This is a genomic window from Maricaulis sp. (genome assembly GCF_017643475.1).
GTDB lineage: Bacteria > Pseudomonadota > Alphaproteobacteria > Caulobacterales > Maricaulaceae > Maricaulis.
In genome coordinates this window covers 115,344-171,190 of the sequence record NZ_JAEPNI010000004.1, presented here as the reverse complement: position 1 = coordinate 171,190, position 55,847 = coordinate 115,344, and the positions used below count along the sequence as shown (strand labels likewise).

55 protein-coding genes (2 of these 55 cut by a window edge) are annotated in these 55,847 nt (G+C 60.1%); 28 read left to right on the top strand and 27 right to left on the bottom strand.

Going from position 1 to position 55,847, the window contains the following annotated elements:
- The 5 genes from JJ889_RS14305 to JJ889_RS14285 form a co-directional block, all read left to right on the top strand.
- Positions 1-768, top strand: the 3' portion of a protein-coding gene (locus JJ889_RS14305) for a tetratricopeptide repeat protein (protein ID WP_291896262.1). The gene continues 261 nt to the left of window position 1, outside the view; only the last 768 of its 1,029 coding nucleotides appear in the window; the start codon falls outside the window, past its left edge; it ends in the stop codon at positions 766-768.
- Complete coding sequence (locus JJ889_RS14300; RefSeq protein WP_291896260.1) at positions 765-1,832, top strand: hypothetical protein; 1,068 nt, start codon at positions 765-767, stop codon at positions 1,830-1,832. The genes JJ889_RS14305 and JJ889_RS14300 overlap by 4 nt, the downstream gene beginning before the upstream one ends.
- A gap of 189 nt (positions 1,833-2,021) precedes the next feature.
- Positions 2,022-2,786, top strand: a complete 765-nt coding sequence (locus JJ889_RS14295; protein WP_291896259.1) for a DUF2268 domain-containing putative Zn-dependent protease — start codon at positions 2,022-2,024, stop codon at positions 2,784-2,786.
- 128 nt (positions 2,787-2,914) lie between these two features.
- The gene (gene ndk / locus JJ889_RS14290) at positions 2,915-3,337 is read left to right on the top strand and encodes a nucleoside-diphosphate kinase (RefSeq protein WP_291896258.1); all 423 of its coding nucleotides are present in this window, start codon (positions 2,915-2,917) and stop codon (positions 3,335-3,337) included.
- Positions 3,338-3,480: 143 nt separating this feature from the next.
- Positions 3,481-4,095, top strand: coding sequence for a LysE family translocator (locus JJ889_RS14285; RefSeq protein WP_291896257.1), 615 nt, complete (start codon positions 3,481-3,483; stop codon positions 4,093-4,095).
- Here the strand turns inward: JJ889_RS14285 and JJ889_RS14280 are convergent.
- The gene (locus JJ889_RS14280; protein ID WP_291896255.1) at positions 4,092-5,528 is read right to left on the bottom strand and encodes a S41 family peptidase; all 1,437 of its coding nucleotides are present in this window, start codon (positions 5,526-5,528) and stop codon (positions 4,092-4,094) included. The genes JJ889_RS14285 and JJ889_RS14280 overlap by 4 nt on opposite strands.
- 135 nt (positions 5,529-5,663) lie before the next feature.
- Between JJ889_RS14280 and JJ889_RS14275 the strand changes: the two genes are divergently transcribed.
- From JJ889_RS14275 to JJ889_RS14265, 3 genes are all read left to right on the top strand, one after another.
- Positions 5,664-6,884 (top strand): winged helix-turn-helix domain-containing protein, encoded by a 1,221-nt coding sequence (locus tag JJ889_RS14275; protein ID WP_291896508.1) that lies wholly within the window; start codon positions 5,664-5,666, stop codon positions 6,882-6,884.
- Between the two features lie 67 nt (positions 6,885-6,951).
- Complete coding sequence (locus JJ889_RS14270) at positions 6,952-7,971, top strand: adenosine deaminase (RefSeq protein WP_291896253.1); 1,020 nt, start codon at positions 6,952-6,954, stop codon at positions 7,969-7,971.
- 15 nt (positions 7,972-7,986) lie between these two features.
- The gene (locus JJ889_RS14265; RefSeq protein ID WP_291896252.1) at positions 7,987-8,688 is read left to right on the top strand and encodes a DUF4197 domain-containing protein; all 702 of its coding nucleotides are present in this window, start codon (positions 7,987-7,989) and stop codon (positions 8,686-8,688) included.
- Here JJ889_RS14265 and arfB read toward each other — a convergent pair.
- From arfB to purM, 3 genes are read right to left on the bottom strand one after another with little or no spacing between them, the layout of a single operon-like run.
- Positions 8,685-9,104, bottom strand: a complete 420-nt coding sequence (gene arfB / locus JJ889_RS14260; protein ID WP_291896250.1) for an alternative ribosome rescue aminoacyl-tRNA hydrolase ArfB — start codon at positions 9,102-9,104, stop codon at positions 8,685-8,687. The two genes, JJ889_RS14265 and arfB, sit on opposite strands and share 4 nt — an antisense overlap.
- 4 nt (positions 9,105-9,108) lie before the next feature.
- On the bottom strand, positions 9,109-9,759 hold the full coding sequence (purN, locus tag JJ889_RS14255) for a phosphoribosylglycinamide formyltransferase (protein WP_291896248.1): 651 nt from the start codon (positions 9,757-9,759) through the stop codon (positions 9,109-9,111).
- A gap of 22 nt (positions 9,760-9,781) precedes the next feature.
- Positions 9,782-10,822 carry a phosphoribosylformylglycinamidine cyclo-ligase gene (gene purM / locus JJ889_RS14250; protein ID WP_291896246.1) on the bottom strand — a complete coding sequence of 347 codons (1,041 nt, stop codon included), beginning with the start codon at positions 10,820-10,822 and terminating at the stop codon, positions 9,782-9,784.
- A gap of 129 nt (positions 10,823-10,951) precedes the next feature.
- On the opposite strand from purM, the gene JJ889_RS14245 reads away from it, so the two are divergent.
- Genes JJ889_RS14245 through JJ889_RS14230 form a run of 4 tightly spaced genes read left to right on the top strand, consistent with a single transcriptional unit; the run spans position 10,952 to position 16,444 of the window.
- A complete protein-coding gene (locus JJ889_RS14245; protein ID WP_291896244.1) occupies positions 10,952-12,043 on the top strand; it encodes a DUF2066 domain-containing protein in 1,092 nt (363 codons plus the stop codon).
- A gap of 21 nt (positions 12,044-12,064) precedes the next feature.
- On the top strand, positions 12,065-12,760 hold the full coding sequence (locus JJ889_RS14240; RefSeq protein ID WP_291896243.1) for a DnaA/Hda family protein: 696 nt from the start codon (positions 12,065-12,067) through the stop codon (positions 12,758-12,760).
- Positions 12,741-14,912, top strand: a complete 2,172-nt coding sequence (locus JJ889_RS14235; protein WP_291896241.1) for an RNA degradosome polyphosphate kinase — start codon at positions 12,741-12,743, stop codon at positions 14,910-14,912. Before JJ889_RS14240 ends, JJ889_RS14235 begins: the two co-directional genes overlap by 20 nt.
- Positions 14,913-14,917: 5 nt before the next feature.
- Complete coding sequence (locus tag JJ889_RS14230; RefSeq protein WP_291896240.1) at positions 14,918-16,444, top strand: Ppx/GppA family phosphatase; 1,527 nt, start codon at positions 14,918-14,920, stop codon at positions 16,442-16,444.
- Here JJ889_RS14230 and rnd read toward each other — a convergent pair.
- The 5 genes from rnd to JJ889_RS14205 are packed head-to-tail and all read right to left on the bottom strand — an operon-like array spanning position 16,441 to position 21,108.
- Positions 16,441-17,598 (bottom strand): ribonuclease D, encoded by a 1,158-nt coding sequence (rnd, locus tag JJ889_RS14225; RefSeq protein WP_291896238.1) that lies wholly within the window; start codon positions 17,596-17,598, stop codon positions 16,441-16,443. The genes JJ889_RS14230 and rnd overlap by 4 nt on opposite strands.
- Before the next feature lie 37 nt (positions 17,599-17,635).
- Entirely contained in the window at positions 17,636-18,931 is a 1,296-nt protein-coding gene (locus JJ889_RS14220) for an MFS transporter (RefSeq protein ID WP_291896237.1), read from the bottom strand.
- Positions 18,928-19,653 (bottom strand): 1-acyl-sn-glycerol-3-phosphate acyltransferase, encoded by a 726-nt coding sequence (locus tag JJ889_RS14215; protein ID WP_291896235.1) that lies wholly within the window; start codon positions 19,651-19,653, stop codon positions 18,928-18,930. The genes JJ889_RS14220 and JJ889_RS14215 overlap by 4 nt, the downstream gene beginning before the upstream one ends.
- Before the next feature lie 55 nt (positions 19,654-19,708).
- Positions 19,709-20,467, bottom strand: a complete 759-nt coding sequence (locus JJ889_RS14210) for a 1-acyl-sn-glycerol-3-phosphate acyltransferase (RefSeq protein ID WP_291896233.1) — start codon at positions 20,465-20,467, stop codon at positions 19,709-19,711.
- Positions 20,468-20,493: 26 nt separating this feature from the next.
- On the bottom strand, positions 20,494-21,108 hold the full coding sequence (locus tag JJ889_RS14205; protein WP_291896231.1) for a TetR/AcrR family transcriptional regulator: 615 nt from the start codon (positions 21,106-21,108) through the stop codon (positions 20,494-20,496).
- 476 nt (positions 21,109-21,584) lie between these two features.
- On the opposite strand from JJ889_RS14205, the gene JJ889_RS14200 reads away from it, so the two are divergent.
- From JJ889_RS14200 to JJ889_RS14190, 3 genes are all read left to right on the top strand, one after another.
- A complete protein-coding gene (locus JJ889_RS14200; protein ID WP_291896230.1) occupies positions 21,585-22,118 on the top strand; it encodes a DUF1579 family protein in 534 nt (177 codons plus the stop codon).
- Positions 22,119-22,251: 133 nt separating this feature from the next.
- The gene (gene aspS / locus JJ889_RS14195) at positions 22,252-24,063 is read left to right on the top strand and encodes an aspartate--tRNA ligase (RefSeq protein WP_291896229.1); all 1,812 of its coding nucleotides are present in this window, start codon (positions 22,252-22,254) and stop codon (positions 24,061-24,063) included.
- A gap of 417 nt (positions 24,064-24,480) precedes the next feature.
- On the top strand, positions 24,481-24,807 hold the full coding sequence (locus JJ889_RS14190) for a hypothetical protein (protein WP_291896227.1): 327 nt from the start codon (positions 24,481-24,483) through the stop codon (positions 24,805-24,807).
- A 92-nt stretch (positions 24,808-24,899) separates the two neighbouring features.
- Here the strand turns inward: JJ889_RS14190 and JJ889_RS14185 are convergent, their stop codons facing one another.
- From JJ889_RS14185 to JJ889_RS14175, 3 genes are all read right to left on the bottom strand, one after another.
- A complete protein-coding gene (locus JJ889_RS14185) occupies positions 24,900-26,324 on the bottom strand; it encodes a pentapeptide repeat-containing protein (RefSeq protein ID WP_291896226.1) in 1,425 nt (474 codons plus the stop codon).
- A gap of 70 nt (positions 26,325-26,394) precedes the next feature.
- Positions 26,395-26,880, bottom strand: a complete 486-nt coding sequence (locus JJ889_RS14180) for a pentapeptide repeat-containing protein (protein WP_291896225.1) — start codon at positions 26,878-26,880, stop codon at positions 26,395-26,397.
- 53 nt (positions 26,881-26,933) lie between these two features.
- Positions 26,934-29,894: a hypothetical protein gene (locus tag JJ889_RS14175; protein WP_291896223.1), complete on the bottom strand. Its 2,961-nt coding sequence runs from the start codon at positions 29,892-29,894 to the stop codon at positions 26,934-26,936.
- Positions 29,895-30,046: 152 nt separating this feature from the next.
- Between JJ889_RS14175 and JJ889_RS14170 the strand changes: the two genes are divergently transcribed.
- Both JJ889_RS14170 and JJ889_RS14165 read left to right on the top strand, forming a co-directional pair.
- Positions 30,047-30,451 carry an NADH:ubiquinone oxidoreductase subunit NDUFA12 gene (locus tag JJ889_RS14170; RefSeq protein WP_291896222.1) on the top strand — a complete coding sequence of 135 codons (405 nt, stop codon included), beginning with the start codon at positions 30,047-30,049 and terminating at the stop codon, positions 30,449-30,451.
- A gap of 62 nt (positions 30,452-30,513) precedes the next feature.
- Positions 30,514-31,020 carry a DUF2155 domain-containing protein gene (locus JJ889_RS14165; RefSeq protein ID WP_291896221.1) on the top strand — a complete coding sequence of 169 codons (507 nt, stop codon included), beginning with the start codon at positions 30,514-30,516 and terminating at the stop codon, positions 31,018-31,020.
- Here JJ889_RS14165 and aat read toward each other — a convergent pair.
- Genes aat through aroQ form a run of 4 tightly spaced genes read right to left on the bottom strand, consistent with a single transcriptional unit; the run spans position 30,957 to position 33,967 of the window.
- Positions 30,957-31,607 carry a leucyl/phenylalanyl-tRNA--protein transferase gene (gene aat, locus JJ889_RS14160; RefSeq protein WP_291896220.1) on the bottom strand — a complete coding sequence of 217 codons (651 nt, stop codon included), beginning with the start codon at positions 31,605-31,607 and terminating at the stop codon, positions 30,957-30,959. The genes JJ889_RS14165 and aat overlap by 64 nt on opposite strands.
- Before the next feature lie 21 nt (positions 31,608-31,628).
- Entirely contained in the window at positions 31,629-32,969 is a 1,341-nt protein-coding gene (gene accC / locus JJ889_RS14155; protein WP_291896218.1) for an acetyl-CoA carboxylase biotin carboxylase subunit, read from the bottom strand.
- Between the two features lie 27 nt (positions 32,970-32,996).
- Positions 32,997-33,506 carry an acetyl-CoA carboxylase biotin carboxyl carrier protein gene (gene accB / locus JJ889_RS14150; protein WP_291896216.1) on the bottom strand — a complete coding sequence of 170 codons (510 nt, stop codon included), beginning with the start codon at positions 33,504-33,506 and terminating at the stop codon, positions 32,997-32,999.
- Positions 33,507-33,526: 20 nt separating this feature from the next.
- Positions 33,527-33,967, bottom strand: coding sequence for a type II 3-dehydroquinate dehydratase (aroQ, locus tag JJ889_RS14145; protein WP_291896214.1), 441 nt, complete (start codon positions 33,965-33,967; stop codon positions 33,527-33,529).
- 59 nt (positions 33,968-34,026) lie between these two features.
- Here aroQ and thiS point away from each other — a divergent pair, with 59 nt between their 5' ends.
- Together thiS and JJ889_RS14135 are read left to right on the top strand one after the other, a co-directional pair.
- Positions 34,027-34,242 carry a sulfur carrier protein ThiS gene (gene thiS / locus JJ889_RS14140; protein WP_291896212.1) on the top strand — a complete coding sequence of 72 codons (216 nt, stop codon included), beginning with the start codon at positions 34,027-34,029 and terminating at the stop codon, positions 34,240-34,242.
- Positions 34,243-35,046, top strand: coding sequence for a thiazole synthase (locus JJ889_RS14135; protein WP_291896210.1), 804 nt, complete (start codon positions 34,243-34,245; stop codon positions 35,044-35,046).
- 54 nt (positions 35,047-35,100) lie between these two features.
- Here the strand turns inward: JJ889_RS14135 and JJ889_RS14130 are convergent, their stop codons facing one another.
- A complete protein-coding gene (locus JJ889_RS14130; RefSeq protein ID WP_291896208.1) occupies positions 35,101-35,844 on the bottom strand; it encodes a DsbA family protein in 744 nt (247 codons plus the stop codon).
- Positions 35,845-36,011: 167 nt separating this feature from the next.
- Between JJ889_RS14130 and JJ889_RS14125 the strand changes: the two genes are divergently transcribed.
- Entirely contained in the window at positions 36,012-36,755 is a 744-nt protein-coding gene (locus JJ889_RS14125; protein WP_291896206.1) for an SDR family oxidoreductase, read from the top strand.
- Positions 36,756-36,764: 9 nt separating this feature from the next.
- Entirely contained in the window at positions 36,765-37,259 is a 495-nt protein-coding gene (locus JJ889_RS14120; protein WP_291896204.1) for a hypothetical protein, read from the top strand.
- Between the two features lie 167 nt (positions 37,260-37,426).
- On the opposite strand, the gene JJ889_RS14115 is transcribed toward JJ889_RS14120, so the two are convergent.
- Positions 37,427-37,888 carry a RidA family protein gene (locus tag JJ889_RS14115; protein ID WP_291896202.1) on the bottom strand — a complete coding sequence of 154 codons (462 nt, stop codon included), beginning with the start codon at positions 37,886-37,888 and terminating at the stop codon, positions 37,427-37,429.
- Between the two features lie 154 nt (positions 37,889-38,042).
- Here JJ889_RS14115 and JJ889_RS14110 point away from each other — a divergent pair, with 154 nt between their 5' ends.
- Entirely contained in the window at positions 38,043-38,852 is an 810-nt protein-coding gene (locus JJ889_RS14110) for an alpha/beta hydrolase (protein ID WP_291896200.1), read from the top strand.
- Here the strand turns inward: JJ889_RS14110 and JJ889_RS14105 are convergent.
- Complete coding sequence (locus JJ889_RS14105; RefSeq protein ID WP_291896198.1) at positions 38,791-40,113, bottom strand: DNA polymerase IV; 1,323 nt, start codon at positions 40,111-40,113, stop codon at positions 38,791-38,793. The genes JJ889_RS14110 and JJ889_RS14105 overlap by 62 nt on opposite strands.
- Positions 40,110-41,003, bottom strand: coding sequence for an ROK family protein (locus JJ889_RS14100; RefSeq protein ID WP_291896197.1), 894 nt, complete (start codon positions 41,001-41,003; stop codon positions 40,110-40,112). Before JJ889_RS14100 ends, JJ889_RS14105 begins: the two co-directional genes overlap by 4 nt.
- A gap of 192 nt (positions 41,004-41,195) precedes the next feature.
- On the opposite strand from JJ889_RS14100, the gene JJ889_RS14095 reads away from it, so the two are divergent.
- Together JJ889_RS14095 and JJ889_RS14090 are read left to right on the top strand one after the other, a co-directional pair.
- Positions 41,196-41,561 (top strand): response regulator, encoded by a 366-nt coding sequence (locus JJ889_RS14095; protein WP_291896506.1) that lies wholly within the window; start codon positions 41,196-41,198, stop codon positions 41,559-41,561.
- Between the two features lie 10 nt (positions 41,562-41,571).
- A complete protein-coding gene (locus tag JJ889_RS14090) occupies positions 41,572-42,924 on the top strand; it encodes a PleD family two-component system response regulator (RefSeq protein WP_291896195.1) in 1,353 nt (450 codons plus the stop codon).
- Between the two features lie 39 nt (positions 42,925-42,963).
- Here the strand turns inward: JJ889_RS14090 and rpmG are convergent, their stop codons facing one another.
- From rpmG to JJ889_RS14060, 6 genes are all read right to left on the bottom strand, one after another.
- Positions 42,964-43,131 carry a 50S ribosomal protein L33 gene (rpmG, locus tag JJ889_RS14085; RefSeq protein ID WP_009800672.1) on the bottom strand — a complete coding sequence of 56 codons (168 nt, stop codon included), beginning with the start codon at positions 43,129-43,131 and terminating at the stop codon, positions 42,964-42,966.
- A gap of 84 nt (positions 43,132-43,215) precedes the next feature.
- Positions 43,216-44,400: an MFS transporter gene (locus tag JJ889_RS14080; RefSeq protein ID WP_291896183.1), complete on the bottom strand. Its 1,185-nt coding sequence runs from the start codon at positions 44,398-44,400 to the stop codon at positions 43,216-43,218.
- 65 nt (positions 44,401-44,465) lie between these two features.
- Positions 44,466-45,146 carry an NUDIX domain-containing protein gene (locus JJ889_RS14075; protein ID WP_291896181.1) on the bottom strand — a complete coding sequence of 227 codons (681 nt, stop codon included), beginning with the start codon at positions 45,144-45,146 and terminating at the stop codon, positions 44,466-44,468.
- Positions 45,143-47,407, bottom strand: a complete 2,265-nt coding sequence (rnr, locus tag JJ889_RS14070) for a ribonuclease R (RefSeq protein WP_291896179.1) — start codon at positions 47,405-47,407, stop codon at positions 45,143-45,145. Before rnr ends, JJ889_RS14075 begins: the two co-directional genes overlap by 4 nt.
- Positions 47,404-49,998, bottom strand: a complete 2,595-nt coding sequence (gene topA, locus JJ889_RS14065) for a type I DNA topoisomerase (RefSeq protein ID WP_291896177.1) — start codon at positions 49,996-49,998, stop codon at positions 47,404-47,406. Before topA ends, rnr begins: the two co-directional genes overlap by 4 nt.
- A gap of 105 nt (positions 49,999-50,103) precedes the next feature.
- Positions 50,104-51,384, bottom strand: a complete 1,281-nt coding sequence (locus tag JJ889_RS14060; RefSeq protein WP_291896175.1) for a D-alanyl-D-alanine carboxypeptidase — start codon at positions 51,382-51,384, stop codon at positions 50,104-50,106.
- Between the two features lie 193 nt (positions 51,385-51,577).
- Between JJ889_RS14060 and JJ889_RS14055 the strand changes: the two genes are divergently transcribed.
- The 3 genes from JJ889_RS14055 (at position 51,578) to clpA (ending at position 55,109) form a co-directional block, all read left to right on the top strand.
- Positions 51,578-52,228 (top strand): phasin family protein, encoded by a 651-nt coding sequence (locus JJ889_RS14055; protein WP_291896174.1) that lies wholly within the window; start codon positions 51,578-51,580, stop codon positions 52,226-52,228.
- Positions 52,229-52,465: 237 nt separating this feature from the next.
- The gene (gene clpS, locus JJ889_RS14050) at positions 52,466-52,795 is read left to right on the top strand and encodes an ATP-dependent Clp protease adapter ClpS (protein ID WP_291896172.1); all 330 of its coding nucleotides are present in this window, start codon (positions 52,466-52,468) and stop codon (positions 52,793-52,795) included.
- Between the two features lie 4 nt (positions 52,796-52,799).
- Entirely contained in the window at positions 52,800-55,109 is a 2,310-nt protein-coding gene (clpA, locus tag JJ889_RS14045) for an ATP-dependent Clp protease ATP-binding subunit ClpA (RefSeq protein WP_291896170.1), read from the top strand.
- A 35-nt stretch (positions 55,110-55,144) separates the two neighbouring features.
- On the opposite strand, the gene JJ889_RS14040 is transcribed toward clpA, so the two are convergent.
- The gene (locus JJ889_RS14040) at positions 55,145-55,615 is read right to left on the bottom strand and encodes a helix-turn-helix transcriptional regulator (protein ID WP_291896168.1); all 471 of its coding nucleotides are present in this window, start codon (positions 55,613-55,615) and stop codon (positions 55,145-55,147) included.
- Positions 55,616-55,798: 183 nt separating this feature from the next.
- Between JJ889_RS14040 and JJ889_RS14035 the strand changes: the two genes are divergently transcribed.
- A protein-coding gene (locus tag JJ889_RS14035) for an AraC family transcriptional regulator (protein ID WP_291896167.1) crosses the window boundary here: on the top strand, positions 55,799-55,847 show its start. It continues 1,010 nt past the right edge of the window; only the first 49 of its 1,059 coding nucleotides appear in the window; its start codon is at positions 55,799-55,801; the stop codon falls past the right edge of the window.

The following is a 55,847-nucleotide window of genomic DNA, read 5'->3' as shown; positions in this document are numbered from 1 at the left end:
GGAGCCTATTGGTTGTTACAGGCCTCCGAGCAAGGCTGTGCCGACGCGCAGCTATTGCTTGCTTTGAGCTATGAGAGCGGTCCTTTGCCAGCTGATCGCAATCGAATGATTTGGTGGTTGCACAATGCTGAAGTCAACGGATCTGAGGATGCCGCGGCAGCGCTGGCGGCTGTCGAACGCCAGCCACGGTTCCAATTGGACATGTCTCCGATAACTCCCGAGATGCAGGCTTGGTATCGGCATCACGCTGATAGTGGGAACGCCTGGGCGAGTTGGCGCATGGCTAACTTGGCACAAACGACGGATGAAGCGTTGACGTGGTTACACAGTGCGGCCGACGGTGGGGTTCAACTAGCCTATTTGACATTGGGGCACGTGCTCAGCGGGTACTCTTATATGGGTACCACGGGAGAGGTGGTCGAAGACCATCAAGCAGCAATTTCATATTACACCCTTGCCGCGGAGAGCGGTGACGGCTTTGCGATGAACCGTTTGGCCGAAATTCATTACTTACGTGCCGAAGAGGAAGGAGATAGCCGATCGGCTGACGCCCATGAGGCGGTGCGTTGGTATCGAAATTGTGCAGAACATGACGACTATAATTGTTTGGATTGGCTCGCCCATTTCCACCGCACGGGGTATGGAGGGGCGGAGGTTGACGAAGCGCTGGCAGCCGAACTGCAAGCTCGTGCCGCAGAAGGAAGGCCACTGCTGATTCCGGCTGGTGAGCCGGTGCGGGCGGACCTCGATGAGGAATCTGATCAATGACGGCGTCTTGGAAATGCCGCGATTTGATTGCCACCAGCCTGTGTCTGGGCCTGGTCTCGGTCTGTTCGCCGAACGCCCTAGCCGAAGAAATCAATGTCGAATGTGACAGGGGTATCGTGGTGGCAGTCGAGGTCGATTTTGGCGTTGACCAACGAGAGCGGATTCTTGAGCAGGCCTTAGAGAATGATGTGACCGCCCAATATGCGCTAGGATCAAACCACCTTCGCAATCGAGCTACGGAAGAAGACGGGCTCGAGGGGCTGTACTGGATGTCGCGGGCTGCACGAAATGGCTGTTTTTTGGCGCAAATGACACTGGTCACGGCGTTTCGTGATGGGGGTGTTGTTCGCCAGGATGTCGAGCAGGCTCTCTGGTGGCTGCATCATGCCCAACTTCAAGAAGCAACATTGCTGGAATCATTCTTCTTCGAACTTGATGGAGTGGAAGAAGCGGCTCGATCCACAACTGCTGCGACACCGGAAATGATCTCCTGGTACCGCGAGCAGGCTATGTCGGGGAACCATTGGGCAGCCTGGCGTATGTCCGCGCTTGAGCCTGAAAACATAATCACGTGGGTCGAATTGTCTGCCAGCGGTGAAAATCCATTGGCCCTGATTTTCCTTGGAATGTTGCGTGACCGTCGCGCCCAGATCGATGGCGAGGAGTTCGAACTGAATTTCCAGCAAGCTAGATCATTCTATGACCGGGCGATGAACTCTGGATCGCTTGAAGCGTGGAGATATGCCTGGCGGTATTCTGCTGAGAACTATTTGTACGAAGCACAGGATTCCAATTCCCTGACGGATGCCGAGCGGCAAGAGCTGGTCTCTGTTGGCCTGGATCACTTAGTGCATTGCGCCGAGATGTTTGTCGGGTGCGCGGCTACTCTCGTTGAGGTTTATGACAATGGGTTTTTGCATATCCAGCCGGATTGCGATCAAGCTTCGCACTGGCAGTCAGTCGTCAACGATCATTGGAGCGAAAACCCACGGTCCATTGGCGGACTACGTATAACGACCACTGCCTCACGAGATCAGCTTCATAGCTGTCTGGCCCAGGAGTAAGCGGCGCCAAGTCGACCTCCCGGGAAGAGGGCGACCGTAGATGCCCTTTTGGGCCAGAGCGTAAACGGCAAGAGAGGGGATTGACCGCCCGGCTGTCCCACTCATAGCGAACATGTGACGCTTGTAGACAAATCGGCCTTGGGCTATCCGGTTCAAATGCTGGGGAGCATGAAAACTGGACCAAGAAGAATGATTGTAAAAATTGGTGCGAGCCTTGGACTGGCGGTCTTGTCGATGACGGCTGCAGTCGAACTGACGGAAGCCAATGCGGCGTCTTTTCAAGCGGATGAGATCCGCAATCTCAATGTGAGTTACCAGGGCAGCGAGGAGCAGACTTTCTCTGCGAGTGAGAAGGCGGCGATCGAGGCGATCCTCTCTGATACCTATGAGCAGGTGAAATCCATCTACCCGGATCTCGCCAACGAGGTCAGCGTGTCGGTGCGCACGCTGGCGCGTGATCTGACCATGGTGGGACATGTGACTGGCATGGCTGCGGCGCCCGGGCGGATCGTGATCATGATTTCCAGCCTGCATCCGGAAAGCCTGGAGGCGGCTGCGCGTGATGGGCTCGCCGGGACTTTTGCCCACGAGCTGCACCATCTGCGCCGTGGTTGGACGATTGAGGGCAATCACTACGGCCCCGGAATCCAGATCGCGACGATCAATGAGGGCCTGGCGGTCATATTCGCGGAATCGATCACCGGTGCCTCCAAGCCAGGCAATATGCAGCCAGATGAACCAACATCGCTGGATTGGGCGCGAGAGATCCGCGCGCTGCCCGTGGATGCGGATTACGGCACCTGGATGTTCCAGCATCCCGATGGCCGGATGGGCGTGGGCTATCGCACCGGACGTTTCCTGGTGCAGCGCGCGATGGAGAATTCCGGCCTGGATATCGTGGCGCTGTCAGAGCACACGCCGGACGAGATCTGGGCGTGGGCCGATGTGGAGTAGGTCAGCTTTGAGGCGGTGTACTGTCACACCGCTTCCCTTTCCCCACATCCCCCGCTATAAGCCGCGCGAATCCTGATGCCTCGGCTGTGCTCGAGGTGATGACACACTCGAGTTCAAGGAAACCCGTCATGGCGACCCAACGCACTTTCTCTATCATCAAGCCGGACGCAACCAAGCGTAACCTGACCGGTAAAATCATTGCCAAGTTCGAGGACGCCGGTCTGCGCATCGTTGCATCCAAGCGCATCCACATGACGCGCGAACAGGCTGAAGGCTTCTACGCCGTGCACAAAGAACGTCCGTTCTTTGGCGAGCTGGTTGATTTCATGATCTCCGAGCCGGTTGTTGTACAGGTTCTGGAAGGTGAAGACGCCATCGCGAAAAACCGCGAAGTCATGGGCGCCACCAACCCGGCCGAAGCTGCTGACGGCACGATCCGCAAGGAATTTGCCCTGTCCATCGGCGAAAACTCCGTACACGGTTCCGACGCTCCGGAAACCGCTGCTGAAGAGATCAAGTTCTTCTTCACGGACGCCGAGATTGTTGGCTAAGCCAATCTGAGCTCCGAATATCGAAATTCATGAAAGCAAGCGGCTCGCAAATTGTTGCGGGCCGTTTCTTTTTTGCGCTATTCGTGAATTGCGTGAGACGATCATGCTCCCCACATTGCGCTTCCAGTGTTGAGGAGTGAGTGATGGATCTGGCCCTGTATTTCAGTCTTGTTGTGTTCGTGATTTCAATGTCGATCACGCCGGGCCCGAACAATCTCATGGTCATGTCCTCCAGCATGCTGTTCGGCTTCCGGGCAACACTGCCGCACTGGATCGGGGTGAATATCGGGTTCAGCCTTCTTCTGCTCGCATCGGTGTTCGGGCTGGGTGGGCTAGTTGAACGCTTTCCGCAATTCCTCTGGGTCGTGAAAGCAGTGGGGGCGCTCTGGCTGATCTGGATGAGTTCGATCTTTATCCGTGCCGCCATTAATCCCAAACCGATCGACGAAACGCGAAACGACACGTCCAGGCCGTTCCGCATTCACGAAGGGGCGTTGTTCCAGCTGGTCAATCCCAAGGCGCTACTGATGACAATCTCGGCCTCAGGGGCCTTCATCGCCCTGGCCGATGCAGCCGCCGATCGCGCCTTGATCATGGTGCCGACCTTTTTCATCTTCGGTGCACCGTGCGGCCTCCTGTGGATGGCGGCTGGCGGGACCCTGCACAAATTTCTGGGTGATCCCGCCCATGCGCGCTGGATCAACGCGGTGATCGCCCTTCTTTTACTCTTCACGATCTGGGTTGTGGTGAGCGGCTAGAGTTCCGCAATGATGTGGAGCCTCAGTCTTTCGAGCACCTCATCCTCCGAGCCCGGGAATACCGGAAATTCGATTTCGATGTCGGGCGTCACCGGGTGTGGCGCTGAATGGCCGTTCGGTCGAATTATGTGGGCCTTTGGATAACCAACTGCCAGACCGGAGTGGGGCAGCGAGAAATGCTCCATGGCCGCGTATGTTGTCGCCATGTCTGCGGTGGTTTCTCCGGCGATCACCGCGAAACCGTAGTCCTGCGCGAGTGCAGCGACGGTGGTCGCGTTGGAATAGGAATAGCGATTGATCAGGATATAGACCGGTCTTTCGAAACGTGTTCCCGGCCGTGGGTGCTGCAGGTCGAGGTCCATGCTGACCCGCGCTCCATTGGCAGCACTTGCAAAGAGCTCGGCAAGTTGACGGCTCGTTTCTCCTCTACCATCCGCCAGGCGAGCGGCGTTTGAAGCTGTGGTCGCCGCGCTGACCCGAACGGTGAACTGTGATGCGAACCGCCAGGGGCGGTCAGCGAACCAGGCGATCAACGGGTCGGAAAAACTGGCAGAACCGCCTGGATTATTCCTGAGGTCCAGAATCAGCGCCTGTGCGCCTGCGTCTAGAAAACGCTCAAAGGCCGCATCGACACGAGCGATGTAGGATGTCGGATCCCACTGGCTTTCGCCCTCGGTTGTATTGGTAAAAGCGCCCGGGCGGAGATAGGCGATTTCGCCGTCCAGCATGCGAACGTCATGTTCGGGCAGGGTGAGAGGGGAGTTGGAAGAGCTTGAACCTTCGAAGGCCGCCAGTGGCCGCAGCGCAATGTCTGCAGTTGTCACAACACCATCTGCTTGGGCGAGTTGCAGCGATACCATGTTGAGTGCGGGATTTTCGATCCAGAAGATCAGGGGCAGATAGGTTTCGAGAAGGGTGTAGGCCAGGTGGGGCGTGTCTGCAGAGATATGCCGTGTGTAGCGGGCAAGCCAGACCGCATTGGGCTCGCCGTTGAGGGAGAGGATTTCCGCGCCTGCCTGCAGAGCTTCGTCACCGGTCTGATGATCTGCCAGCCAGACCCGCCCATCGCGTATTCGGATATCCACGGGCAGCACGAGACCGTCGGCTTCGACATGATCGAACCAGCGTTGCAGCGGAAACTCGACCCGGGCATGGGCATGCCGGGCGAGGGCGGTGTAGGTCTGAAAGACAATGGCCGCGTCGAGCTGGCTCATCGGTTCATTCAGCTGCGCCATGATTTCCGCACGTCTCTGCGAAAACACGCTGGGCGGTGTGGCGGCGTAGAGATCGAAATGAGCCGCTTCCAGCGTGGTGTGGAGGGTCTGGAAATCTTCCTGAAGCTGCTCGGGCTGGATCAGCGGCGCGGGTTGGGCCGGCAGTTCTGAAGCCAGGGATATGGCGCAGGTCAGTGCCGTTAGCAGTGATCGATACATGGTCATTTTCCTGTTTTCAGCCGGCAGGATTGCGGCCGTCCGCTTTGCAAATCCGCGTGCCGGCACGATAATGCAATGACTCGGGCTTCCCGTTGTTCTGACCTTTTTCTGACCAGGGAAAACAGATTGAAAAACATGATGTTGGAAAAGGGGTTCAGGCTGGGCGAAGTGCGTGTCGAGCCAGCAAACGGACACCTGGTTCGAAGCGGAGTGACCGTGGAGGTCGAGCCCAAGGTCATGGCGCTGCTATGCCTGCTGGCGCGAACGCCGGGCGACGCGGTGAGCCGTGACTCCATCTTTGAGGAACTCTGGCCGGGCGTGACTGTGAATGACGATGCACTCGCGCGGGCGGTGTGGAAGTTGCGCCAGGCGCTGGGCGACGAAGCCCGAAATCCCGCCTTTGTCGCGACTGTGGCCAAGAAAGGATATCGGCTGCTGGTCGAGCCTGCGCCGCTCCGACGGACCGGAAGCGTTTCGGACCACCCTGACTGGCGCCTTACTGGCATTGCTTTGCTGGCCGGCGTTGTGATGGTGGCTTTTGTTTTCGCAGCTTTCATGGACAGCACGCCGGAAGCCGAGGTTGACCCCCTGATCACGCGGGCGGATGAGTTCTATTATCAATACACCGAGGCCGATAACGATGCGGCCATGAGGCTCTATCGCCAGGCGGTTGAGGCTGAGCCCGGCTCTGCCCGGGCCCTGTCAGGCCTCGCCAATACAATCACCCAGGAGGTGATCCGCTGGTCGCCGGGGGAGTGGGAAGAAGTCGGGCTGCAATCGCGGGTGCGAACCGCGCTGGCCAATGGTCGCACTCAAACGCCCAATGCCATCGAGGCGCTTGCCCGGGCGCGCCAGCATGCGGAAATAGCCGTTGTGCAAGACGCGGATTATGCGCTCGCGCACCGAGCGTTGGGACTGGTCTTGTCGGCACAGGGAGAGATCGAGCTGGCGATGCGCAGCTATGACCGTGCCGCCACGCTGGACCCGGATGCGTGGGAGGTCTTCATCAATCTCTCCGACCTCCACAATCATCAGGGCGAGCCCGACCTGGCCCTGGCGCACATGGAGCTGGCCTTCGAGGCCATGAGCCGGGTTTATGAAAGTCAGGCCGTGCTGGTTCGGCCCTGGTATTCTGTAACGGGTCTGTCGGTCGCTGACAGGTATCACGCGCGATCGGACGGTGTGACAGCTGAGCGCTGGTATCGGCGCGTGCTGCAATGGGACCCGCTGAACGTCCGTGCGCTGACCGGCCTGGCGGCTGTGCTCTCTGAAAGGGGAGATGAAGCGGGGGTGCGGGAGGCCTGTGCTCCGATTTCTGATCCCCAGGCGCTCGCGGAATGTCTGAATCCACATTGATGACGCTTGCAAGCCGCGGCAGGGCAGCGCATTTTCTCGGCATTCCCCACGCCGATGAGAGGTCGCCATGTCCGCTTTGCATGATCTGATCGCCCGCCTGCCCAAGGCCGAGCTTCACCTGCATATCGAAGGTTCGCTGGAGCCTGAATTGATGATGGCGCTGGCGCAGCGCAACGGGATTGAACTGCCGTTCAAGACGGTGGAAGAGATCCGCGCGGCCTATGACTTCTCCAATCTCCAGGATTTCCTCGACATCTATTATGTCGGCATGAATGTCCTGCAGACGGAACAGGATTTCTTTGACCTGGCCTGGGCGTATCTGGAGCGGGCGCACGCGGACAATGTCCGCCATGTCGAGATTTTCTTTGACCCGCAGGGCCATACCGAGCGTGAGATCCCGTTTGCCACCGTTATTGTTGGTCTGACACGAGCGCTGGTACAGGCCGAGACCCGATGGGGAATGAGCTCCCAGCTGATCATGTGTTTCCTGCGCCATCTCTCCGAAGAAGCGGCGTTTGAAACCTTGGAACAGGCGATGCCGCATATCGAACGTATTGACGGGGTGGGGCTCGATTCCTCGGAAATGGGTCATCCGCCGTCGAAGTTCGAGCGAGTGTTTGCCCGCGCAGGCGAACTTGGGCTCAAGCGAGTTGCCCATGCCGGCGAGGAAGGCCCGCCGCAATATGTCTACGAGGCGCTGGACCTGCTGCACATTGACCGGGTGGACCACGGCAACCGGGCGCTTGAGGATGAGGCGCTGGTTAAACGTTTGGTGGATAGCAAGATGGCGTTGACGGTGTGCCCGCTATCCAATTTGCGCTTGTGCGGGGTTGAGCGGTTGGAAGATCACCCGATGAAACGCATGCTGGAGCTGGGCCTTGTCGCCACCTGCAATTCTGATGATCCGGCGTATTTCGGTGGTTATGTGAACGAGAACTATGTCCGTACAGCCGAGGCTGTCGGCCTGACGGCTGCCGAGATCATCACCCTGGCGCGCAATAGTTTCATCGGTTCATTTTTGCCTCAGGCAGAGATTGCTAGACACCTCGCTGACATCGACGCGGTGATTGCGTCGGAACTGGCCTAGTTTTCGGGGGGCGTTATGGATCGTCGTGTTTTTATTGCATCGGGGCTTGCCGCACTGGCGAGTTTTCCCGCATCTGCTCAGAGCTTGAGCCGCGCCCAGGCTGCCAATGGCCTGCGCACAGCCCTCGACCAGGCCGCACGCCTGGCGACGACCCGGCTGGGACGTCGAGACGGTTTCTGGGGCGATTCTCAGGTCCGTATTCCGCTTCCGCGGCAGGTGGCCTCCATACAGTCGACCTTGCGCAGCGTGGGCATGTCCGGAGCCATTGATGATCTTGAGCTCGGTCTGAATCGGGCAGCAGAGGCGGCCATGCCGGCGGCCCGCGATATCTTCATTTCCGCCATTCGTGACATGAGCGTCAGCGATGCGGTCGGCATTGTGCGTGGTTCGGATACGGCAGCGACGGAATATCTGCGCCGCTCATCCGGCCCGAGGCTGGAGCGGGCGCTTGAACCGCACATGCAAGGCGCGATGCGCCAGGCTGGGGTCTACCGCTCGCTGGACCGGCTCGAGCCCTATGTCGATCGGGGCAATTCCCTGCTGGGCCGTTTCGGGATCGGCGGCACGTCGTCCCGGGATCTGGCAGACAGGCTTTCCGATCATGCTGTCGACAAGGCGCTGGACGGTGTTTTCTACTATGTTGGCCAGGAAGAACGGGCCATTCGCCGGGACCCGCTGGGCCAGGCCTCATCCATCCTGAGGCGGGTGTTCGGCTAGTCCTCGGACGAGGGTCTGCGGCGGGAGGCCTTGAGGCCCGACCGGTGCATCTTGCTCTGTTGGTGGCGGCGAACCGAGGCCAGGCTGGGCCGGGATTTCTTGCGCGGCTTGGGCGCTGTCAGACAACGCTCGATCAGGCTGCGCAGACGTTCGCGCGCCTCGGCCCGGTTACGCTCGCGCGAGCGTGATTTTTCGGCCCGGATCAGGATTTCACCGCCCAGGGTCATCCGTGAACCGGCCAGCTTTTTCAGCCGGGTTTTCTGATCCGGCGTCAGATTGCGGTTTTCCAGGGCGTTGAAGCGCAGCTGGATGGCGCTCTCCGTCTTGTTCACATGCTGACCGCCGGCACCGGAGGCGCGCATGTAACGCTCCTCGATTTCCGCTTCGTCGATCACCAATGTATCGGTGATACGCATGGTTCTAGTCGTGCGGGTTCATCAGCAGGTCGGCGCCGAATTCGCGGACCTGCAAGCGGACGCGTTCACCCGCGACGCGGGCCTTGCCGGAACAGGCCAGGGCGATGCACTGCGGATAGAGCTGGTGTTCCGCTTCCAGCACGCGAGCGGCCAGCGTGTCCGGTGTGTCGCCATGCAGGACAGGTACAGCGGCCTGACCGATGATCGGGCCGTCATCCATTTCTGGACGCACATAGTGCACGGTACAGCCATGGATTCGGACACCGGCTTCCAGCGCACGCTCATGCGTGTGCAGACCCTTGAAGGAGGGCAGAAGGGACGGGTGGACATTGATCAGCAGGTCGCGCCATTTCTCGGTGAAGAAGGGCGTCAGGATGCGCATGAAACCGGCCAGGCAGACGATGCGGGCGCCGTAGAGTCGGATCAGCGTGTCCAGCGCCTTTTCGAATTCCTCGCGGGTCTCGTAGTCGCGGTGATTGAGCACTTCGGTCTCGATACCGCGTTCCGCGGCCCATGCCAGACCGGCCGCGTCGGGATTGTTGGAGACGACCAGCGCGATCTCGGCCGGATAGTCCTCGGCCTGGGCCGCATCGACAATTGCCTGCATGTTCGAGCCGCGCCCGGAAATGAGCACGGCGATCTTGGTCTTCGCCATCTTGATCTCTTTTCGGGCTCTGTCAGGCCGACTGGAGGGTGCCGACAATCAAGCCGGTCTCGCCGGCTTCTGCAAGCTGCGCGATTGCCGCATCCGCGTCCTTTTCAGCGACGCTGATCAGCATGCCGATACCGCAATTGAAGGTGCGATGCATTTCCTCACGCGCGATGCCACCGGTTTCCTCGATCCACTTGAAGACTGGCGGAAGCTCGAAACTGGCATAGTCGATGACCGGCACCAGCGTATCCGGCGTCATGCGCGGCGGATTCTCGATCAGGCCACCACCAGTGATGTGCGCGAGGCCATGGACCAGTCCGGACTTGATCAGGGGCAGGCAGGATTTCACATAGAGGCGCGTCGGCGCGAGCAGGGCCTCGCCCAGCGTCTGGCCCGGCGCGAATGGCGCTTCATCACTCCAGTCCAGACCGGATACTTCGACAACCTTGCGGACCAGGGAATAGCCGTTCGAGTGCACACCGGAGGAGGCGAGGCCGATCAGCACATCGCCCGCCTGCATGCGGTCATGGTCGGGCAGGAGGCGACCACGTTCAGCGGCGCCGACTACAAACCCGGCGAGATCGAAATCGTCTCCGTCATACATGCCCGGCATTTCCGCCGTCTCGCCACCAATGAGCGCGCAGCCGCTTTCACGGCAGCCGGCAGCGATACCGGAAACAATGTCCGCGCCGCGGGCGGGATCCAGTTTTGAAGTCGCCAGATAGTCCAGGAAGAAAAGCGGCTCGGCGCCCTGGGCCAGGATGTCATTGACACACATGGCCACCAGGTCGATGCCGACCGTGTCCAGCTTGCCCGTTGCGATGGCCAGTTTAAGCTTTGTACCGACACCGTCCGTGCCGGAGATCAGGATCGGGTCGTCATAGCCCGCAGCCTTGAGATCGAAGGCGCCACCAAACCCGCCCAGGTCTGCTGCTGCGCCCGGGCGCCGCGTTGAGGCCGCCAGCGGCTTGATGCGATCCACCAGCGCGTCGCCGGCGTCGATATCGACACCGCTGTCTGCGTAGGTCAGTCCGTTGGTTTTGCCGGAAGGCGCGTTGCTGGACATGCTGATTCCCTGGGCCCTGTAAAATTTGCGCGGAGTACAGTGCAAAGCGGCTTTCAAAGCAAGTCATGGGCTTCACGCGTGACAGTGTCGCGGTATAGTGGACGCAAGCAACGCTCAGGGGAGCTCGACGTGCGTTCAATTGTTTCTGCCATCTGCCTGACTATCACAGTCTTTTCTGTCGCCCAGGCCGATGACCCGTACACGGTGACAGGCGTTTCGATCGATGCCAGCGCCGACAATGCCCTGACCGCCCAGACCGAGGCCATGCGCCAGGGCCAGGAACTGGCCGCGCATCGTCTGATCGAGCGCCTGACCCTGGAAGAGGACCGTTTCGAAACGGCTTTTGATTTCACGCCGCGCATGAACGAGTTCGGCGAGATGGTTCAGGAAAACGCCCTGGATCTGTCCGTTGTCGCCGAAATGATATCCGGTATCGAGATCCAGAATGAGCAGCGCAGCGCGACGCGTTACCTGGCGGAACTCACGATCAGTTTCGATCCGCGGGTCGTCGAGCGCATTTTCTCCAGCTATGGCGTGCCGTATGTCGAGGCCCAGTCACGCCCGACCATGGTGCTGCCGATCTACAACGAGCGCGGTCAGTTCCAGCTATGGGAAGACAATGTCTGGCGCGCGGCGTGGGAAGGGCAGAATTTCTCCAACTCCCTGACCCCGATGTTTGTGCCCGATGAGGGCGAGGCGCTGTTGAGTGCCCGCGACGCCCTGACCCTGAACGAACCGGCCCTGGCCGCGCTGGCTTCGGCCTACAACGTTAATCGCATCGCTGTGTTGCGCGCGGAAGAGCGTGACGAAATGCGCATGTTCGGTGGTTATCTGGTCAATATCGGCTCGGATGGCGTCTTCGAGGTCTCGACCTGGGGGCCGGAGAGCGTGTTTGGTGGCTGGAGCGATGCCGCGAGCCGTTTTGTATTTGAGCGTGAGACCGAATGGAAACAGCAATCCATCGTGCGTGATCTGGAGACCGAGGAGTTTCGTGTCACAGTGCTTTATGGTGCGATCGGTGAGTGGCGCAGCCTGCAGGACGCCCTGACGGGTGCCTCGCTGGTTGAAGATGCGCGTCTGGATGCCATGTCTCGTGATGGTGCGCTGATGACGGTCAATTTCCGTGGTGCGCGCGAGCAGCTGATTTCCGAGCTTGCCGAACGTGGTGCGGTATTGGAGGAACAGCCGGAGCTGGGCTGGATCATCCGGACGGCGTTCTAGGCGTTCCTGACGGATCAAAGAATGACAGAGCAACTGGCGCTGGATCTGCCCGTCGAGGTCGATTTCAGCCCTGAAAGCTATATTGCAAGCCCCGCCAACCAGGACGCTCGCGCGGCCCTGAACCGTTGGCGTGACTGGCCGGACCGGCGCATGGCGCTGATCGGGCCGGAAGGATCAGGCAAATCCCATCTAAGCCATGTCTGGGCCTGGCAGATGGACGCGCATATCTGCACGGGTGATAGCCTGGCCTCGACGCTGGAGAGCCTGCCGGGTGGTGTGCCGCTTGTCGTTGAGGCAATGGATGCCACCTTGCCGGAACAAGCGCTATTCCACGCGATCAATCGGGCGTCGGAGGGCGATATCAGTGCCTTGCTGCTGACGGCGCGAACGCCGCCGACGCAATGGACGGCGCACTTGCCTGACCTGATCTCCCGTTTGCGGGCGACGCCTCAAGTGGCGCTCGCGGAACCGGATGACGAGATGCTGACCGCGCTGATGCAGAAACACCTCCAGGACCGGCGAGCTCCGGTCAAGGAAGGGGTGATCGAGTATCTTTTGCCGCGTATGGAGCGTTCGGTAACCGCCGCGCGTGCGATCGTTGAGCGCATGGACAAACGCGCGTTGGTCAAGCAAACCCCCATAACGCGAGCCATCGCCCGCGAAATCCTGGAAACCTGGTCTCAAACGGAGTGTGAGGATGACCTCCCCGGCAGTTGAGAATACCGAAATCGAGGCGCTGAAGACCTCGCCCTCACGTTTTTTGAACCGCGAGCTTTCCTGGTTGCGCTTCAACATGCGTGTCATCGAAGAGGCCGAGAACCCGGCGCTTCCGGTGTTCGAACGACTGCGTTTTCTGTCGATCTCCGCCAGTAATCTGGACGAATTCTATATGGTGCGGGTGGCCGGTCTGCGGGCACTGGTGCGAAATGGTGTGACCCGTCCGAGCATTGACGGACTGACCCCTGCTGAACAGATCGAACAGATCCATGTCTTGGCCAGCGAGCTTATGGGCAAGCAGCAGGCACTGTGGAACGATCTGCGCGAAGAAATGCGTGAGCACGGCGTCTTGGTCCAGTCCGCCGATGAACTCTCCAGGACGGATGAGGCCTGGCTGCGCGGGGATTTCCTCTCGCACACGCTGCCGGTCATCACGCCGATGGCAATTGACCCGGCACACCCGTTTCCCTTCATCCCCAATCTCGGCTTCGCCCTGGCCCTGCATTTGCGCAACAAGAAGACCTCCAAGGAGATGTATGCGCTGATCCCGATGCCCAGTGGGGTCCGGCGTTTTGTGGAGCTTCCCTCCCGTTCCGTGAATGACCGTGGCCGCCCAGAGCGCCGTTTCATCCCGCTGGAAACCGTGATGGCGATGTATCTGGACACGCTGTTTCCGGGCCATGACGTGCTGGCACAGGGAGCTTTCCGCGTCATTCGCGACAGCGATATCGAGGTCGAGGAAGAAAGCGAGGACCTGGTTCTCGAATTCGAGAAAGTCCTCAAACAGCGCCGGCGCGGTGTCATCGTTCGTCTGAAGATGGATGCGGCGATGCCGGACTATCTGCGTGACTTCATCCTGGCCCATCTAAACGCAGAAGATCAGGATGTTGTGCCGATCTCCGGAATTCTGGGACTTTCACAGGCCAATGAGCTGATCCCAACCGATAATCCGGACCAGCTTTTCCCGGCCTACGAGCCGCGATACCCCGAGCGCGTCATGGATCATGGCGGTGATTGTTTCGCCGCCATCAAGGAAAAGGATATTGTTGTCCATCACCCGTATGAGAGTTTCAATGTGGTGGTGGAATTCCTGCGCCAGGCTGCGGCGGACCCCGATGTCGTCGCGATCAAGCAGACGCTTTACAGGACGTCGAAGAATTCACCGATTGTCGCTGCTCTGGTTGAAGCCGCTGAGTCTGGCAAGAACGTCACCGCACTTGTCGAGCTGAAGGCGCGGTTTGACGAGGAGGCCAACCTGAAATGGGCGCGCGATCTGGAGCGCGCTGGCGTCCAGGTGGTCTATGGATTCATCGAGTACAAGACACACGCGAAAATCTCGCTGGTCGTGCGCCGAGAAGGCAATGACCTTCGCACCTATTCCCACTTCGGAACCGGCAATTACCATCCGATCACAGCCAAGGTGTACACCGACCTCTCGGTCTTCACCGCGGATCCGGCCTATGGCCGTGATGCCGGGCGGGTGTTCAACTATGTCACCGGGTATGCGCGTCCTGAAAATCTGGAACGTCTTTCTGTCTCGCCGATCAATCTCAAGGAAAATCTCATCGAGATGATCGACAACGAAATCGCGAATGCAAACGCCGGAAAACCGGCAGCGGTTTGGGCCAAGCTGAATGCGCTGGTCCATCCCGAGATCATTGATGCGCTTTATCGTGCCAGCCAGGCCGGCGTAAAGGTTGAGCTGGTCGTGCGCGGTATTTGTTGTCTGCGCCCGGGCATTCCGGGCCTGTCGGAGAATATTCGCGTGAAGAGCATTGTCGGGCGGTTTCTTGAACACACCCGGCTTGTGTGTTTTGCCAATGGTGAGGCGATGCCATCCCCCAGGGCCAAGGTCTTCATCTCGTCTGCTGACTGGATGCCACGCAATCTGGATCGTCGCGTCGAACATCTGTGTCCAGTGCAAAACCCGACCGTGCATCGTCAGATCCTTGATCAGATCATGGTGGCCAATCTCAATGACGAGGTCAGCAGCTGGTACATGGACGGGGCCGGCGATTACCGGCGGGTTGATATCAGCGCGATCGAGGAGCCGTTCAGTGCCCACGCGTATTTCATGACCAATCCAAGTCTTTCCGGACGGGGCGAAGCACTCAAGGATGACCAGCCTCCGGTGCTGACAGGTCATGGCTAGGACTATTGAAACAAACCCCTGATCCTTCTGCGGTTTCCCAGGAACTCGCTGTTGAGCGTGATATCGCCGTCATCGATATCGGGTCGAACACTGTGCGCCTGGTACATTTCCGGCTGCAGGGGCGGGCGATATGGCCAGTCTACAATGAAAAGGTCATGGCCGGTTTGGGGCAGGGTGTTCGCGCCACGGGCAAGCTGAACCCGGAAGGGCGCGAAATCGCGCTGCGGGCGCTCAAGCGTTTCCAGCGCATTCTCGATGCCAAGGGTGTTTCGGAAGTTCACGCTGTGGCGACCGCCGCTGTGCGCAATGCGGAAGATGGCGCTGATTTTGTCCACGAGGTTGCCAATCGTTCCGGGTTTGATGTGCGTATTCTATCCGGTCGCGAGGAAGGCGAGATCTCGGCGCTGGGCCTGCTGGCCGGTATCCCTGACGCGCATGGGATGACCGGCGATCTGGGTGGGTCCAGCCTTGAGCTGACTTCGATCAACAATGGTGTGGCCGGACAGGGAACGACACTGGCCCTGGGCCCCCAGGAAGTGTTGGGGAATGGCGATTGGGATTATGATGATGCCCGCCGCAAGATCGACGACCGTCTCGACGAATTCGGGCTGGATACGCGTCCGGGGCAGACTTTCTACGCCGTCGGCGGTGCCTGGCGGACGCTGGCGCACATCGCTTTTGCGCACGAAAACCACCCACTCAAGGTCGTACATCAATTCGACATGACAGCCGCCGAGGTGGAGACCATCACCCAGCTGGCGATCCAGGCCAGCCCGTCGTCGCTGGAGGGCACGCCGGGTATCTCCCGTCGTCGCGCTGTGACACTACCGTATGCCGCGTTATTGCTGCGCCGCATCGTCAAGAAGGGGAATTTTGCCCGGGTCAGTTTCTCGGCCTATGGGCTGCGTGAAGGCGTGTTGCTGGAAACCATGCCTGGGGGCGTGCGTGATCAGGACCCACTGATCGCCGGAGCCGAGGCGCTTGCGCGTCCGATAGCGCCGACGCCGGGTTTTGGCATGGCGCTGGCCAATTGGTTGCGCCCAATGCTCGGGGAGCTCGACCCTGTCTTTGCGCCCCGGCGTGACCAGATCCTGCGGGAGGCGGCCTGTCGGCTGGCTGATTTCGGCGCGCGAATGCATCCGGACCATCGCGCGGACCTTGCTCGTGACACGGTGCTTTATGCGCCGTTCGCCGGGCTCTCACACCCAGAACGGGCTTTTCTCGGAACGGCCCTGCACTTCCGTCATGGCGGGAGCGGGCGTGCCTTGGACAAACATCCGGTTGCCCGGTTGATGGATGCCGACCAGCGCCGCATGGCGGAATGTCTGGGGCTGTGTCTGCGACTGGGGTCGAAACTGTCCGGTCGTTCGGTCAACCTGCTCAAACGTTTCCACATCGGTTTCGAGAGTGGCAAGCTCTGCGTTACCGTGCAGGAAAGCGTGCACGATCTCTATGTCGAGCGCTCGGTTACACAGCTCAAGGCAATCGGGGGGCTGATCGGTGTTGATACCGAAGTGCGGTATGTCGATTAACCCTTCAGGTCTTTCGCAACAACTTTACCGTCTTCCAGAGCCAGCGAGATCTCGCCTTTCTTGAGACGCAGTGCCGGTTCTCCGAAAACGTCGCGGCGCCAGCCGTGCATGGCCGGAATGTCGGCTTTGTCGTCGGCGGCGATCTTTTCCAGATCCGGAACTGTTGCGATCAGCCGCGAGGCCACGCCAGCCTCTTCTGCGACCAGTTTCAGGTAGACCTTGAGAAGCTCGACCGTCGGACCGATGCCGCTGGGCGGCGGGGCCGGTTTTTCGACCTTGGGCGCATAAGCTTCCGGATCGGCCATGGCCGTCTTCATGACCTCGTAGAGGCGTTCGGCGGGCTTGGAGCGCTCAAAACCCTTGGGCACTCCGCGCAGACCTGCCAGATCGTCCGGCTTGACCGGGGCGACACCGGCGATCTCGTAGAGGGCATCGTCCTTCATCACGCGCTGACGCGGCATGTCGCGGGTCTGGGCTTCGCGTTCACGCCAGGAGGCGGCGGCACGCAGGCCAGCGACCCATTTGGGGTGCGTCTTGCGCAGTTTCAGGCGTTTCCAGGCGTCTCCCGGTTCCAGTCGATAGGTCTCGGCCCGGGTCAGGATCGCCATTTCTTCGGCCAGCCAGGCCTCGCGCTTTTTCGCTTCCAGGCGCTCGCGCATGATCGGGTAGAGATCGCGCAGATGCGTCACGTCGGCGATGGCGTAGTCGAGCTGTTTCTGGCTCAGCGGGCGGCGGGACCAGTCGGTGAAGCGCGGGCCCTTGTCGATGGAGCGCTTTAGGAAAGAGCGCACCAGACCGTCATAGGCAATGCTGTCGCCGAGGCCCAGGGCCATCGCGCCAACCTGCGTATCGAACATCGGGGTCGGGATCAGGTGTTCGCCGAGATGGAAGAAGATCTCCAGGTCCTGGCGGGCGGCGTGGAAGACTTTCATCACGCGATCGTCCGCCATCACTTCCCAGAAGGGTTCCAGGTCAATGCCATCGGCCAGCGGGTCGATGATCACCTCTGTCTCGCCGCCAGCTGCCTGGATCAGGCACAGGGCAGGCCAGTACACGGTTTCACGCATGAACTCGGTATCGACCGCGATAAAGTCGCATTGCAGGAGCGCGTCACAGGCCTTCGCCAGCTCTGCCGTCGTCGTAATCATTTTCATGGAGCGGGTTGTTAGCGCGACCCGCCCCATTTTTCCATCAGCTTTGGCTGTTAGACTTGGGTAAATACCTCAGGGATGCGGCAGCAATGACACAGGTGCCTAAGGCCACGAAGACGATCGCCCACCATTTGGGCAGGGCGTAGATGCTCAGGGCGAGCAATCCCATCTGGCCAACCGAGGCCCCGCCGGCATTGAGAATATTGCCGGTCGCGAGCAGGCGGGCGCGCTTGTCGACCGGTGCGCGATGCTGGGCCATGGCCTGCAGGGGCACGATATACATGCCGGCGGCAAGCGCCGTGAGAAAGAAACCGGCCAGGAGGCGCCAATTGTCCGGATTGTCCATGAAGACCATGGCGCCAACCGGCTCCAGCGCCGTTTCCCAATGGGCCAGTTGCCAGGCCACATCCAGGAGGAAGATGGTCATGCCGAACCCGCCAGCAATGGTGAAGATGATGGCGTCCTTGCCGCGCGAGAATGCTCCACAGGCCAGCGAACCAGTGGCTGCACCGATGACAAACAGGACCGAGAGCAGGGCAACCAGGTCAGCGCCTTCACCCAGCGTGTCGCGCACCAGGGTGGGAATGAGCGTGATCAGCCCGCCGGTCGCGAGGTAGAACCAGGCCATGCCCAGCAGCGGTCGGAAAACCGTCGGGTGCCTGGACGCGACCCAGATGGAACGCACGGTCTCGACCACGAAGTTCCAGCGGATTTTGAGCTTGGGATTGCCGGCCGGAGAGGGAGGGGTCGGCAGAATGCTCAGCCAGCCCAGGACGGCGAAAACAACCAGTATGCCTGCGATCAGAACGCGACCGTTCTCCATCGCTGGCAGAAGTTGGCCGCTGGCCTGTCCGACGAGCAAGAGCAGGAAGAAAACCGCGCCGAAGATGGCATTGCCTGAAACCAGCTCATCTGGCTTGAGATAGTGCGGCATGGAAGCAATACGCGACGGCGAATAAAAGGCGGACTGGGTTCCCATCAAGAACAGGGTCAGCATCAGGACCGGTCCTGAATTGAGCAGGAAACCAATTGCGGCAATGACCATCAGGATGATCTCGGCGAACTTGGTCCGGCGCATGATCATGGCCCGGTCATAACGATCCGCGATCTGGCCGGCGGTCGCCGAGAAGAAAAACAGTGCTGCCGTGAACATGGTCGCCGCAATCGGCACGACCATGTCGGACGGCAGGCCGGCAACAGTCAGGCCGTGATAGGTGGCCAGCACGACCAGCGCGTTCTTGAAGAGGTTGTCGTTGAACGTGCCCAGGGCACTCGCGGCTAGGATCGGCGTGAAGCGTTTTGTGCCGATCAGTCCAAAAGCGGTTTTCAGGCTCATTGTGATGCCTCCTGGAAGGCCTTGCCTTCCGTTTCCAGCGCGCGGGTCGCGTTTTCAACGCTTGCCTGCAGGCGCTGCATAAATTCGTCCCGGGGCAAGCCCGCGGGAATGGGATCAAGGAATTCGATAACGGCCGGGCCCTTTGTCTTGTGCCAGTCTTCCTGGTTCCAGCGCAGGCCAACATTGGTGGCAGCGGGAATGACGGTTCGGTCGAGTGTCTCGTAGATCTTGTGTACGCCCTTGCGATAGCGCTTGGTCTCGCCGATCGCGGCCAGGCCGCCTTCAGGATAGATCAGGATCGGACGGTTCTCTCCGTGACTGCGGGCGATTGCGGCTTCCAGGGCTCCCGGAGCAGTCGTATTGCCCTGGGTGTTGACCATGGTCGCGCCAGCCTCGCGTACGATGCGGTTGATCAGCGGGAATTTCTTGATGCCGTTGCCGATAACAAAATTGATGTCGCCGGTGATCGCCATCATCAAAGGGCCGTCCGCATAGGACTGGTGTTTCGCGGCGATAATGACCGGTTGCTGTGTCGGCGGCGTCCCACGGACCTCGATGGGTATCCCGGCCACGTGTTCCAGGCAGAAACGGACGCTTTTGCAAAATCCGATCATGCAGCCCACCAGGGGAGCGCGCCAGGGTAACCAGGACAGCGCATAACACAGCAGGGCAAAGATCGCCGCTATGCCCCAGAAGAGGGCATTGAAAATCATGGATCGCATGGCTGAGCCTCCCCGCTTCGCCATCGTGACCGGACGGGCGCGTCTTTTCGCGCGCCTAGACCCGGCACTCCGTGTGCTGAACAGATTGCAGTGCTTGGTGCTCATGGGCAAATTCGGCTTCCAGCGCGCGCGAGTGACGTTCCACATTACATTCCAGCTGTGACAGGAAGCTGTTGCGGTCGGCAGCGGGTTGCATGGGTTCCATGAACTCGATCACGGCCGTGCCGGAGAACTTGTTCCACTTCTGCTGCGGCCAGCACTGGCCGAGATTGGTAGCGACCGGGACAACCGGACGGTCCAGCTGGTCGGACAGTCGCCAGGCTCCGGAGCGGTACTGCATGCCCGTGCCGACTTCTGTCAGATGGCCTTCCGGATAGATCAGGACTGGGCGCGGGGCGCCTTCGCCCTGGGAGCGTTCAATGCCGGCTATCAAACTGGCTGCGGCAGCTGCGCCACCCTTGTTGTTGACGACAATCGCGCCACAGCGTTTCAGCACCCAGCCGATCAGCGGGAATTTCAGCATGTGATCGCCACACACGAAGTTCACATCTCCGCACTTGGCCATCATCACGATGCCATCACCCCAGGACTGGTGTTTGGCAGCGATGACGACGGGCTGGTTTTTCGGCGGCGTACCGCGAACCTCGATCTTGATGCCGCAGACGACGCGCATCAACAACACGGTCAGGCGGCAATAGGAGCGCAGCCCATGCATCAGGGCGAAACGACCCGGAATGAGGGCCAGGATGGCGCAGACCACCGCGTAGATCGCGGAGATCGACCAGTAGAGAATATTGAAAATGAAAGAGCGCATTGGATCGTCTCCTCTGGGTCCGAAATTCAGGACCGCAGCACGGCCATGATGCCGCGCGTGAATTCTTCGATGTGATCGGTCAGCGGTGGGTTGATACGGCCATATAGGCTGTATTCCGCGGGTTGCATGACGACGCCCAGCGCCATGCCCGAGCGCAGCTCTGCATCGCCCTGGGCGATCTCGCCGCGATCCATGGCCTGTTGCACACAGGCGGCCATGAAGTCTGACGGGTCGGCCCCACCATCACCCGTGGCCGAGATGAAGTGGTTGCGATGGGCCAGGTGATAGGTGAATTGCGCCGGGTCCTCGTCGGCCAGCTTGCAATAGGCGGTGACGAGGGTTCGAGCGATATCCTCCATCGAGGCGTCTGCCTTGAGGTTTTGTGTCACTAGGTCCTGGAGCTTGGCATGGATGGCTTCGAACATCAGGCGAGCCAGCTCGTCCTTGGACTTGAAATGGCGATACATCGCGCCGTCGGATATCACGCAGGCCTCGGCGATCTGCTTGATTGAAACGCCGTCAATACCGTGACGGGCAAAGAGTTGCAGGGCCGCGCGCTCGATACGGGCCTTGGTGCTGCCATAACGGGCGGTGACGCCGAGATTGGCGTCCGTGCCGTCAAAAATATCTTTGCGAAGCATGCCTTCCATGGTGTGTCCCTCACGCAAGTGAATGTTCATTTACGTGATGTTTAGCGGAGGTGTTCGTGTGGCGCAAGTGAATAGTTACTTACATACTCGATTTTTTATCGTCTGCGTCAAAGAAAAGGGCGCCACCAGGGCGCCCAAGTTGTTTTTACTGAAGGGGAATTTCGTAAACTTGATCCGGGAAAAGTCTCGAACAGAAGGAAGCCGGTGTTTCGGCTAATGCGCTTCTGTTCGGTGTTTCATACGCCTGAAAAGCGAAACTATCTCCCGTAAAATGATTTCTTAATGAAACATTAGCGCGTGGGGCGAGTTATTGCAATCCCGACCGCACGATTGCGCTTGATAGACCCGGACGGTCGCTCGCTGTTGCGCCGATTCAAATGGGACCTTCCAGGCTGTCGTTCGTCACTCGGCGCTGGCCTGGCCGGAGCGCCCTGTTAGACAGGGCGTACATCCAGGAGAGTTTGATCATGTTTCGAGTTCTTGTTTCCGCGCTGTTTCTGTCGATGGCACCTGTGGTATCGGCTTTCGCCCAGGATGTTTCCGGCTTTGCGATGAGCCAGGGTGTTTGGAGCGTTGAAACACGTTTTACCGACGAAAACGGTGAGTGGGGCGAGCCGGCTGCTTCCCATGCCAGCGGCCAGACAACGCTGGGTGGGGCATTTCATGAGCTCGATGTGGCCGTTCCGTTTCCTGGCGCCGTTTTCCAGATGCGCATGAGCCTTGGTTATGACCGGTTCAATCAGCGCTATCGGGTTGTCGTTCTGGATGACCTCAATGGCTATACCGACCTTTATGACGGTGAAGGTGAAGCCGGCGCGCCCATCCAGGTGACCAATCTCAATTCCGGCACCGGCTTCCCCACTTCGGAGGGCGGATATGTGTTTGGCCGACTGACCTTCGAAGACACGGAAACCGGTTTTGCAATCCTTGCTGAAAGCGCCGTGGATGGCGGCGAAAGTTGGGCTCCCTTCATGCGGATGGTGTTTGAACCGCGCAACTAGGTACGTGCAACGGACCCGGGAGGGGCTTTCCCGCGACAATCAACTGCAGCCCATCGCCCGTTATCCTTGACATTGTGCGCCGCAAACCGGCATGTCGCGGCAACACGATTTCTGTTCTGACGGACGACGCACAATGCACGCTTATCGCTCTCACACCTGCGCTGAACTGCGCCCGGAACATGTTGGCCAGGAGGCCCGTATTTCCGGCTGGATCCACCGTAAACGCGACCATGGCGGTCTGCTGTTTATCGACCTGCGTGACCATTACGGTCTGACCCAGTGTGTGCTGGAGCCGGAAAGCGAGCACTTCACCACGCTGGAGCGCCTGCGTGTCGAGAGTGTCGTCACGATTACCGGTGAGGTGATCGCCCGTTCCGCAGAGACCGTGAACGAGAACCTGCCGACCGGTGGTGTCGAGCTGCGTGTGAAGGACCTCGCCATCCAGTCCGAAGCCGACGAGCTGCCGCTGCCGGTCTTCGGCGAGCCGGAATGGTCCGAGGAAGTTCGCCTCAAGCACCGCTATGTCGACCTGCGTCGTGAGAGCCTGCACCAGCGGATCGTCAAACGGTCCCAGATCATCGACAGCATTCGTCGTCGCATGGTCGATGAGGGCTTCACCGAATACCAGACGCCGATCCTGACCGCCTCGTCTCCGGAAGGCGCGCGTGACTTCCTGGTGCCGGCACGTCTGCACCCGGGCAAGTTCTACGCCCTGCCGCAGGCCCCGCAGCAGTTCAAACAGCTGATCATGGTCTCCGGCTTTGACCGCTATTTCCAGATCGCACCGTGTTTCCGTGATGAGGATGCGCGCGCGGATCGCGCGCCGGGCGAGTTCTATCAGCTCGACATGGAAATGAGCTTCGCCACTCAGGAAGACGTATTCAACGTCATCGAACCGGTCATGAAGGGCCTGTTCGAGGAGTTTTCCGAAGGTCGTTCCGTGCCGGATGCAAAATTCCCGCATATCGCCTACAAGGATGCGATGCAGTGGTATGGTTCCGACAAGCCGGACCTGCGCAACCCGATCAAGATGTCGGATGCATCCGAGACTTTCCGTGGCTCCGGCTTCAAGGTCTTTGCCGGCATGCTGGAACGCAATCCCAAGGTCCAGGTCTGGGCGATCCCGGCCAAGACCGGTGGTTCGCGCGCCTTCTGTGACCGCATGAATTCCTGGGCCCAGAAAGAGGGCCAGCCGGGCATGGGCTATATCTTCTGGCGTGAAGCCGATGGTGGCCTGGAAGCCGCCGGACCGATCGCCAAGAATATCGGACCGGAGCGCACCGAAGCCCTGCGCGCCGATCTCGGCCTGGAAGCCGGCGATGCCGTCTTCTTCGCGGCCGGTGATCCGAGCGAGTTCGCTTCCTTTGCCGGCAAGGCGCGCGACGTCGTCGGCACCGAGCTGGATCTGTGCGAGAAAGATACGTTCCGCTTCTGTTGGATCGTCGATTTCCCGATGTATGAGTGGGATGAAGAGAACAAGAAGGTCGAGTTCTCGCACAACCCGTTCTCCATGCCGCAGATGACGGCCGAGGAATTCCTCGCTCTGGACAACCCGTCCGACGAGACCCTGCTGGCCATGAAAGCCTGGCAGTACGACATCGTCTGTAACGGCGTCGAGCTCTCTTCCGGTGCTGTGCGTAACCACCGCCCGGACGTGATGCTGAAAGCCTTCGAGTATGCCGGCTACAGCGCGGATGTCGTTGAGGAAGAGTTTGGCGGCATGCTCAACGCCTTCCGCTTCGGTGCTCCGCCGCACGCTGGCGTCGCGCCGGGTGTCGACCGGATCGTCATGCTGCTCTGCGAACAGGAAAACCTGCGCGAAGTCGTGATGTTCCCGAAGGACCAGCAGGCCCGCGACCTGATGATGAACGCGCCGGGCACGGCCGAGAACAAACACCTGCGCGAGCTGCACATTCGCACGGTTGTTCCGGAAGAGAAAAAATAGGGCCCCTCGACGCCAAGTGTCGTCACAGCGGCATTTACTGATAGAGCGGGGCCCTTGGTGGCCCCGTTTTTTATTCCCGGTCCTGGCAAGAGGAGAAGACGAGCTGGATATCCGTCTTGCCTGGCTTATCGAAGATTCGAGATGGCGGGACTGGTTGGCGCGACAATCACCGCGTGTCGTCAGAGGCGGAACGTGACGATCAGGTCTTGTTTGGTGATGTCGTTAGTATGGTCAACAGTCTCCATTGCTTTGTGGGCAATCATAAGCGGTATCGATCCGCCTTCCACGCCACGCCTCGGGGCGTGCGTGGCGTTAATTTCGCCAAGCAAGTCTCTCAAAAAAGGATAGAAAAATCCGTTGCAAAGAGGCTTCATATAGGTCAATCAGGAATTGTTTTTTTGCATCATGGGGGACCCAATGAAAATCAAAGCTATCCTCGCTGTCTCTGTGGCAGCGTTGTTCGCTACGGCCTGTACGTCCACTCCGAAAGTCGACGTACGCCAGCCGGGCGACCAGAGCATGAGCTGTGCGCAGCTTGAGGAAGAAATGCATGCTCTGGACGATATCCAGGAAGAAGCCGAGAACAATCAGGGCGTCAATACGGCTAACGTGGCTGCTGTTGTATTCTTCTGGCCTGCAGCTGTTGGAAACTACATGGAAGCTGACCGGGCGATGGACCTTGCTCAAGAGCGTCACGAGCACCTGATGGACATCTATGACGCCAAGTCTTGTGAAGTTTCCTGATTGGAAACTGCAAACGGATATGAAGAGGGGGCAGCTTTCCCTACTTCGTATCGATACAAAGAGAAGGGCCGCTCGATGAGTGGCCCTTTTTTCTAGTTTTCGTCGAGCTCGACTTCTGGCGCATCAGGCTGTTCCGGGGTTTCGAATTCAAATTCGAACTCCTGGTCGCGGCCACCTTCCAGTTCCGGGATATCTTCGATGATTTCCAGCGCGGTCGGTGGAAATGGCCCGGGCATTACGAAGACATAGTCACCATCATGGCCGTCAGGGATCACGATCCTGCCCTGGCGCATGATCTGGTTGCTCATTTCCAGCGCGAAGGCACGCTGATGTTCCAGAGCCTCGCGACGGACCTCGATGCGGTCACGCTGCGCGTCGGCGATGTCGCGTTCCATTTCGTCAAACGCCCGCACTGTCTCGCGCTGGGCGCGCGAAAGTTCGCGCTGTTCATCGCGTAGTTCGCGGCTGACATCACCGCCATTGCGTTCGGCTTCGCGGATGGCGCGATCAATCTCGCGTTCGCGATGGGCCAGGTCACGCATGGCGGCACGAAGGGCGCGTTGTACTTGCTGACGTTCGACCTGCTGGGCCCGGTCCTCGGCAATAGTGCCCAGTTGGTGCAGCAGTTCCACACGGATCCCGCCGACCGCCTCAAGCTCCTGCAGCAGCGCCTCGGTTTCATCACGTCCTTCGCGGGACAGCACACGGAAGTCGTAGGAATAGCCGACATTGCTGCGGGCCTCCGAGTGACACGGAGGCAGGGCGACGCCGCGGCCAATCTGGGTTTCTTCGTTACCACAGGCACCGGCCAGAGCACTCTTGGTGAGACCCTGCGGGTCAACAATCACAGCCGAGGAAAAATCGACGCCCGACAGTTCCGCCTCGCGGAAGTCGACCTCATGCAGAACAGCACCTTCGAAACTCACATCCGTGAGGTCAGCATCGCGAAAGTCGATGCGTTCACCAACTACATGGCTGAAATTGGCATCGCGGAGCTGGGCGTCGCGAAAGACGGTTCCATTGAGATTGGCGCGCAGGAAATTCACCTGCTGCAGCTCGGTATCTATGAAACGTGTATTGATCAGCTCACTGCCGACAAATGTCACGAAAACCAGCTCGCCCTCGGAAAAATTGGTCCGGGTCAGATCGGTATCCGAGAAGTTCACGCGTTCGACTCGCGCATTGCGCAGGTCGACATGTGACAGGTCGGAATTGAGGAAAGTCACGCCGCGAAGCTGGGCCTCGTCGAGGTCTGCATGCGCGAAATCGGTCTGTGCGAAGCGCGATTCCATGAAGTTGGAACCGACCAGCTCGGAATTGCGGAAACTGGATCCCGAAAACTCCGCGCCGATGAAGGTCGCGCCGGACAGGTTCTTGTCGGAGAAGTCGCAGTCCTCGCATTCACCGCCGATCGCCAGGCCGCGGCGTGGCTGATCGTTTTCACCTGCCAGAGCAGGCGAAGCGGCCAGAATGCTGCCGCCCAGAAGCAGGGCGCTGAACAAATGCAATGACTTCATACTAACCGGATAGGTCAGGTGACACCCGAAATCGACTTAAAAGCCAGTAATATCGGGTATTAGAATACAACTAGCAGTTCGCGATGTTCAAGCCGGCGGGCAGTCGTGTGCTGCTGTCACCGCAGGCCGTATTCAGCTGGGCTTGGGTCAGGCCGCCTGCGGTTTGCAGATCGGCACCGGAAAGATTGGCACCCGTCAGGTCAGCACCGCGCAGGTCCGCCCCGCCGAGATAGGCGCCGACCAGCACAGCGTGCTGAAGATTGGTATTGCGGAAATTCGCTCTGGTAAACCGAGCGCCGAACAGATTGGAGACACTCATGTTGGCACCATTGAAATCCGCCCGGTTCATTGTTGCCAGCGAGAGATCGGCCTGGCGCAGACGCGAACCGGCGAGATTGACGCCGGGCAGGTCGCGATAGGCGAGGTCGGCCTGGAAGAGATTACAGCCCGCGCAGCTTTGCCCAGCCTGGACACGGGCGATCTCGCCGGCATTCTGCGCCAATGCCGGGCTAAGACCGAACAGGGTCATGAAAATAGCTGCGATAAACCGTGTCATTGTGGGCCGCTCCGCTTGGACTTTCCCTGTCAGTGCAAGCCTTGCGCCGGTTTTCAGCCGGACCAGTTGCACGCGTCACAGCGGGAGCCATTACCTTCGCTGACCAGGGTGAAATGACCACATTCCGGGCAGGGGTCGCCCAGATAGGCGCTGACTTCACTGACCGGGCTGGTTGTCGCTACGGTACTGCTGGCAGAGGCGTGCTCGATCTCGACAATTTCTTCCTGGACGATCTCGTCGCCATCATTGGCGTTGGCCGCTTTCTTCGCGGCACCAGCGAACATCAGGATATTGTCGGGCACCTGGCCTCGCGAGAAACCGCGCGATATGAAGCGGGCCGCGTCTTCCTGCAGGAGTTTCTCCTGCTCCACTCCCTGGCCCAGACCACCCGGATCGGCCTTGTCCGGTGAAATTTCCGCCAGATCGTCCCGCCCGAGATAGGACACGCCGAGTTCGCGGAAGAGGTAGTCCAGAATGGACGTCGCCTGTTGAATGGAATCATTGCCCTCAACGGGCCCGGCCGGCTCGAAGCGCGTGAAGACGAAGGCGTCGACATATTCTTCCAGCGGCACGCCGTATTGCAATCCGATGGAAATCGCGATGGCGAAATTATTCATCAGCGAGCGGAAGGCGGCGCCTTCCTTGTGCATGTCGATGAAGATCTCGCCCAGCTCGCCGTCATCAAACTCGCCGGTATGCAGATAGACCTTGTGGCCGCCCACGGTAGCTTTCTGGATATAACCCTTGCGACGATCGGGCAGCTTGCGGCGCGCTGCGGGTTTTTCGACGACACGTTCGACCTCGACGGTGCGCTCGATGATGCGCTCTTTCTGGGGCTCGGCGGTGTAGTCGCCCTTGTCGAAATCGATCGCCGGCAACATGTCAAACAGGCCGGAACCCGTGCGGCGCATCGCGACCTGGCGCAGCCCGACTTTCATAGCAAGATCAAAGAGTTCTGCGACATCGTCGATGGTTGCTGCGGCGTCGAGCGCCAGGCGTGTGTCGCAGACGCCGGACATCTGGCTTTCCAGCGCAGCGGCCATCGCCAGCTGGGCGCGGTTGGACGGTTGTTCGAATACACGTCGCTGTTCCGGGCTGAGTGACGGTGCGTCGTCCAGCTGGCCGGAGCCGTGGGCGTAACGATCCGCGATGGCAACATCGCTGTCGGAGTAACCAGCGGCTGCGCACAGGGACTGACCCTGTTCCGCGACGACATCGTGTGGCAGGCGCAGAATGTCCCGGCACACCCGGTCTCCCAGCGTCCAGCGGTTGAAGGCGAAGCGGATGGACGCGCCTTCGCCAATACTGTCATCCATGCGCTCAAGCGCCTCGATCGGCACGCCCTTGAGCATCAGATCCTCAAAGGAAATCCCGGGAGCGCCCTTGAATGTACCGTGTCCGGCGGCGTGGTCCTCGGCCTTCTCGATCTGGCTGGCATTGAGACCCAGCGCTTTCAGGCCATTGCGTGCACTGTCCCGCAGCGTGCTGCCACCAGTTTCGCCCATATCCGTGGTGATGGAATTGATGACATGGCTTGCGCCCAGTGCGTCGGCTTCGATCAGCGGTGCGACGTCTGCAGGCACAGGCAGCGCCGACAGCAGCACGCCAGGGCGTGACAGGGCACCTTTCGCTTCAAACCGGGCCGGCAGCTCGCGCAGTCCGTCCGCCAGCGTCTGCAGGGCTTGTGGCAGCTCGCCAGCGTCAAATTCGATGTCTGCGCCCAGCGCCGGGGCCATGGCACCGGTCTGTGCACAGGCCTGGCGCATGTATCCAGTAATCAGCCGGGTAATGGCTGCGGCCGTCTTGCGACCAATTTCGCTGTCGTAGGCAATGCCGCAGGACATGAGCACGGCGGCCATGCCGCTCAGTGAAAATGTTCCCGCAACCGGTTCGTCCTTGGGTGCGCTGACGCTAAGCGCGGTTGTCCAAGCAAAAACGGTGTCTGAGAGCAAATCCGTGCGCAGTCCGGACGCGTCCAGGAAGGCTGGCAGGTTCAGATAGACGACGGCGCCAGTTTCGGTCGGGCTTTCATGGAAGCTGAGCTGTGGTGCACCAAAACTCCAGATGGAGCGGGCGATCGTGTTGCGGAAGCCGCGGGCACGCACGCTTCCGCCCTTTGGCCCAAAGCTCCAGGCGCTGTCGGCCTCGAGCGCTTCGAGAAGACCCGGCGCGACTTCGAGAACACAGGCAGCTGGCGTTTCCATCTCTGGCGCCAGGCCTGCGAGCGTATCGTCGTCGGCGCCCTGTTGCGCGAGGGCCAGGGCCCGTTCAACGGCTTCTTCAGGGACACCGTCGCGCAAGGCCTGTCGCATGGCACGGGCGAGTGCTGCGTTCTGGCGTGGATCGAAACGCTCTGCCTCGCCGGAACAGCGCCGGCAGGCTTCGCCGATTGCGCTGAGGCGATCCTTCATCACGCGTGCGCCGACATCGAGCACGCTCGAGCGGAGTTCCTTTTGAGCGACCTGGCGCAGGCGTTCCGGCGCGTCCTCGGCGCTGGCAGAGAAGCGGTCTGTTCGGCGTGCGGGTGTGGATGACGGGATCGCGTCCCCATAAGCCCAGTCAGCGCCCCCATGACGCCAGAGATCGGCTTCTGGCACGACGAAACGACCCAGCATGCTCAAGGCGAGTGTGTCACGTAGCCGGTTTGCGTCTTCGGTGTCTTCGATCAGACCGGCCCGGGCGACTGCCCAGGTCAGCGAGCCGGACAGGCGGTCGATCGCGGGTTCGATACTGTTTTCGACTTCGCGTTCCTTGCCTGCCGGGATCTGTGCGACCAGGCCGGCATAGGCTTTCAGGCCCGGTTTGGTCCGGGTGCGGGTCGGTCGTGGTGTGTCGAGCAGGTCGGAAAGGGCGCGGGCCGCGGCCTCGTTCCAACCCTTGGGCAGGCGCATGCTGCGGACCGGTGAGGGGACGTCGCTGTCCGGATCGAAATCCAGTGCGATTTCACGCGCTTCGATTTTTGCGGCTTCAGGGGCTGACTTCAGCCATTCCTTAAAGCTTTCCAGCATCTTCATGTGACCACCCTCACGCTCCCGAATCGGTCGGGAATCGCTCGACTCTAACAAGCCCGGTGAGTCGTCTGAAGCCTGCGGTTAAGAAGACTGGACCCGGAGGCGCGGGAAGGGCATATACGGGCAGATTGTTACGACCGACTCGGAGCCACCCAATGCTCGGATTTATCTCCAAGATCTTCGTCTGGTGGAAAGACGCCACACCCGGAACGCTGCTGACCATCTCCTCGCGCGGCGGCAAGCTGGTGGGCAAGGACGAGTTCGGCAACAAGTATTACGAGGAAAAGGGCGTCACCGGTCCCGATGGCAACAAGCGCCGCTGGGTCATCTATAACGGTTACGCCGACGCCTCTCGCGTGCCGTCCGACTGGCATGGCTGGATGCATCACACGTTTGAACATCCGCCGACCGAAGCGCCGCTCAAGCGCCAGGACTGGGAAAAAGACCACCATCCCAATCTGACCGGAACGGTTCACGCCTATCGCCCGTCAGGCTCGCTTGCCCGCGCAGAAGACCGCCAGACTGCTTCTGGCGATTACGAGGCCTGGAAGCCGGAATAATCCGGATCGCCTGTGAGGCGTAAGGCCTCGACAGCGCCACAATCACTGGACAGCTTGGTGTCATGATGCGTTTTTCGACCGGAATTCTCGCCGCCTCGCTGTTATCTTCAGTTTCGTTGGCACAAGATCCTGCAGACCTGCTGCGGGCGGATGATCCCAACGCGGTTGATCCGGAAGCGGAACAGATCGACCCGCGCCTTCTGGGCGATTACGAGCTGTCCAGCGAGCCAGGTGACGTTGTCGTTTTGCGTGGTCTCGACAAGGTGACGGCGCGCACGCGTGATTTCGAGATTGCTATCGGTGAGAGCTATGAATTCGGCGCGCTCATTGTGACGGCGCAATATTGCCGCCGCCGCCCGCCGGAAGAAACGCCGGAAACCTACGCTTTCCTCCAGATCCAGGATCGCCGCACGGACGGTTTTGGAGTGGATACGGAAGGTGAGACCATCTTCTCCGGCTGGATGTTTGGCTCACGCCCGGCACAGAACCCGCTGGAACACCCGGTTTATGATGTCTGGGTGCTTGATTGCAGAACGTCGGATGCCGACGTATCTGCGGGCATCGAGTAGAAATCTCCCACACCTTCCAGCGCTTCGGTCAGTCGCTCGTGATACTGCTCGCGGGTAATCGTGACCACGCCCAGCGTTTCCAGGTGCTCAGTCGTGAATTGTGTGTCCAGCAGGGTGTAGCCACCCGCTCTCAGGCGCGCGACAAGGTAGACCAGGGCGATCTTTGAAGCGTCAGTTGCCCGGCTGAACATGCTCTCGCCGAAAAAGGCGCGGCCGAGGGAAACGCCATAAAGCCCGCCCACCAGCTCATCATCCTGCCAGGCCTCGACCGAATGGGCGTAACCATCCCGTCTCAGTTCTGAGTACAGGCCAAATATCCCGTCATTGATCCAGGTTTCCTCGCGCCCGGGCGCAGGTGTCGCGCAGGCTTCGACGACGCGCTGGAACGCCGTGTCGAAAGTGATGCGATAGGGTTGCTGTTTGACCTTGCGCTTTAAACGCTTGGAGACGTGCAGCCCGTTGAGGGGCAGCACGCCGCGTTCATCGGGATCAAGCAAATAGATGCGCGGGTCATCGCGCGAGTCCGCCATTGGGAAGACACCGCGCGCATAACAGTCGAGCAGTTCGGCTGTGCCGAAGACCCGCATCGCATCCTTTCCGGCGTTTGCCTAGCGGTCAGCCAGCCAGTCTTCCAGCCAGCGGATATGGTAGTCGCCATTCACAAATTCGGCCTCTTCAAGCAGGTCCAGGAAGAGCGGGGTCGTGGTTTCAACACCGCCGACAACCATTTCCTCCAGCGACCGGCGAAGGCGCAGCAGAGCTTCTTCGCGGGTACGGCCATGGACGATCAGCTTGCCGATCAGGCTGTCATAATAGGGCGGAATGGAGTAGCCGGCATAGAGGGCACTATCTAGGCGCACGCCCAGACCACCTGGTGCATGGAAATCCGTGACCTTGCCCGGAGACGGCGCAAAGGTTTTCGGGTTCTCGGCATTGATCCGGCATTCGATCGCCCAGCCTCGGAACTTGATGTCCTCCTGGGTGATCTCCAGCGGCGCACCGTCAGCAACGCGGATCTGTTCGCGCACCAGGTCGATACCGGTGATCATTTCGGTGACCGGATGTTCCACCTGCAGGCGGGTATTCATCTCGATGAAATAGAATTCGCCGTCTTCCCACAGGAATTCGATCGTGCCCACACCGCGATAACCGATGGCACCGATGGCCTTGGACACGGTTTCACCGATCTTGGCGCGATCTTCCGCGTTCAGTGCCGGTGAGGGAGCTTCCTCGAGGATTTTCTGGTGGCGACGCTGCAGCGAACAATCGCGCTCGCCCAGGTGCACAACATTGCCATGCGTGTCAGCCAGGATCTGGATCTCGATATGGCGCGGGCGACCGAGATATTTCTCGATATAGACCGTGCCGTCACCAAACGCCGCCGCGGCTTCGGTCGAGGCGGTATCCATGGCTTCTTTCAGGTCCGCAGCGGTCTCGGCGACCTTCATGCCGCGGCCACCACCACCCGATGCCGCCTTGATGAGGACCGGATAGCCGATCTTCTCGGCAATCGGGATCGCCTCTTCATAGGTGGCGACGCCGCCCTCAGAACCGGGCACGACGGGGATGCCGGCGTCCATGACGGTTTGCTTGGCGGTGATCTTGTCACCCATGATGCGGATATGGTCTGCCGTCGGGCCGATGAAGGTGAAGCCGTGGGCTTCAACGATCTCGGCGAAACGCGCGTTCTCCGACAGGAAGCCGTAACCCGGGTGGATGGCCTGGGCGCCGGTCACTTCTGCCGCCGCTATAATGGCGGGAACGTTCAGATAGCTCTTGCCGGCCGGCGGCGGGCCGACACACACGCTCTCGTCAGCGAGGCGGACATGCATCGCGTCGGCATCGGCTTCGGAATGGATAGCCACCGTGCGGATGCCCATCTCGCGGCAGGCGCGGTGGACACGAAGAGCAATTTCGCCGCGATTGGCGATCAGGATTTTGTCAAACATGGGCGCGCTCGCAAAAGGGGTGAGCGATTAGACGAGAATGAAAAGCGGTTCGCCGTATTCGACCGGCTGGCCGTCTTCCACGAGAAGTTCCGCGATCTTGCCGGACTTTTCCGCCGTAATCGGGTTGAAGGTCTTCATGGCTTCCACCAGCAGGATGGTGTCGCCCTGTTTCACATTATCGCCGACCTTGACGAAATTCTCGCTGTCCGGGTTCGGCTTGAGATAGGCCGTGCCGACCATCGGTGAGGTGACGACGCCCGGATGCGCGGACATGTCAGCCGTGTCCTGGGCAGCCGGGGTTTCCGGCGGGCTGGCCGGCACTGCAGCCGGAGCGGCGGCAGGGGCAGGTGCAGCTGCGACGGGTGCGGCGGCGACGGTCTGGACGACCGGGGCAGCAGTGATTTCACGCGCGATGCGCAGCTTGAGCTCACCGTGCTCCACTTCGATTTCAGTCAGTTCCTTGTCACGCAGGATCTTCGCGAGATCACGAACTAGGCGGGTATCAAGCGGTGCACCGGTTTGGGAATCAGAACTCATGGAATGGGCCTTTGATTGTCTCAGGTGTTCAGGCTTTGAACAGCGGCATCGATCCCCAGCAAGTAACTGGCCAGACCGAAACCGGTAATGCTGCCCTTCGCAGCAGCGGCAATGAAGGATTGGTGTCTGAACTCTTCACGGGCTGCCGTTTGGGACAAGTGAACTTCGATGACGGGAGGTTCTATAGCGCGAACAGCGTCATGCAAAGCGATTGATGTATGTGTGTATGCACCGGGATTGATGACCACAGCACTGCCGTTGACGTTTGCGTCATGCAGCCAGTCGATCAGCTGTCCCTCGTGATTGGATTGAAAGAAGGCGACGGGCATCCCAGATTTGCCGGCGTGAGCCTCACAGGCCTCGCGAATCTGGTCCAGTGTCAGCGCGCCATAGATTTCCGGCTCGCGCGTGCCCAGCAAATTGAGGTTGGGCCCGTTGATGATGTAGATCGGTTTCGTCATGGCCTTGCAAATCAGCGTGGGGAAGTTCTACGACGTGTCTGAACGGGGACACAAGCGAAGTGAGCGGTGACGTGATCGAATTGACGGTGAATGGCGAGACTAAATCGGTGAATACCGGCCTGTCGGTCGCTGGCCTGCTTGAGGAATTGCAGATCAATGGCCGCAAGGTGGCGGTGGAACGCAATCTCGAAATCGTCCCCAAATCGCTCTACGCGGATACACAATTGGAATCAGGCGACCGGCTGGAAATCGTCGCCTTTGTTGGAGGTGGATAAATGGATGACGCGATGACCCTGGACAAAACCGTCGAGGACAAGCCGCTGGTCGTGGCCGGGCGGACGTTCAATTCCCGCCTCATCATCGGCACCGGCAAGTACGAGACCTATGCCCAGAACGCCGAGGCGCTGAAGGCTTCCGGTGCCGAGATGATCACCGTCGCTGTGCGCCGGGTGAACCTGTCCAATCCGGACGAGCCGCGCCTGGTCGATTTCATTTCGCCGGACGACTACACTTATCTGCCCAATACGGCGGGCTGTTTCACTGGAGAAGACGCAGTGCGCACCCTGCGCCTGGCGCGTGAGGCGGGCGGCTGGAACCTGGTCAAGCTGGAGGTCCTGTCCGACCCGAAACACCTCTATCCGGACATGGCGGAGACCCTGCGGTCTGCCGAACTCCTGATCAAGGACGGGTTCGACGTCATGGTCTATTGCTCTGATGATCCGGTCTACGCAAAGAAGCTGGAAGAGATCGGCTGTTGCGCCATCATGCCGCTCGGCGCGCCGATCGGCTCCGGTCTGGGCATTCAGAACCCGGTCAATATCCGCCTCATCATCGAGCAGACCAGCGTTCCGGTGATTGTCGATGCAGGTGTCGGTACCGCGTCAGATGCGGCTGTCGCGATGGAGCTGGGCTGTGACGGCGTTCTTATGAACACCGCCATCGCCGAGGCACGAGACCCGATCCGCATGGCACAGGCCATGAAACACGCCGTTATCGGCGGCCGTGAAGCCTATCTGGCTGGACGTATGCCGAAAAAACGTTATGCCGATCCATCGAGCCCGCTGAGTGGTTTGATCTAGAATCAAGAAAAGCCCGGGTTTTGATCCGGGCTTTTCGTAGGTCCCAAAAATCGCCTACCCCGCCAGGGCGGCCTGAAGCGCTTGTTCCAGGCCCAGCTCATTGGCGCCCGGGATAACGCGGCCATCCACAATGAAGAAGGGCGTGCCGGTAACGCCCATGACCTGACCGAGCGTGCGGACCTCGCCGATCTGGGCCATCAGGGCCGGGTCCTGCATGTCTTCACGCATCTGGGCGACATCCACGCCGGCCATCTGCGCGAGGCTGTCTATCCGGCGCGACGGAAGGGGGCCGGAGGCTGTAATCATCTCGTGGTGGAAAGCGCGATAGACGTCTTCGCCCTGGCGCAGGGCGGCGAGAGCCGCCCGGGCCGCTTCGATCGAGTCGGAGCCGAGCACCGGGTATTCCTTGAAAATAATCTGGACACGGTCGCCATAACGCTCCGTCGCGCTGTCGAGCCATTCCGCGGCGATGCGGCAGTAAGAGCATTTGTAGTCGACAAACTCGACGATGATGATATCGGCATCATCCGGGCCGATCCGCGCATCGCGGGGATCGCCGTAGATGGCGTCATGATTGGCTTCAATAGCCGTATAGAAGCTGCGCATTTCGCGATCGCGGGCGCGACGTTGCAGTTCGATCAGGGCTTCCTCGATGATCTCTGGATTGGAGAGGATGTATTCGCGAACCAGTTCGCGGACTTCATCCCGCTCGGGCTCGGTCAGCTGTGCATCGGCAGGCGCCTGCTGGCAGCCGAGCAGGAATGCGGCAGCAGCAAGCAAGGCAATAACGCGTGTCATCGATCAGACCCCATAACTTAACCCGGACACCATGTAGACGACGCTCAGGGCCGGGGCGAGGGGGCGAGCACTAAATTCACAGTCAAGTCGATGTTACTACTGGGCGAAGGGTGAACATCGCCCTAAGCTTTCTCCAGTGCAAAAGAACACCATTAAGGGGAGATAGCATGAGCACACGGTTGGCCGGTAAGACGGCATTGGTCACGGGCGGTAGCCGCGGTATCGGCGCAGCGATTGCCAAGGCGTATGCAGCAGAGGGCGCTGATGTCGCGCTGAGTTACGGCGGGTCAAAGGCCGCGGCGGAAGCCGTCGCCGAAGAGATCCGCGGCATGGGTCGAAAGGCTGAGGCCATTCACTGTGATGCCGCACAGGCGGGCGCAACAGACAAGCTGGTCCGCGGCGTGGTGGAAAGCTTCGGCAAGCTGGATATCCTGGTCAACAACGCCGGGGTCTACCCGCTGACGACGATCGCCAAATGCTCCGACGAAGAGTGGGAACGCACCATGGCGATCAATCTGCGCGCGCCGTTCGAAGCCTTCCGCGCAGCTTATGAAGTCATGGAGCATGGCGGCTCCATCATCACCATTGGTTCAGTTGCAGCCGAAGCGGTCATGGCGCCGGGCATTGCGGTCTATTCCGCGTCCAAGTCCGGTGTTCAGCTGCTGGCTCGCGGCGCCGCGCGCGAGCTGGGCCGCAAACAGATCCGTTCCAATGTCATCCAGCCCGGTCCGATCGACACCGACATGAACCCGGCCGATGGCGACAAGGCGGACTTCCAGAAGATGATGGTCCCGATCGGTCGTTACGGCACGGTCGAGGAGATCTCGTCCCTCGCGACCTTCCTGGCGTCCGACGATAGCTCCTACGTCAATGCGGCGGTCATCAATGCTGATGGCGGGATGAATAGCTAGGGCAAATAGTTGGACCTGACCAAACACCCCATTCTTGTAAGTGCCGCCATGCCTGTCGGATTGATCATTCGCGTGGCACTGGAAGCATCTGGGCAGGTTGAAAGTGCGGTAGCGGTCGGGCTTGTTGGGGTCGCTATTGCATTGGTCTTTATGGCGCAGGTGTTCGTTCGCTCGAATGGACACCTGTCGTCGCCACTGCCGGGGGGCTTCGTGAAAATTGGCCTGGCAGCTTGGCCTCTGATGGTCTTCGCTCTGGTCTCGTCAGAGGTCTTTAAACCCGAGCAGGCCTATTTGATTGAAGCCTTGTCAGCGGGATTGGTATTTCTCGCTGTTCTCTTGTTGAGCGGTTTCGCCGCCATGGCGCTGGAACGCGCGGAGAAGGGTTTGGCGAACCCTTTTGCGGTCGCAGGAACGATGCTCCAGCTCTTCTTCCAGCCATTTTGCGCCGTGCGCGTTTGCCATCGCCTGCAAACCCTCGATGCGCCCGCTGTCTGGTGGAATTAAAGAATTGAGCGGTGACACGTTCATCCTTCTCCCCTGTCCCCTCGGGGAAAGTGCCCCGAAGGGGCGATGAGTGGCACGGATTTTCCCTGGCGCAGCTTTCGCTGCGCACCCGTCTCCCCTCGCTTCGCTCGAACCTCTCCCTCGAGAGGGAGAGGGATGGCGTCGTGTCACTCCACTTCGAACACGCCATCGACTTCGACAGCCGCGCCGAGCGGCAGGACCGGACAGGACACCGCTGAACGCGCGTGGCGGCCGGCATCGCCGAACACTTCGACCATCAGGTCGGAACAGCCATTGATGACTTGCGGGATGTCGATGAAATCGGCGGTCGCAGCAACAAACCCGCCCAGTTTCACCACGCGTTTCACACTGGAAAGGTCACCCTCACAGGCGGCCTTGAGCTGGGAGATCAGGTTGATGGCGCACAGACGCGCCGCGGCCTGACCCGCAGCGATATCCATATCGCCGCCCAGCGTGCCCTTCACCAGACCTTCAGCGCCAATCGAAACCTGGCCAGAGATGAAGACCTGGTTGCCGGTGCGCACGAACGGAACGTAATTGGCGACCGGGGCAACCGGTTCGGGCAGGGCGATACCGAGGTCGGCAAGGCGGGTGTCGATGGCTGACATGGGACTCTCCATTGGCATTGTTGCCCCCGCTTTAGGTCAGGCATGCGGCCCATGCAATCGTGAAGCTTGACCTGACGCGAACGTAAATGGGCATGCTGGTCTCATAGTCCCGATTCACGAACACGAATTCTTCCTGCCAGCGCGAGACGGCTACATGCTGCCCGCCCGGTGTTTTCTGCTGGAGAACGCCCGGGCAACGGTGCTGATCTCGTCGGGAACCGGTTTCCCCAAGGAACTCTATGCGCGGATGGCCCGTTTTGGCGCTGAGCGCGGCTATGCGGCCCTGATCTATGATTATCGCGGTATCGCTGGATCCGCCCCGGAGCAGATGCGCGGCTTTGATGCTGACATCATGGATTGGGCGCGCTTGGACTTTCCTGCGGCGCTGGATGCAGCCGAAGCGCTGGCACCCGGCAAACCGCTGTTTACGCTGGGCCACTCGGTCGGCGCTCACCTGCTGGGTTTTGCGGACAATGCGCACAAGGCGAAGGCGCACGGTTTCGTCACCGCCGGGACCGGCTATCACGGGGCTCATGAGCCCGGCTATCGACACAAGGCGCTGTTTTTCTGGTGGGGCTATGGTCCGCTGATGCTGGCCCTTCACAATCACATCCCGGCCGGTGGATTGTGGACCGGTACGGCCTTGCCCCGTGATGTCTTCACCCAATGGCGTCAATGGTCACAGCGGCCCGGTTATTTCACGGAATTCTATGACGTGTTGGGCGAACACGGGTTCGACAGGATTTCCGCACCCATCCGCGACTGGACCTTCACTGATGACCAGCTTTGCTCCCGGCGCTCCGCAGATGACCTATTGAGCTTCTACACTGCCGCGCCGACCGAACAGCTGCGCCTTGACCCGGCAGAGCTGGGTGCGAAACGAATTGACCATCATGGCGCTTTCAGTCGCTCCGCGAAGGCGTTCTGGAGCCTGCCGTATGACTGGTTTGACGGGTATCTTTAGCCGACCTCAAGGCCCGTCCCTTGACCACAGCATCGGTTCCAAACTTTGCCCGGGCCTTGTCCATGGCGCGTTCTGCCGTGGCCCGGCGGATGGCCTGTGGGTCTAGCAAGTCTCCACTATCGCCAACGGCATCGATCAGGCCGGAATAGCCGATGCCAATCAGACGATAGCGCGTCCCGTCTATCTCCCCGGCCAGTAATTCCCGGCCCACCTTGAACAGGGTATCGGCCAACTGGCTCGGTTCGGTCAGTGTGCGCCGGCGAGTCTTGGTCTTGAAGGTCGAGCTCTTGAGCTTGAGGGTGATGACCGTGCCGGAAATCTCCTTGGACTTCATGATGTCGGCGACTTTCACGCACAGCCGGTAGAGACGTTTCTCCAGCTCCCGGAGGTCATTGATGTCGGCATTGAACGTGGTCTCGGAGGAGACGCTCTTGCGCTCGCCGACCGGATTGACCCGCCGAGTGTCCTCTCCGCGCGAAAGACGCGAGAGGTGATAACCCATATCGCCATAACGCTGGGCCATCGCCTTGTCGCCGCGCTGGCGGATATCGTTGAGGGTGTGCAGACCATCGCGCTCCAGCTTTTTGGCAAAGGCCGGGCCAACGCCATAGATGGCGCGCACCGGGCGTTTGACCAGGAAGTCCATCGTCTCAGCCTTGCCGATCACCGCAAACCCGTCAGGTTTTTCCAGGTCCGAGGCTGTCTTGGCGAGAAACTTGTTGTGCGACAGCCCAACGGACACCGTGATCCCGACTTCTTCCCAGATCTTCCGTTGCAGCCGCAACAAGGTATGCGCTGGCGGGGCGTTGTGCAGGCGTTCTGTACCGGACAGGTCGAGGAAGGCCTCGTCGATGGACGGCGGTTCAACCAGCGGCGTCATCTCGCGCATCATGTCGCGGATCCTGTATCCTTCCTTTGTGTATTTGCCATGATCCGGCTTGATCACGACGGCGTCGGGACAGGCGGCGAGGGCCTTGAACATAGGCATGGCCGAGTGAACGCCATACATGCGCGCGACGTAACAGGCTGTGGAGACGACGCCGCGCTGACCGCCGCCGATAATGACCGGCTTGTCTTCCAGCTCCGGATTGTCGCGCTTCTCGATCGCCGCGAAAAACGCATCGCAATCGATATGGGCGATGGCCAGTGTATTCAGCTCGTTGTGCTGCAGAATGCGGCGGGAGCCGCAGGCGGGGCATTGTCGAAGATCCACCGCGACCGGTTCCAGGCAGGACCGGCAATAAGCGCCGGCGTCACTCATTCATCAGGTCCCCACAGCCAGGCCGCTCCGCGGACACCGGAACTGTCGCCGTGCTGATTGGTCACCACACGCGTCCGGCAAATGTCGGAGAAGACCCACTCGGCAAGCCGCGTTTCGACCGCTTGTGCCAGGCCCGGTGTATTGGACACACCTCCGCCCAGGACAACGCAGTCGGCATCTATGATGTTGATGACGCTCGCCAGCGCACGGCCGAGACGCGCGGCATAGTCGGCACGACTGTCGACGCATTGCTCGGAAGGGTCGGTTGCGATCTGTTCGGCCGTGAGTTGAGACGCGTATTCGTTGTTGTGTATCGAGGCCCAGCCGGGGCCGGAAAGAAAGGTTTCAATACAGCCAACACGTCCGCACCAGCATCGGGGCCCTGGAAACTCGTCCGGGCTCATCCAGGGCAGGGGGTTGTGACCCCATTCTCCGGCAATACGTTGGGCACCAGTGTGAAGCGTGCGATCCACCACGATCCCGCCGCCCACACCCGTGCCAATGATGACGCCAAAAACCGTTCGATAATCTCGCCCGGCGCCGTCGACGGCTTCGGACAAGGCAAAACAATCCGCATCATTGGCCAGGCGAATCGCTCGTCCCAATCGTGCCTCAAGGTCTGACTTGAAAGGGGTCTCATTGAGCCAGGTCGAATTGGCGTTGCGCATGAGGCCCGTGGCGGGGCTGAGCGAGCCGGGGTGGCCGATGCCGACGTGCATGGACTTGCCGATTTCTCGCTCCAGTTCGCTGACCAACTCAGTTATAGCAAGCAATCCGGCCTCATAGGCGCGCGGGGTCGGGACCCGTTTCCGGACCAGCTCGACACCCGTTTCATCAATAGCGAGCGCCTCGATTTTCGTACCGCCGAGATCGATGCCGAGCCGGATCATGATTTTGCCTTATATGCCTTTAGATATAAGCTTGTATCGCTGGCTTTGTTCTTATCTTGTTCTCCGGGGCAAGAAAAGCGCCGCCTGACTCATTGTTGGTTAAGGAAGATCGGTTTTAGTGCACGAGGGGTTCAACAAGCGCCGCAAAGGCGCAGCATCTACGGGAAGCGTGTCGTCGCTATGCTGCAGGTCATGCCGAAAAAGGTCCTGATCGTCGAAGATAACGAGCTCAATATGAAGCTCTTCAACGATCTGCTTGAGGCTCATGGGTATGAGACCTTGCAGACCAAGGATGGTTTCAAGGCGCTTGAAATGGCGCGTGAACACACACCTGATCTCATTCTCATGGACATTCAGCTTCCGGAGGTCTCTGGCCTGGAAGTGACGAAATGGCTCAAGGAAGATGATTCCCTGCAGACGATTCCGGTCGTCGCGGTCACGGCCTTTGCCATGAAGGGCGATGAGGAACGCATTCGCAAAGGCGGCTGCGAAGCCTATCTGTCCAAACCCATCACCGTCTCCACCTTCATTGAAACGGTTCGCCAATTCTTGGACTAGGGGGTAGACGATGAGTGCCCGTATTCTTGTCGTCGATGACCAGCCTGCCAACGTCCGAATGCTGGAGGCGAAGCTCCTTGCCGAGTATTTCGACGTGTGCACGGCCGAGAACGGTGTTGATGCCATCGATCTCGCTCGCCAGGAACAACCCGACCTGATCCTGCTCGACATCATGATGCCTGGCATTGATGGTTACGAGACCTGCCAGCGCCTGAAGGTCGATCTGCAAACCCGCCACATCCCGGTCATCATGGTCACAGCGCTGGATCAGCGCGAGGATCGCATTCGGGGTCTGGAATGTGGTGCTGATGATTTCCTGACCAAGCCGATCGACGATGTCACCTTGTTTGCACGCGTACGCAGTCTGTTGCGTCTGAAGGCCGTGCTGGACGAGTTGCGCTATCGCGACCAGGGCGGGGCGCTTGCCGGTATCGTGGCTGACCCGGTCGAGCTGGATGCCCAGCCCGCAACCGCGCTTGTCGTCACCAGCGAGGAACGTAGCGGCAAACGTTTTGCCCGCGCTTTTCCGGACGGAATTGACGCAGACTACGAGCTGGAGCCCGCCTCGGCAGTCAAGCGCATGCAGAGCGGTATCGATCTGATGTTGCTGGACCTGACCTGTCCGACCTTTGACGGTTTGCGTGTGTGTGCTCGCATTCGATCCGATACGGCGACACGTCAGATTCCGATCGTCGCCATCGTCAACCCGGATGACGTCAAGATGGCCGTGAAGGCTTTGGAGCTGGGTGCAAATGACATTGTCTACCGGCCGGTAGATGCCAGCGAGCTCGCTGCGCGTGTGCGGACACAGCTGCGTCGCAAACGTTATGCGGACAAGCTTCGCAATCGCCTGGATGAGAGCCTGAACATGGCGATCACCGACGCGCTGACAGGACTGCACAATCGTCGTTTCATCGAATCGCGTCTGCGCCAGGCGGTCGAGAGCGCGAATGCCGGTGGAGCACCAGTTTCCGTGCTTTTGCTGGATATCGACTATTTCAAGCGCATCAACGACACGCATGGCCATGAGGCCGGAGATGTGGTGCTGAAAATCTTTGCCCAGCGCATTACCGCACAATTGCGGGCGCTGGACCTAGCTTCGCGTTATGGCGGTGAGGAGTTTGTGATTCTGATGCCGGGCTCTGGTCTGGCCGAGGCCGAGCATGCCGCCGAGCGCATTCGCCGCAGTGTCTGCAGTGAATTGTTCAAGCTGTCGGACGAGCTGGAACTGCCGGTCACAGTCAGTATTGGCCTTGCCCAGGCATCGCCGGGAGAGCCGATGGAATCGCTGTTGCGCCGGGCCGATGCCGCGCTCTATGAGGCGAAAACCGATGGCCGGAATCGAGTTCAGGCCGCAGCATGAGCTGCAGCCTGATACGAAAACAAGTTAAGCTTTAACAGCTTACTTGATTTTGCCTTCTTTGAACTCAACGTGCTTGCGGGCAACCGGATCGTACTTTTTCAGCACGAGCTTCTCGGTCATGGTGCGCGCGTTTTTCTTGGTTACGTAGAAGTAACCGGTTCCAGCCGTGGAGTTCAGGCGGATCTTGATCGTTGTTGGCTTCGCCATGGCTCAAAAGTCCTGGTTCATCGCGCACAAACGGCCCCATTGCCGTCGCGAGAGCGCGCGAACATACTCACGCGGGGCTGAGTGTCAACTCTTGGCACCGCCAAAAACTGTACGCAGCGACACAACAATGACATAGGCGCCCGTAATCCCGGCGAGAACAGCGAGCAGGCCCCAGGGGCCAACCGCGTCCATGGCCAGCCCTGCGGTCGGCGGGCCGACCAGTGATCCTACGCCATATGCAAAGATGAAGGTCGCGTTCGCGGTGGCAATTGCTCCGCCGGTGAAGCGTTCACCGAGGAGGGAGAGACCGACCGTGTAGAGCCCGCTGACGACGCCGGACTGCACAAACAGGATGGGCAGAAGCAACAGGGTGTTGTTGCCGGCAAACCCGGCCAGCACAGACGCAAATGTTGCGATGACAGCGATCCAGAGCAGGGTCAGGCGACGCGATGTCCTATCCGCAACCCAGCCGATCGGGAGCTGGAATACGATGGCTCCCAGGGCCACGGCAAGGACCATCAGGCCGATCATCGTGTGCTCTAGCCCGATGTTTTTGCCATACACCGGCAACATGGAATAGAGCAGGGTCTCCGTCGCACCGAAGGCCAGACCGGCAAGGATGGCGCTGGGCGCGATCATGGCGGTCTTGATCAGGCTCGACAGCGAAGTGGATTCCGCATCCGGCGCTGTGGCCTGTGGGCCCTCCAGGAAAAGAATCGGAAGGGTGCCGGCCAGGAAGATGAAGGCACCCAGATAAAAGGCTGTGTCGCCGGCACCGTGCAGTGCGGAGAAAAGCAGGCCGCCAATACCGAAGCCGCCGGAAAGTGCCGTGCCATAGACACCAAGCATCAGGGCGCGCCTGTCCGGTGAGACGATCTGATTGATCCAGCTTTCCGAAATCACGAAGATCACGGTCATGAAACAGCCGATCAGAAAACGCAGCAGGAACCACATCAGCACGACCGGAAAAACCGGCAGCAGTGTGAACAGGCCCGCCGCGCCGACCAGTGAGAGCACGAGAAGCCGACGCGGCGCCAGCAGCGCCATCAGGCGGGGAACCAGCGGCGCGATCACAAGGGTCGACAGTGCTGCAGCAGCGCCATTGAGCCCGACCATCAGGCCGGAGCCGGTCATTTCTTCCAGGCGCAGCGAAATCAGTGGCATGGACAGGCCGAAAACGATGCCACAAACCGCAGCACAACAAATGGCTGCGATCAACGAACGATTGTTGGCGAAAGCCTTGTCAGTGAAGAAATGCGCTGTGGACATGCCCCAGCTATAGGACCGGGCAGCACGCTTGTCCTAGAAATTTTCACCCTGCATGCGCGAGCGGGTCAGATATCTTCCACCAGCATCTTGCCGTGACGTGCCCGGAAACAACGCACGGGCTGGGGCTCGGGCGGTTGGACGCGCAGCAACTCCTCCAGCACGAAATGCGTGACGATGGGCAGGTCAAGTTTCTTGGCGTCCGGGAAGGCTACCCAGTGAACATCTTCGAGTTCCTCGCTGGGTACCGGCGCGCGCTCATCGGCCAGTGCAGATACGTCTGCGGTGAAGAACCAGGTGTCAAAGCGGCGTTTGCGTCCCGGAGGCGTGATGGCGCGAGTGATGAGGCGCAGGGCGGAGAGGTCCGGCAAAAGGCCATCGCGCTGGAAGGGCTGCCAGTGCGGATGGCGCGAGCGTGTCGCGCCCCGGGCGGCGATGAGCAATCCGGTTTCTTCCGCGGTTTCGCGGACGGCAGCCACGGCAGCAGCCCGCGCCCGGCGTTCCGGGAGGTGTTTCTGCATTACGTGAAGCGGTTCGCTGGCCAGGTCAGCGGCAAGCGGTGCTGTATTGTCGGCACGGTCCACGCGTCCGCCCGGAAAAACGTATTTATTGGGCATGAAGACGTGTCTGGACGACCGTCTGCCCATCAAGACTTCAAGATTGTCCCGGTCGCCGCGGGTCAGGATCAGCGAGGCTGCGAGACGCGGGCGGATCGCCGGCAGTTTCCTGTCATGGCTCTCATCGCTCATCGCCGCTTGCCCTTCTTCCAGGGACGGCCACCACGCTTGGGGGCATGACCCGGTCGGCCGCGGCCGCGATTGCGCCGGTTCGGACGAGGACCCGGTTCCGGATCGGTGAGCATCTCCAGCAGGAGCCCGCCCGTTATGGGCGTGGCCTCTTCGATACGCACCTTCACATTCATGCCCAGGCGATAACGTCCGCCGCTTTCCATGCCGACCAGGACATGGGTGGCCTCGTCATGTTCGAAGCGTTCATGACCAAGGGTGGATACAGGGACCAGACCGTCGGCGCCGGTCTCGGCCAGGCGCACAAAGGCACCAAAGCGCGTCAGACCGGTGATACGACCGTCAAACTCGCCACCGACCCGTTCTGCCAGGTAAAGCGCGATGAAACGGTCCACAGCATCGCGCTCTGCGGCCATGGCGCGGCGTTCGGATTGGGTGATCTCGTCCGCGATGGAGGCGAGGCGACTACGTTCCTCGTCGCTCTGACCGTCATTGCCCAGGTCCAGCGCCCGGATCAGCGCACGGTGCACCGTCAGGTCGGCATATCGACGGATGGGTGAGGTGAAGTGGGCATAGCGGTCGAGGTTGAGCCCGAAATGGCCAGCATTGTCGGTTTCGTAGACAGCCTGGCTCTGGGAGCGCAGGACGACCTCGTTGACCGTTTCGTAGTGCTCGGTCCCCTTGGCCTGTGCCAGCAATTTGTTGAAACGGCCGGTCGCCGGTTTCTCGCCACGTACCCATTTGAAGCCGACCGTCGGCAGGAAGCTCGCCAGTCCATCGATTTTTTCGCGCGAGGGCTGTTCGTGAACGCGATAGATCAGCGGGGTGCGCTTCTTCTCCAGGCTTTCTGCCGCACAGACATTGGCCTGGATCATGAACTCTTCGATCAGCTTGTGTGCATCGAAACGCTCACGGACCTGGACACCGAGGACTTCACCGCTCTCGGACACACGGACACGTCGTTCCGGCGCATCAATCTCCAGCGGTTCGCGCGCGGCGCGGGCCTTTTGCAGCGCCTCATAGGCGCCCCAGAGGGGTCTGAGGACGACGTCCAGCAATGCCATGGCCTTGTTCGAGCCACCGCCTTCGATCGCGTCCTGCGCATCTGTATAGGCCAATTTGGCAGCCGACTTCATCCAGCCCCGGATGAATTTGTGGGACTTCTTGCTGCCATTGCGGTCAAAGACCATGCGGACGGCCAGGCAGGGGCGTTCTTCCAGCTCGCGCAGGGAGCAGAGGTCGTTGGACAGGCGTTCCGGCAGCATCGGAATGACCCGGTCAGGCAGGTAGACGGAATTTCCGCGCTTGTAGGCGCCGCGATCCAGCGAACCACCGCTTTGCACATAGGCTGCGACGTCCGCGATGGCCACCATCACGACCCAGCCGTCCTTGTTGCTGGGATCCTCGTCCGGCGCTGCCCAGACAGCGTCGTCATGATCCTTGGCATCGTCGGGGTCGATGGTGATCAGAGCCAGATCACGCAGATCGGTACGATTGCCCATACTGGCGGGCTTGATCGCCTTGACTTCCTGCAGTTCAGCCTCGGAGAAGCCTTGCGGGACGCCGTGTGCATGCAGGGCGATCACACTGCCCGCGCCGGCGCTGTCTGCATCGCCGAGCACTTCGACAATCTCGGCAGTTTTCAGGCCGAAGCGGCGCTCCTTGGCGATCCGGCACAGCACCAGCTCGCCATCAGCGGCTTTCTCGCCTTCGCCCTTGGCCGGAATGAGTTCATGGCGGGAGCGACGGTCCACCGGCAGGAGACGGGCATAACCCTTCTCGGGCTTGCGCATCACACAGAGAATGCGGTGGGCGCTCTGGCCCAGCTTCTTGAGCATGCGGGCTTCATAACTGCCGTCTTCCTGTTCGGCGAGGCGCACAAGTGCCTTGTCGCCAATACCGACGGCGGTTTCACCCTTGCCGCCAGCCCCTTCGCCGGGAGCGAGGCGGATAATCGGTGCGCCGCGGTCTGCTCGCGCGGGTTCGGCCAACAATTCGCCATGCTCATCGCGCCCGGTAATGACGACGACAGTCACTGCCGGCAAGGCGCCGGCGAGAACATAATTCTTCTTGTTATCGCGGGAGACGACGCCTTCATCCTCGAGCAGTGCGAGCTGTTCCTTGAGATGACGTTTCTGGTCGGCGCCCTTCAGGCCGAGCGCGCGAGCGAGTTCGCGCTTGCCGAACTGGCCTTCACCCGCCTTGATCGCCGCGACAAGGCCTTCGCGGGTAAATCCGGCCAGCTTCGGATCAAGATCGCTCACGACTCGCTGTCAGCCTTCTTGGTCGACTTCTTGGCCGGAGCCTTTTTCTTCGCGGGCGCTTTTTTCTTGGCAGCGGTCTTCTTCTTGGCCGCCGGCTTCTTCTTGCCGCCCTTGGCCGCCTTGGCCTCGACCAGCTCCATGGCCTGTTCCAGTGTCACCGATTCCGGCTCGGTGCCCTTGGGCAGGGTGGCGTTGATCTTTTCGTACTTTACATAGGGGCCATACCGGCCGCTCATGATGCGGACGGGTTTGCCGTCATGTTCGCCCAGGTCCTTCAGCGCGGTGGCGGCAGTGCCGCGACGGCCGGGATTGGCGCGTTTGTCTGCGATGACGGATACGGCCCGGTTGAGGCCGATCTCGAAGACCTCCTCGACATTGGCGAGGTTCGCATAGGTCTTTTCGTGATGGACGTAGGGACCATACCGACCGATTGCCGCGGTGATCGGCTGGCCGTCATCCGGGTGATCACCGACCAGGCGCGGCAGGCTCATCAGCTTGATGGCCTGGTCCTCGGTCAGGGCGTGCGCGTCCCAGCCCTTCGGGATGGATGCCCGCTTGGGCTTGTCCTCACCCTCCAGCTCCATCTCCAGATACAGGCCGAAACGACCGTCTTTCAGCGTGATAGGCTTGCCGCTCTCCGGATCGATCGCGATCTGGCCATCCCCCTCGATGACGCTGTCGGCGTCCTGCGGGCTCATCTGGCGTGTGAACTTGCAATCCGGGTGATTGGAACAACCCAGGAAAGCACCGAACTTGCCGAGGCGCAGGCTCAGCGTGCCTTCGTTACAGGACGGGCACAGGCGTGGATCGCTGCCGTCTTCCTTTTCCGGGAAGATGTGCGGGGCCAGGGCTTCATTGAGGGCGTCCAGGACATTGGTGATGCGAAGCTCGCCAATCTCTTCGACCGCCGCCTTGAAGTGTGTCCAGAAGTCACGCAGCAGCTGTTTCCAGTCCAGATCACCGGCAGAGACCTTGTCGAGCTGACCCTCCAGGTCCGCGGTAAAGTCGTATTCGACATAGCGGCTGAAGAAATTCTCTAGGAAGGCAATAACCACGCGGCCCTTGTCCTCCGGGTGGAAACGGTTCTTGTCCATGCGGACATAGTCGCGGTCACGCAGCACCTGCAGCGTGGAGGCGTAGGTCGACGGGCGACCAATGCCCAGCTCTTCCATGCGCTTGACGAGAGAGGCCTCGGTAAAGCGTGGCGGCGGCTGGGTGAAGTGCTGGTCTGAATAGGTCTTGGCAGCGTCGGCGGCAGCGCCTTGCTCAACTTTCGGCAGGCGCGCTTCGCCTTCATCCTCTTCGTCGTCGCGGCCTTCCTGGTAAAGCGTCAGGAAGCCATCAAACATCAGCACGGAACCCGTGGCGCGCAGGCCGGTCTTGCCGTCGTCGGAGGTGACGTCGATCGTCGTGCGTTCGAAACGGGCGCTCTCCATCTGGCTGGCAACGGCACGGCGCCAGATCAGCTTGTAGAGACGGGCCATGTCGCCGTCCAGGTCCATATTCTCCGGCAGGCGGGAGAAGCTGGTCGGGCGGATGGCTTCGTGCGCTTCCTGGGCGTTCTTGGCCTTGGAAGAATACATGCGCGGCGAGGCCGGCACATAGAGCGAACCGTGCTGGTCGCCGATCACATCGCGCGCCTGGCTGATCGCCTCGGGCACCATGGAGACACCGTCGGTACGCATATAGGTGATCAGGCCAACCGTCTCACCGCCGATATTGACGCCTTCATAGAGTTTCTGCGCCGTCTGCATGGTGCGTGTCGCAGAGAAACCCAGCTTGCGCGCGGCTTCCTGTTGCAGGGTGGATGTCGTGAAGGGCGGCGGCGGATTGCGACGTGTCGGCTTGGCCTCGATCCCGGAAATGGAGAGGCTGGCAGAATTGATCGCCTCGACAGCGGCATTGGCAGAGGCGCGGTCCTTGATCGATAGCTTCTGGAGCTTCTTGCCGTCCAGCGTGACCAGCTTGGCGCGGAAGCTGCTGCCACAGGTCGTGATATCGGCGTCGACGGTCCAGTATTCCTCGGCCTTGAACTTCTCGATATCCAGCTCGCGGTCACAGATCAGGCGCAGGGCGACGGACTGGACCCGGCCTGCCGAGCGCGAACCGGGCAGCTTGCGCCAGAGCACCGGCGACAGGGTGAAGCCGACGAGATAGTCCAGCGCGCGGCGGGCCAGATAGGCATTGACCAGTTCCATGTCCACGGCGCGCGGATGGCGCATGGCTTCCTGGATGGCCGGCTTGGTAATGGCGTTGAAGGCAACACGCTCGACGGTGACATTCTTCAGCACGCGGCGCTTGGTCAGCGCTTCCAGCAAATGCCAGGAAATGGCTTCGCCTTCGCGATCCGGGTCAGTCGCCAGGATGAGCTTGTCGCTTTCCTTGACCGCATCGGCGATCGCCTTGACACGTTTGGCCGACTGGCTGTCGACCTCCCAGGCCATTTCGAAATCCTCGTCCGGCTTGACCGAGCCATCCTTGGGCGGAAGGTCGCGGACATGTCCGAAACTGGCCAGTACGGTATACTGTGAGCCCAGGTATTTATTGATGGTTTTTGCCTTGGCAGGCGATTCGACTACGACGACGTTCATCGGTGATTCCAGGCCGGATGGGAGGATTGGTTGTGTTGTGCAAGGCGCGCGAAAGTGTGCGAGCGATCCGGCGCTGTCAACTCAGCAGGACTGAACAATGTGTGTCTAACGACCCGGAGCGACCGCGAAACAGGCCTGGTCGAACCGGCCGAAATCACTGCACGCCTGGCGCGCTTCCTCGGCGCTGAGCGCCTCGAAACGGGCGCGCCACAGCTGATTGCCATTTACATCAACTGACCGGGCAGCGTGCTGGGCGTTATCAAGTACTGGAGAAAGCGCGGCAACCTGGGCGAGGCGTTCACGTGCCTGGTCAGCCGAACGATAGGCGCCGACCTGGACAGACCAGATATTCGCCGGATCCCGGGAGGAGCGTTCGGCGGCGGGAGCGGCGAGGGGGCTGGTCATCTCGTCTTCGTCAGCGAGAACGACACGCAGCGGCGGTGCAGACTGTGCCGATCCCATTTCCGTGGGGGCAGCGACCCCGAGTTCGGCGAACTCGCGGGCAATGATGGCCTGTTCGCGCACCGGGTTGAGGCGCGGAATGGTCAGCCCGGCAAACAAGCGGCTGTCCTGACGCTGTTCCAGCGTGTTGAAGGCCGCTTCCAGCAATTCCTCGGCATGGGCATCCCGGGCAGCGGCGGTCGGGCCGCCCATGATCACGGCGATAAGACGGTTCTCACCCCGCTCGGCGGACACAACGACATTGAAACCCGACGCACGGGTATATCCTGTCTTGAGGCCGTCCACACCATTGACGCGACCGACCAGCGTATTGTGATTGCGGTAGGTGCGACCGCCATAGGTGAACTCGGTCGTGTCGAAAAAGTCGAAATACTGGGGGAAATCCCGATGCAGGGCGACAGCCAGACGGGCCATGTCCTGAGCAGTCGTGGTCTGGCGCGAATTGGGCAGGCCGGACGCGTTGCGGAAGGTGGTGTTCTCCAGTCCCAGAGCCCGGGCGCGCACGGTCATTTCGTCCGCGAAGGCACGTTCGCCTCCGCTGATGCGTTCGCCGACTGCGACCGCAACGTCGTTGGCGCTTTTCACCACCAGGGCGAGAATCGCGTCCTCGACACGTATTGTATCGCCGGAGCGCAGACCCAGGCCGGAGGGCGGGGCGCTGGCGGCGTTGGCAGAAACGCGGATCTGATCTTCCAGCCCAATCTCGCCGATCTCGATCGCCTCGAACAGCATATAGAGCGTCATCATCTTGGTCAGCGAAGCGGGGTAGCGCTGTGCCTCCGACCGTCTCGAGTGCAGGACTACACCGGTATTCTGGTCGACCACAAAGGCCGCATAACGTTGATTATTGGCGCTGGCAGAGGGCGCGAGCGCGAGACTCAAGGCCAGGAGGAGGGCCAGAAGGGGGGCGTGTAGACGTCTCATGCGCGAGAGGGTGCGACGCCCACCGTTTCCATCGGGTTAAGTGTAAGCGCGCAATTCGACGGGCGCGGCTTGTCAGCTACGTGAAAGTCCGAAATTTGTGCAGTGCACAAAATTCGCTTGACGTGCGTGCTGCGAGTGCGTAGTAATGCTGCGACTGCGAAGTGCGGTCGCTGACTCTGAAGTGTGTTGAGCCATGACTGACGTAACCGAGAAATCTCCGGCGCCGGCCAAAACCAAGGCTGAAGCCAAGCCGAAGACGCCTGCAAAGGTGTCTGCCAAGAAACCGGCGACGAAAAGCGCTCGTAAGACCACGGCGACCAAGAAGACGGCTGCCAAGGCAGCGCCGAAGAAAACCGCCGCCAAGCCGAAAACCGTTAAATCTGTTGCAGCGAAGCCCGCTGCGCCCGAGATCAAAGTTGGAAACCCGATGAACCAGACGATCGAAACCATGACCTCCGCAAGCAATGAAGCTCTCAAAGAGGGTTTCGAGAAGACCATCTCTGTGGTGAATGACGCTTCTGCCTTCCACAAGGAAACGATGGATGCAGTCATCGAGACCGCGACTGTTGCCGGCAAGGGCATCGAGACGGTCAATGCGAACGCCGTTGCTTATGCCAAGTCCGCTATGGAAGAGGGCGTTGCGGTGACCAAGGCTGTTGCTTCCGCGAAGTCCGTCCAGGAAATCTTCGAGATCCAGTCCGAGTACGCCAAGTCCTCCATGGACAGCTACCTGTCTGAAATGAACAAGACGTCCGAGCTCTTCGCCGACCTGTTCAAGACCTCTTTCAAGCCGCTGAACGATCGCGTTTCTGCAGCTGTCGACCTGGCGCAATCCCAGCGCTAAGCGACTCCACAGATTTTTCCTCCCCGACTGGGCCCGGTTTTCGCCGGGCCCTTCTTTTTTTCTGCACGCGTTCCGCATGCAGGAATTTTTCGTGTCTGCAGTGAAATTCCTGCAGTCCGCTCGACTCCGTGTTATCGTTTGTGATGGACGGAGTGCACAGCGCACCTTTCCGGTCGCGCTGCCCCTCCCTATCTGTCAGTTGAACGACCCGATACTGTTCAAAAGAACGATTATAATATGACCGAACGAAATCACGAAGATAACGGCGTTGAAGAAGAAACCGGCATTGCCACGAAGACACGGCCGGCGACAAAGAAACCTTCGCTTTACCGTGTTCTGCTACTCAATGATGACTACACGCCCATGGAGTTCGTCGTTGAGATCCTCGTCGGGATCTTTCGGAAAACTCCCGAAGATGCCGCCAGGATAATGCTTCATGTTCATCAGAACGGTGTCGGTATGTGTGGTGTGTACACGTACGAGGTTGCCGAAACAAAGGTAGCCCAGGTCTTGGACGCTGCACGGCGTGGACAACATCCGCTCCAGTGCACGATGGAAAAGGAATAGAGTGGTGCCATCTTTCTCTGCCGACTTGGAAGACTCCCTGCACCGCGCTTTGGGTTATGCCAATGAGCGTGGGCATGAATTTGCAACGCTGGAGCATCTCCTTCTCGCCCTCGTGGACGACCAGGACGCTAGCTCCGTAATGAAAGCGTGTGACGTGGATCTCGATGAGCTCCGTGCCACGCTGGTAGAATATATCGACAATGAGCTCGGTGAGCTGGTTGTGGACGATGAAGAGGACGCGAAACCGACGGCCGGTTTCCAGCGCGTGATCCAGCGCGCCGTCATTCACGTTCAAAATGCCGGCCGCGAAGAGGTCACCGGCGCTAATGTTCTGGTTGCCCTGTTTGCCGAGCGTGAAAGCCACGCGGCTTACTTCCTCGCCGAGCGCGACATGACGCGCTACGACGCGGTGAACTTCATCTCCCACGGCATCGGCCGCAAGGCGAGCGCGGCTGAACCGCGCGCCGTCCGCGGTACCGAGGAGCCGGAAGAGAAGCAGAAGGATGGTGATGCGCTGACCGCCTACACCGTCAATCTGAACGAGAAGGCCAAGGCCGGTGGCGTTGATCCGCTGATCGGTCGTGACAGCGAAGTCGAGCGCTGCATCCAGGTTCTGTGTCGCCGCCGCAAGAACAATCCGCTTCTGGTCGGTGATCCCGGTGTTGGCAAGACCGCCATCGCCGAAGGCATCGCCCGCAAGATCATCGAGAACGAGGTTCCCGAGGTTCTGGCCACGGCGACGATCTACTCGCTCGACATGGGCTCACTGCTGGCCGGTACGCGCTATCGCGGTGATTTCGAGGAGCGTGTGAAACAGGTCGTCAAGGAGCTGGAGCAAAAGGACAATGCCGTCCTCTTCATCGACGAGATCCACACTGTCATCGGTGCGGGTGCGACCTCGGGCGGTGCGATGGATGCGTCCAACCTGCTCAAGCCGGCCCTGCAGTCCGGTGAGCTGCGCTGCATGGGATCCACGACCTACAAGGAATATCGCCAGCACTTCGAGAAGGATCGTGCCCTGGCGCGTCGCTTCCAGAAGATCGATGTTGTCGAGCCGTCCGTCCCCGATGCGATCAAGATCCTGCAAGGTCTGAAATCCTATTTCGAGGACTTCCACGATGTGCGTTTCACCAATGATGCGCTGAAATCCGCAGTCGAGCTGTCGGCCCGCTATATGGGTGATCGCAAACTTCCTGACAAAGCCATCGATGTGATCGACGAAGCGGGTGCCCAGATGCGTCTGATGCCGGCGTCCAAGCGCAAGAAGACGATTGGCGTCAAGGATGTCGAGGCTGTCGTAGCGACCATGGCCCGCATTCCTCCGAAGTCCGTCTCCAAGGATGACGAGACCCAGCTGAAACAGCTGGACACGGATCTCAAGCGCGTGGTCTTCGGCCAGGACGAGGCAATTGCCAAACTGTCCACCGCGATCAAGCTGTCCCGTGCAGGACTGCGGGAGCCGAACAAGCCGATTGGTTCCTATCTCTTCTCCGGCCCGACGGGCGTGGGCAAGACCGAGGTCACCAAACAGCTGGCTGATATCATGGGTGTCGAGCTGCAACGTTTCGACATGTCCGAATACATGGAGCGCCATGCCGTATCGCGTCTGATCGGTGCGCCTCCGGGATATGTCGGTTTCGACCAAGGCGGTCTGTTGACCGATGCCATCGACCAGCATCCGCACTGCGTCCTGTTGCTCGACGAGATCGAGAAGGCGCACCCGGACCTGTTCAACATCCTTCTGCAGGTGATGGACAATGGCACGCTGACTGACAGCAATGGCAAGAAGGTCGATTTCCGCAATGTCATAGTCGTGATGACCACCAATGCCGGTGCTGCGGACGCCCAGAAGGAAGCCATCGGTTTTGGCCGTGGCAAGAAGCTGGACGAGGCCGACCAGGCTGTCGAACGCCTGTTCACGCCGGAATTCCGCAATCGTCTGGACGCGATCATTCCGTTCGCACCGCTCAGCCCTGAGCATATCTCCCGCGTGGTCGAGAAATTCGTCCTGCAGCTGGAGGCTCAGCTGATCGACCGGGGTGTGACCTTCGAGCTGACGCCGGATGCCACGGCCTGGATCGCCGAGCGCGGTTATGACAGTCGTTATGGCGCCCGTCCGCTGGGTCGGGTCATCCAGGAGCACATCAAGAAGCCGCTGGCGGACCAGATCCTGTTTGGCGAGCTCAAGAAGGGCGGCTTGGTCAAGGTCAATGTTGACGATGCAGATCCAGAACGCCTGGACTTCCACATCACACCGGGCGACCGGCTGTTGCCGCGCAACAAGAAGACCAAGGACAAGGCCGAGAAGGCCTGATCCACGGACTGAAGCTGAATATGGAAACGGCGCCTCTAACGGGCGCCGTTTTCTTTTGCCGGGGTACGAGATGTTCGCCGCTGGAACAGGATCAAGGCCAGTTGAAGGAAGAGCACGCCGGCCCAGATCATACCGACACCCCATCCCAGTCGTGGGGTGACGTCGAGCTGGTAGGTCACAAACGCGATCACCGTCATGACGCCGGCAAAGACCATGGTGTGCCAGAACAGGCGTTCGAATTCCCGGGGGATCAGGCCCCGGGCCATATCCGGATGGCTGAGAGGATCGGGCATGTTTTTTCTCCGGGTTTGTTTCAGGTGGTGCTGAAACTCGCCGGCAGAGAGCGCGAAACTGGTCGCCAAGGCCTTGATTGCTTCCAGGCTGGGCGTGTGACCTTTTTCGATACGCTGGATCGTACGCACGCTGAGATCACTGATCTCGGCAAGCTCGGCCTGTGACCAGCCGCGTTCCAGACGCAAGGATTTCAATCCCATAATCAGCTCCACATTGGTCTCCTCAAGTGAGTTTCGACCGGGGCAGCTTGCCGTGTTCCGGTCAAACCTAACACGTCACCAAGGTGACAGCATGTGATCTTGTACATTTTCCAGAGCGGGGTTTGGATATACAACATCTGACTCGGCAGTCAGGGGGTCGACATCGAATTCTCAATCGCGAATTTTTTTGGCGTGATGTCGATCTTGATCGGCTTTGTCTGCCTGTTGTTGAGCGGATTTCTGT

What these genes read in the sequence shown, in the direction of transcription:
- rpmG (WP_009800672.1), bottom strand. Translation starts at nt 43,131, where the DNA reads ATGGCGAAGCCAACAACGATCAAGATCCGCCTGAACTCCACGGCTGGA.
- JJ889_RS14170 (WP_291896222.1), top strand. Translation starts at nt 30,047, where the DNA reads ATGCTCGGATTTATCTCCAAGATCTTCGTCTGGTGGAAAGACGCCACA.
- JJ889_RS14165 (WP_291896221.1), top strand. Translation starts at nt 30,514, where the DNA reads ATGATGCGTTTTTCGACCGGAATTCTCGCCGCCTCGCTGTTATCTTCA.
- purN (WP_291896248.1), bottom strand. Translation starts at nt 9,759, where the DNA reads ATGGCGAAGACCAAGATCGCCGTGCTCATTTCCGGGCGCGGCTCGAAC.
- JJ889_RS14060 (WP_291896175.1), bottom strand. Translation starts at nt 51,384, where the DNA reads ATGAGACGTCTACACGCCCCCCTTCTGGCCCTCCTCCTGGCCTTGAGT.
- JJ889_RS14175 (WP_291896223.1), bottom strand. Translation starts at nt 29,894, where the DNA reads ATGAAGATGCTGGAAAGCTTTAAGGAATGGCTGAAGTCAGCCCCTGAA.
- aat (WP_291896220.1), bottom strand. Translation starts at nt 31,607, where the DNA reads ATGCGGGTCTTCGGCACAGCCGAACTGCTCGACTGTTATGCGCGCGGT.
- JJ889_RS14180 (WP_291896225.1), bottom strand. Translation starts at nt 26,880, where the DNA reads ATGACACGGTTTATCGCAGCTATTTTCATGACCCTGTTCGGTCTTAGC.
- JJ889_RS14280 (WP_291896255.1), bottom strand. Translation starts at nt 5,528, where the DNA reads ATGTATCGATCACTGCTAACGGCACTGACCTGCGCCATATCCCTGGCT.
- JJ889_RS14295 (WP_291896259.1), top strand. Translation starts at nt 2,022, where the DNA reads ATGATTGTAAAAATTGGTGCGAGCCTTGGACTGGCGGTCTTGTCGATG.
- JJ889_RS14125 (WP_291896206.1), top strand. Translation starts at nt 36,012, where the DNA reads ATGAGCACACGGTTGGCCGGTAAGACGGCATTGGTCACGGGCGGTAGC.
- JJ889_RS14300 (WP_291896260.1), top strand. Translation starts at nt 765, where the DNA reads ATGACGGCGTCTTGGAAATGCCGCGATTTGATTGCCACCAGCCTGTGT.
- JJ889_RS14090 (WP_291896195.1), top strand. Translation starts at nt 41,572, where the DNA reads ATGAGTGCCCGTATTCTTGTCGTCGATGACCAGCCTGCCAACGTCCGA.
- arfB (WP_291896250.1), bottom strand. Translation starts at nt 9,104, where the DNA reads ATGCGTATCACCGATACATTGGTGATCGACGAAGCGGAAATCGAGGAG.
- JJ889_RS14235 (WP_291896241.1), top strand. Translation starts at nt 12,741, where the DNA reads ATGACCTCCCCGGCAGTTGAGAATACCGAAATCGAGGCGCTGAAGACC.
- JJ889_RS14095 (WP_291896506.1), top strand. Translation starts at nt 41,196, where the DNA reads ATGCCGAAAAAGGTCCTGATCGTCGAAGATAACGAGCTCAATATGAAG.
- JJ889_RS14220 (WP_291896237.1), bottom strand. Translation starts at nt 18,931, where the DNA reads ATGAGCCTGAAAACCGCTTTTGGACTGATCGGCACAAAACGCTTCACG.
- JJ889_RS14055 (WP_291896174.1), top strand. Translation starts at nt 51,578, where the DNA reads ATGACTGACGTAACCGAGAAATCTCCGGCGCCGGCCAAAACCAAGGCT.
- JJ889_RS14200 (WP_291896230.1), top strand. Translation starts at nt 21,585, where the DNA reads ATGTTTCGAGTTCTTGTTTCCGCGCTGTTTCTGTCGATGGCACCTGTG.
- JJ889_RS14185 (WP_291896226.1), bottom strand. Translation starts at nt 26,324, where the DNA reads ATGAAGTCATTGCATTTGTTCAGCGCCCTGCTTCTGGGCGGCAGCATT.
- JJ889_RS14265 (WP_291896252.1), top strand. Translation starts at nt 7,987, where the DNA reads ATGGATCGTCGTGTTTTTATTGCATCGGGGCTTGCCGCACTGGCGAGT.
- JJ889_RS14205 (WP_291896231.1), bottom strand. Translation starts at nt 21,108, where the DNA reads ATGCTTCGCAAAGATATTTTTGACGGCACGGACGCCAATCTCGGCGTC.
- JJ889_RS14215 (WP_291896235.1), bottom strand. Translation starts at nt 19,653, where the DNA reads ATGCGATCCATGATTTTCAATGCCCTCTTCTGGGGCATAGCGGCGATC.
- rnd (WP_291896238.1), bottom strand. Translation starts at nt 17,598, where the DNA reads ATGAAAATGATTACGACGACGGCAGAGCTGGCGAAGGCCTGTGACGCG.
- JJ889_RS14190 (WP_291896227.1), top strand. Translation starts at nt 24,481, where the DNA reads ATGAAAATCAAAGCTATCCTCGCTGTCTCTGTGGCAGCGTTGTTCGCT.
- aspS (WP_291896229.1), top strand. Translation starts at nt 22,252, where the DNA reads ATGCACGCTTATCGCTCTCACACCTGCGCTGAACTGCGCCCGGAACAT.
- JJ889_RS14130 (WP_291896208.1), bottom strand. Translation starts at nt 35,844, where the DNA reads ATGACACGCGTTATTGCCTTGCTTGCTGCTGCCGCATTCCTGCTCGGC.
- ndk (WP_291896258.1), top strand. Translation starts at nt 2,915, where the DNA reads ATGGCGACCCAACGCACTTTCTCTATCATCAAGCCGGACGCAACCAAG.
- JJ889_RS14135 (WP_291896210.1), top strand. Translation starts at nt 34,243, where the DNA reads ATGGATGACGCGATGACCCTGGACAAAACCGTCGAGGACAAGCCGCTG.
- purM (WP_291896246.1), bottom strand. Translation starts at nt 10,822, where the DNA reads ATGTCCAGCAACGCGCCTTCCGGCAAAACCAACGGACTGACCTACGCA.
- JJ889_RS14240 (WP_291896243.1), top strand. Translation starts at nt 12,065, where the DNA reads ATGACAGAGCAACTGGCGCTGGATCTGCCCGTCGAGGTCGATTTCAGC.
- topA (WP_291896177.1), bottom strand. Translation starts at nt 49,998, where the DNA reads ATGAACGTCGTCGTAGTCGAATCGCCTGCCAAGGCAAAAACCATCAAT.
- JJ889_RS14275 (WP_291896508.1), top strand. Translation starts at nt 5,664, where the DNA reads ATGATGTTGGAAAAGGGGTTCAGGCTGGGCGAAGTGCGTGTCGAGCCA.
- JJ889_RS14100 (WP_291896197.1), bottom strand. Translation starts at nt 41,003, where the DNA reads ATGATCCGGCTCGGCATCGATCTCGGCGGTACGAAAATCGAGGCGCTC.
- JJ889_RS14105 (WP_291896198.1), bottom strand. Translation starts at nt 40,113, where the DNA reads ATGAGTGACGCCGGCGCTTATTGCCGGTCCTGCCTGGAACCGGTCGCG.
- JJ889_RS14210 (WP_291896233.1), bottom strand. Translation starts at nt 20,467, where the DNA reads ATGCGCTCTTTCATTTTCAATATTCTCTACTGGTCGATCTCCGCGATC.
- JJ889_RS14115 (WP_291896202.1), bottom strand. Translation starts at nt 37,888, where the DNA reads ATGTCAGCCATCGACACCCGCCTTGCCGACCTCGGTATCGCCCTGCCC.
- clpS (WP_291896172.1), top strand. Translation starts at nt 52,466, where the DNA reads ATGACCGAACGAAATCACGAAGATAACGGCGTTGAAGAAGAAACCGGC.
- accB (WP_291896216.1), bottom strand. Translation starts at nt 33,506, where the DNA reads ATGAGTTCTGATTCCCAAACCGGTGCACCGCTTGATACCCGCCTAGTT.
- aroQ (WP_291896214.1), bottom strand. Translation starts at nt 33,967, where the DNA reads ATGACGAAACCGATCTACATCATCAACGGGCCCAACCTCAATTTGCTG.
- JJ889_RS14285 (WP_291896257.1), top strand. Translation starts at nt 3,481, where the DNA reads ATGGATCTGGCCCTGTATTTCAGTCTTGTTGTGTTCGTGATTTCAATG.
- JJ889_RS14270 (WP_291896253.1), top strand. Translation starts at nt 6,952, where the DNA reads ATGTCCGCTTTGCATGATCTGATCGCCCGCCTGCCCAAGGCCGAGCTT.
- JJ889_RS14110 (WP_291896200.1), top strand. Translation starts at nt 38,043, where the DNA reads ATGCTGCCCGCCCGGTGTTTTCTGCTGGAGAACGCCCGGGCAACGGTG.
- JJ889_RS14075 (WP_291896181.1), bottom strand. Translation starts at nt 45,146, where the DNA reads ATGAGCGATGAGAGCCATGACAGGAAACTGCCGGCGATCCGCCCGCGT.
- JJ889_RS14080 (WP_291896183.1), bottom strand. Translation starts at nt 44,400, where the DNA reads ATGTCCACAGCGCATTTCTTCACTGACAAGGCTTTCGCCAACAATCGT.
- accC (WP_291896218.1), bottom strand. Translation starts at nt 32,969, where the DNA reads ATGTTTGACAAAATCCTGATCGCCAATCGCGGCGAAATTGCTCTTCGT.